The 57,671-nt window shown below is 48.3% G+C and carries 55 protein-coding genes; 37 read left to right on the top strand and 18 right to left on the bottom strand.

Annotated features, from left to right (window positions below):
• The first annotated feature begins 63 nt into the window (after positions 1-63).
• The gene (gene ytxJ, locus ODZ53_RS28205; protein ID WP_015892414.1) at positions 64-390 is read left to right on the top strand and encodes a bacillithiol system redox-active protein YtxJ; all 327 of its coding nucleotides are present in this window, start codon (positions 64-66) and stop codon (positions 388-390) included.
• Between the two features lie 72 nt (positions 391-462).
• Here ytxJ and ODZ53_RS28200 read toward each other — a convergent pair whose 3' ends face one another.
• The gene (locus ODZ53_RS28200) at positions 463-2,619 is read right to left on the bottom strand and encodes a cell division protein FtsA (RefSeq protein WP_372681625.1); all 2,157 of its coding nucleotides are present in this window, start codon (positions 2,617-2,619) and stop codon (positions 463-465) included.
• A gap of 314 nt (positions 2,620-2,933) precedes the next feature.
• Here ODZ53_RS28200 and ODZ53_RS28195 point away from each other — a divergent pair, with 314 nt between their 5' ends.
• The 4 genes from ODZ53_RS28195 to ODZ53_RS28180 all read left to right on the top strand — a co-directional run bounded on the left by ODZ53_RS28195 (position 2,934) and on the right by ODZ53_RS28180 (position 6,571).
• Complete coding sequence (locus tag ODZ53_RS28195; RefSeq protein ID WP_015892412.1) at positions 2,934-4,031, top strand: bifunctional 3-deoxy-7-phosphoheptulonate synthase/chorismate mutase; 1,098 nt, start codon at positions 2,934-2,936, stop codon at positions 4,029-4,031.
• 126 nt (positions 4,032-4,157) lie between these two features.
• Complete coding sequence (locus ODZ53_RS28190; RefSeq protein WP_007720961.1) at positions 4,158-4,466, top strand: metal-sensitive transcriptional regulator; 309 nt, start codon at positions 4,158-4,160, stop codon at positions 4,464-4,466.
• 117 nt (positions 4,467-4,583) lie between these two features.
• Positions 4,584-5,594: a catabolite control protein A gene (gene ccpA, locus ODZ53_RS28185; protein ID WP_199928159.1), complete on the top strand. Its 1,011-nt coding sequence runs from the start codon at positions 4,584-4,586 to the stop codon at positions 5,592-5,594.
• A gap of 44 nt (positions 5,595-5,638) precedes the next feature.
• Positions 5,639-6,571 (top strand): 5'-methylthioadenosine/adenosylhomocysteine nucleosidase, encoded by a 933-nt coding sequence (locus ODZ53_RS28180; RefSeq protein WP_372681622.1) that lies wholly within the window; start codon positions 5,639-5,641, stop codon positions 6,569-6,571.
• Between the two features lie 78 nt (positions 6,572-6,649).
• On the opposite strand, the gene ODZ53_RS28175 is transcribed toward ODZ53_RS28180, so the two are convergent.
• The 4 genes from ODZ53_RS28175 to ODZ53_RS28160 all read right to left on the bottom strand — a co-directional run bounded on the left by ODZ53_RS28175 (position 6,650) and on the right by ODZ53_RS28160 (position 12,327).
• Positions 6,650-7,807, bottom strand: a complete 1,158-nt coding sequence (locus tag ODZ53_RS28175) for an acetoin utilization protein AcuC (RefSeq protein WP_372681620.1) — start codon at positions 7,805-7,807, stop codon at positions 6,650-6,652.
• Complete coding sequence (locus ODZ53_RS28170; RefSeq protein WP_372681618.1) at positions 7,804-8,448, bottom strand: CBS and ACT domain-containing protein; 645 nt, start codon at positions 8,446-8,448, stop codon at positions 7,804-7,806. The genes ODZ53_RS28175 and ODZ53_RS28170 overlap by 4 nt, the downstream gene beginning before the upstream one ends.
• Positions 8,449-8,482: 34 nt before the next feature.
• Entirely contained in the window at positions 8,483-9,115 is a 633-nt protein-coding gene (locus ODZ53_RS28165) for a hypothetical protein (RefSeq protein ID WP_047071930.1), read from the bottom strand.
• 71 nt (positions 9,116-9,186) lie between these two features.
• Positions 9,187-12,327, bottom strand: a complete 3,141-nt coding sequence (locus ODZ53_RS28160; RefSeq protein ID WP_372681616.1) for a transglycosylase domain-containing protein — start codon at positions 12,325-12,327, stop codon at positions 9,187-9,189.
• An 82-nt stretch (positions 12,328-12,409) separates the two neighbouring features.
• On the opposite strand from ODZ53_RS28160, the gene ODZ53_RS28155 reads away from it, so the two are divergent.
• Positions 12,410-12,613, top strand: a complete 204-nt coding sequence (locus ODZ53_RS28155) for a GrpB family protein (protein ID WP_372681614.1) — start codon at positions 12,410-12,412, stop codon at positions 12,611-12,613.
• Positions 12,614-12,722: 109 nt separating this feature from the next.
• On the opposite strand, the gene rpsD is transcribed toward ODZ53_RS28155, so the two are convergent.
• Together rpsD and ODZ53_RS28145 are read right to left on the bottom strand one after the other, a co-directional pair.
• Positions 12,723-13,322 carry a 30S ribosomal protein S4 gene (gene rpsD, locus ODZ53_RS28150; RefSeq protein ID WP_015892403.1) on the bottom strand — a complete coding sequence of 200 codons (600 nt, stop codon included), beginning with the start codon at positions 13,320-13,322 and terminating at the stop codon, positions 12,723-12,725.
• A 292-nt stretch (positions 13,323-13,614) separates the two neighbouring features.
• Positions 13,615-15,903: a YcdB/YcdC domain-containing protein gene (locus tag ODZ53_RS28145; protein WP_372681612.1), complete on the bottom strand. Its 2,289-nt coding sequence runs from the start codon at positions 15,901-15,903 to the stop codon at positions 13,615-13,617.
• A gap of 229 nt (positions 15,904-16,132) precedes the next feature.
• Here ODZ53_RS28145 and ODZ53_RS28140 point away from each other — a divergent pair, with 229 nt between their 5' ends.
• From ODZ53_RS28140 to ODZ53_RS28110, 7 genes are all read left to right on the top strand, one after another.
• Positions 16,133-16,714, top strand: a complete 582-nt coding sequence (locus tag ODZ53_RS28140) for a histidine phosphatase family protein (protein WP_199928117.1) — start codon at positions 16,133-16,135, stop codon at positions 16,712-16,714.
• Between the two features lie 38 nt (positions 16,715-16,752).
• Complete coding sequence (locus ODZ53_RS28135) at positions 16,753-18,993, top strand: sensor domain-containing diguanylate cyclase (RefSeq protein ID WP_199928158.1); 2,241 nt, start codon at positions 16,753-16,755, stop codon at positions 18,991-18,993.
• A 66-nt stretch (positions 18,994-19,059) separates the two neighbouring features.
• Positions 19,060-20,058 (top strand): MBL fold metallo-hydrolase, encoded by a 999-nt coding sequence (locus tag ODZ53_RS28130; RefSeq protein ID WP_372681610.1) that lies wholly within the window; start codon positions 19,060-19,062, stop codon positions 20,056-20,058.
• A gap of 126 nt (positions 20,059-20,184) precedes the next feature.
• Positions 20,185-21,093 (top strand): DUF6612 family protein, encoded by a 909-nt coding sequence (locus ODZ53_RS28125; RefSeq protein WP_372681608.1) that lies wholly within the window; start codon positions 20,185-20,187, stop codon positions 21,091-21,093.
• Positions 21,094-21,349: 256 nt separating this feature from the next.
• On the top strand, positions 21,350-21,952 hold the full coding sequence (gene refZ / locus ODZ53_RS28120; protein ID WP_056489372.1) for a forespore capture DNA-binding protein RefZ: 603 nt from the start codon (positions 21,350-21,352) through the stop codon (positions 21,950-21,952).
• A 47-nt stretch (positions 21,953-21,999) separates the two neighbouring features.
• Complete coding sequence (locus ODZ53_RS28115; protein ID WP_372681605.1) at positions 22,000-24,456, top strand: septation ring formation regulator EzrA; 2,457 nt, start codon at positions 22,000-22,002, stop codon at positions 24,454-24,456.
• A 5-nt stretch (positions 24,457-24,461) separates the two neighbouring features.
• Positions 24,462-24,662: a hypothetical protein gene (locus ODZ53_RS28110; protein WP_016742115.1), complete on the top strand. Its 201-nt coding sequence runs from the start codon at positions 24,462-24,464 to the stop codon at positions 24,660-24,662.
• A gap of 237 nt (positions 24,663-24,899) precedes the next feature.
• On the opposite strand, the gene ODZ53_RS28105 is transcribed toward ODZ53_RS28110, so the two are convergent.
• Both ODZ53_RS28105 and ODZ53_RS28100 read right to left on the bottom strand, forming a co-directional pair.
• Complete coding sequence (locus tag ODZ53_RS28105; protein ID WP_372681603.1) at positions 24,900-26,201, bottom strand: BaiN/RdsA family NAD(P)/FAD-dependent oxidoreductase; 1,302 nt, start codon at positions 26,199-26,201, stop codon at positions 24,900-24,902.
• A gap of 78 nt (positions 26,202-26,279) precedes the next feature.
• A complete protein-coding gene (locus ODZ53_RS28100; protein WP_372681601.1) occupies positions 26,280-27,119 on the bottom strand; it encodes a GNAT family N-acetyltransferase in 840 nt (279 codons plus the stop codon).
• Positions 27,120-27,272: 153 nt separating this feature from the next.
• Here ODZ53_RS28100 and ODZ53_RS28095 point away from each other — a divergent pair, with 153 nt between their 5' ends.
• Both ODZ53_RS28095 and ODZ53_RS28090 read left to right on the top strand, forming a co-directional pair.
• The gene (locus ODZ53_RS28095; RefSeq protein WP_372681599.1) at positions 27,273-28,352 is read left to right on the top strand and encodes a M42 family metallopeptidase; all 1,080 of its coding nucleotides are present in this window, start codon (positions 27,273-27,275) and stop codon (positions 28,350-28,352) included.
• Positions 28,353-28,371: 19 nt separating this feature from the next.
• On the top strand, positions 28,372-28,887 hold the full coding sequence (locus ODZ53_RS28090) for a hypothetical protein (protein ID WP_199928110.1): 516 nt from the start codon (positions 28,372-28,374) through the stop codon (positions 28,885-28,887).
• Between the two features lie 70 nt (positions 28,888-28,957).
• Here ODZ53_RS28090 and ODZ53_RS28085 read toward each other — a convergent pair whose 3' ends face one another.
• Both ODZ53_RS28085 and ODZ53_RS28080 read right to left on the bottom strand, forming a co-directional pair.
• Complete coding sequence (locus tag ODZ53_RS28085) at positions 28,958-29,095, bottom strand: hypothetical protein (protein ID WP_015892390.1); 138 nt, start codon at positions 29,093-29,095, stop codon at positions 28,958-28,960.
• Positions 29,096-29,192: 97 nt separating this feature from the next.
• The gene (locus ODZ53_RS28080; RefSeq protein WP_372681596.1) at positions 29,193-30,440 is read right to left on the bottom strand and encodes an MFS transporter; all 1,248 of its coding nucleotides are present in this window, start codon (positions 30,438-30,440) and stop codon (positions 29,193-29,195) included.
• Between the two features lie 326 nt (positions 30,441-30,766).
• Here ODZ53_RS28080 and ODZ53_RS28075 point away from each other — a divergent pair, with 326 nt between their 5' ends.
• The 14 genes from ODZ53_RS28075 (at position 30,767) to ODZ53_RS28010 (ending at position 44,370) form a co-directional block, all read left to right on the top strand.
• Positions 30,767-30,991 (top strand): hypothetical protein, encoded by a 225-nt coding sequence (locus ODZ53_RS28075; RefSeq protein WP_015892387.1) that lies wholly within the window; start codon positions 30,767-30,769, stop codon positions 30,989-30,991.
• Between the two features lie 132 nt (positions 30,992-31,123).
• The gene (locus tag ODZ53_RS28070; protein ID WP_199928109.1) at positions 31,124-31,435 is read left to right on the top strand and encodes a YtrH family sporulation protein; all 312 of its coding nucleotides are present in this window, start codon (positions 31,124-31,126) and stop codon (positions 31,433-31,435) included.
• Positions 31,432-31,977, top strand: coding sequence for a sporulation membrane protein YtrI (locus ODZ53_RS28065; RefSeq protein ID WP_372681594.1), 546 nt, complete (start codon positions 31,432-31,434; stop codon positions 31,975-31,977). The genes ODZ53_RS28070 and ODZ53_RS28065 overlap by 4 nt, the downstream gene beginning before the upstream one ends.
• A gap of 56 nt (positions 31,978-32,033) precedes the next feature.
• On the top strand, positions 32,034-32,810 hold the full coding sequence (locus ODZ53_RS28060) for a sporulation protein (protein ID WP_188069179.1): 777 nt from the start codon (positions 32,034-32,036) through the stop codon (positions 32,808-32,810).
• A gap of 196 nt (positions 32,811-33,006) precedes the next feature.
• Positions 33,007-33,783, top strand: a complete 777-nt coding sequence (codY, locus tag ODZ53_RS28055) for a GTP-sensing pleiotropic transcriptional regulator CodY (RefSeq protein ID WP_372681592.1) — start codon at positions 33,007-33,009, stop codon at positions 33,781-33,783.
• A 204-nt stretch (positions 33,784-33,987) separates the two neighbouring features.
• Positions 33,988-35,481 (top strand): M81 family metallopeptidase, encoded by a 1,494-nt coding sequence (locus ODZ53_RS28050; RefSeq protein ID WP_087346567.1) that lies wholly within the window; start codon positions 33,988-33,990, stop codon positions 35,479-35,481.
• Entirely contained in the window at positions 35,482-36,360 is an 879-nt protein-coding gene (locus ODZ53_RS28045; protein ID WP_082910071.1) for a MurR/RpiR family transcriptional regulator, read from the top strand.
• Positions 36,361-36,384: 24 nt separating this feature from the next.
• On the top strand, positions 36,385-37,983 hold the full coding sequence (locus ODZ53_RS28040) for an ABC transporter substrate-binding protein (RefSeq protein ID WP_015892380.1): 1,599 nt from the start codon (positions 36,385-36,387) through the stop codon (positions 37,981-37,983).
• Positions 37,984-38,000: 17 nt separating this feature from the next.
• Entirely contained in the window at positions 38,001-38,921 is a 921-nt protein-coding gene (locus tag ODZ53_RS28035; protein WP_015892379.1) for an ABC transporter permease, read from the top strand.
• 15 nt (positions 38,922-38,936) lie between these two features.
• Positions 38,937-39,791, top strand: a complete 855-nt coding sequence (locus tag ODZ53_RS28030; RefSeq protein WP_016742129.1) for an ABC transporter permease — start codon at positions 38,937-38,939, stop codon at positions 39,789-39,791.
• Between the two features lie 23 nt (positions 39,792-39,814).
• A complete protein-coding gene (locus tag ODZ53_RS28025) occupies positions 39,815-40,804 on the top strand; it encodes an ABC transporter ATP-binding protein (protein ID WP_372681588.1) in 990 nt (329 codons plus the stop codon).
• Complete coding sequence (locus ODZ53_RS28020) at positions 40,801-41,808, top strand: ABC transporter ATP-binding protein (protein WP_372681586.1); 1,008 nt, start codon at positions 40,801-40,803, stop codon at positions 41,806-41,808. Before ODZ53_RS28025 ends, ODZ53_RS28020 begins: the two co-directional genes overlap by 4 nt.
• Positions 41,789-42,901, top strand: a complete 1,113-nt coding sequence (gene menC / locus ODZ53_RS28015) for an o-succinylbenzoate synthase (protein ID WP_372681584.1) — start codon at positions 41,789-41,791, stop codon at positions 42,899-42,901. Before ODZ53_RS28020 ends, menC begins: the two co-directional genes overlap by 20 nt.
• 32 nt (positions 42,902-42,933) lie before the next feature.
• The gene (locus tag ODZ53_RS28010; protein ID WP_372681582.1) at positions 42,934-44,370 is read left to right on the top strand and encodes a serine hydrolase domain-containing protein; all 1,437 of its coding nucleotides are present in this window, start codon (positions 42,934-42,936) and stop codon (positions 44,368-44,370) included.
• 70 nt (positions 44,371-44,440) lie between these two features.
• Here ODZ53_RS28010 and ODZ53_RS28005 read toward each other — a convergent pair whose 3' ends face one another.
• Together ODZ53_RS28005 and ODZ53_RS28000 are read right to left on the bottom strand one after the other, a co-directional pair.
• The gene (locus ODZ53_RS28005; RefSeq protein ID WP_372681580.1) at positions 44,441-45,760 is read right to left on the bottom strand and encodes an MFS transporter; all 1,320 of its coding nucleotides are present in this window, start codon (positions 45,758-45,760) and stop codon (positions 44,441-44,443) included.
• The gene (locus tag ODZ53_RS28000; protein ID WP_372681578.1) at positions 45,732-46,466 is read right to left on the bottom strand and encodes an ArsR family transcriptional regulator; all 735 of its coding nucleotides are present in this window, start codon (positions 46,464-46,466) and stop codon (positions 45,732-45,734) included. Before ODZ53_RS28000 ends, ODZ53_RS28005 begins: the two co-directional genes overlap by 29 nt.
• A 164-nt stretch (positions 46,467-46,630) precedes the next feature.
• Between ODZ53_RS28000 and ODZ53_RS27995 the strand changes: the two genes are divergently transcribed.
• A complete protein-coding gene (locus ODZ53_RS27995; protein ID WP_372681576.1) occupies positions 46,631-47,848 on the top strand; it encodes an MFS transporter in 1,218 nt (405 codons plus the stop codon).
• A 140-nt stretch (positions 47,849-47,988) separates the two neighbouring features.
• Positions 47,989-49,245: an MFS transporter gene (locus tag ODZ53_RS27990; RefSeq protein WP_372681574.1), complete on the top strand. Its 1,257-nt coding sequence runs from the start codon at positions 47,989-47,991 to the stop codon at positions 49,243-49,245.
• Here the strand turns inward: ODZ53_RS27990 and ODZ53_RS27985 are convergent.
• The gene (locus ODZ53_RS27985) at positions 49,222-50,052 is read right to left on the bottom strand and encodes an SDR family NAD(P)-dependent oxidoreductase (protein ID WP_372681572.1); all 831 of its coding nucleotides are present in this window, start codon (positions 50,050-50,052) and stop codon (positions 49,222-49,224) included. The genes ODZ53_RS27990 and ODZ53_RS27985 overlap by 24 nt on opposite strands.
• 52 nt (positions 50,053-50,104) lie before the next feature.
• On the opposite strand from ODZ53_RS27985, the gene ODZ53_RS27980 reads away from it, so the two are divergent.
• Entirely contained in the window at positions 50,105-50,329 is a 225-nt protein-coding gene (locus ODZ53_RS27980) for a DUF1540 domain-containing protein (protein WP_016742139.1), read from the top strand.
• Positions 50,330-50,387: 58 nt separating this feature from the next.
• On the opposite strand, the gene ODZ53_RS27975 is transcribed toward ODZ53_RS27980, so the two are convergent.
• Entirely contained in the window at positions 50,388-50,978 is a 591-nt protein-coding gene (locus ODZ53_RS27975) for a 5' nucleotidase, NT5C type (protein ID WP_199928103.1), read from the bottom strand.
• Between the two features lie 97 nt (positions 50,979-51,075).
• Here ODZ53_RS27975 and ODZ53_RS27970 point away from each other — a divergent pair, with 97 nt between their 5' ends.
• Positions 51,076-51,657, top strand: a complete 582-nt coding sequence (locus ODZ53_RS27970; RefSeq protein WP_372681569.1) for a DUF456 domain-containing protein — start codon at positions 51,076-51,078, stop codon at positions 51,655-51,657.
• Positions 51,658-51,711: 54 nt separating this feature from the next.
• On the opposite strand, the gene ODZ53_RS27965 is transcribed toward ODZ53_RS27970, so the two are convergent.
• The gene (locus ODZ53_RS27965) at positions 51,712-52,242 is read right to left on the bottom strand and encodes a DUF84 family protein (protein ID WP_372681567.1); all 531 of its coding nucleotides are present in this window, start codon (positions 52,240-52,242) and stop codon (positions 51,712-51,714) included.
• 142 nt (positions 52,243-52,384) lie between these two features.
• On the opposite strand from ODZ53_RS27965, the gene dapF reads away from it, so the two are divergent.
• Positions 52,385-53,245 carry a diaminopimelate epimerase gene (gene dapF, locus ODZ53_RS27960; RefSeq protein ID WP_172141409.1) on the top strand — a complete coding sequence of 287 codons (861 nt, stop codon included), beginning with the start codon at positions 52,385-52,387 and terminating at the stop codon, positions 53,243-53,245.
• Positions 53,246-53,357: 112 nt separating this feature from the next.
• Here dapF and ODZ53_RS27955 read toward each other — a convergent pair whose 3' ends face one another.
• Positions 53,358-53,504, bottom strand: coding sequence for a hypothetical protein (locus ODZ53_RS27955; protein ID WP_172801907.1), 147 nt, complete (start codon positions 53,502-53,504; stop codon positions 53,358-53,360).
• A 277-nt stretch (positions 53,505-53,781) separates the two neighbouring features.
• Here ODZ53_RS27955 and ODZ53_RS27950 point away from each other — a divergent pair, with 277 nt between their 5' ends.
• Genes ODZ53_RS27950 through ODZ53_RS27940 form a run of 3 tightly spaced genes read left to right on the top strand, consistent with a single transcriptional unit; the run spans position 53,782 to position 56,995 of the window.
• Positions 53,782-54,951, top strand: coding sequence for a cysteine desulfurase family protein (locus ODZ53_RS27950; RefSeq protein WP_199928099.1), 1,170 nt, complete (start codon positions 53,782-53,784; stop codon positions 54,949-54,951).
• A gap of 25 nt (positions 54,952-54,976) precedes the next feature.
• Positions 54,977-56,176 carry a tRNA uracil 4-sulfurtransferase ThiI gene (gene thiI / locus ODZ53_RS27945; RefSeq protein WP_015892361.1) on the top strand — a complete coding sequence of 400 codons (1,200 nt, stop codon included), beginning with the start codon at positions 54,977-54,979 and terminating at the stop codon, positions 56,174-56,176.
• Positions 56,177-56,218: 42 nt separating this feature from the next.
• The gene (locus tag ODZ53_RS27940; protein WP_015892360.1) at positions 56,219-56,995 is read left to right on the top strand and encodes a fumarylacetoacetate hydrolase family protein; all 777 of its coding nucleotides are present in this window, start codon (positions 56,219-56,221) and stop codon (positions 56,993-56,995) included.
• Between the two features lie 67 nt (positions 56,996-57,062).
• On the opposite strand, the gene ODZ53_RS27935 is transcribed toward ODZ53_RS27940, so the two are convergent.
• Positions 57,063-57,344: a hypothetical protein gene (locus tag ODZ53_RS27935; protein ID WP_372681563.1), complete on the bottom strand. Its 282-nt coding sequence runs from the start codon at positions 57,342-57,344 to the stop codon at positions 57,063-57,065.
• Positions 57,345-57,671: the final 327 nt, after the last annotated feature.

The raw sequence follows: 57,671 nt of genomic DNA, 5'->3' as shown, positions 1-57,671 counted from the left end.
ATGTAGACTTTGCTGCTTGGACTTATGTATACTGGTAGGCACATGAGATAAGGAGAGATGAACATGTCACAGAAACAGCTTCACTCCATAGAAGAACTGGATGAGTTCGTAGCAAAAAATGGGAAAAAGCTTTTGTTTAAGCATAGCACGATCTGCCCGATCAGTACGTCTGCCTATGAAGAGTTTCAAACGTATTTGCAGGACAATCAAGTGGAATCTGCGGTCATTCTGGTACGGGAAGATCGCCCTGTCTCCAACGCCGTGGCGGATCGTTTTTCCATCAAGCACGAATCCCCGCAAATCTTTTTGCTGGAAGACGGAGAAGTAAAGTGGCACACGTCTCACTGGAAAATTACAAAAGACGCGATTAGCCAGGCGCTCAACGTGTAATCAAAAAGCCGGGACACCCGATAAGCGAGGTGAGACCGGCTTTTTGCATGGAGAAAAAGAGCATTGGAGAAACTATTCCCAGAATAGCTCCAACTTGTCTCCACTTTTCAATTCTGTCTGGAAGTTGGCTTGTTCGCCGTTGACGAGCATCACAAATCCAGAGATACTCTCACGGTCGGGCTTTTCCAAGGAAACATCGACGAAACGGAAGACGTCGCTAAACACAGGTGTTGACGCAGGTGAGGACTTTACTATGATGTCGGCACCTTCGCTTACAGGATCAGAGGCATTCGCCGCTTTTCCGTCTACCGTAATCGTTACCTGTGCGACAGGCAATACGACCCGTTCACCATTGAAGTGGACGATAATTGTCTCCTGTACCCATTCTTCCAAGGGGATGACATCTTGTATAGAAGGGGCGGGGATTTCATCCAGTCGATAGACGAGAACATCACCTTGTCGGATGATATCTGTCAAGGCTGCTGGTCTTCCGTTCAGCTCGATCACCTCGACACGGGACGGAATCGAATAATCTTGTCCATTCACAGAAAAGCGCAAGCCTGATTCCGCTGACGTTTTCAGTTCGGCGAGCTCCAGTACTTCATAGACAGTGCGAGGAAGGCGGATGTCCACCTCGGCACGATCTATGATCAACGTATCGAGAGTAGCAGTCGCTCCATTAACATGTACGACTGGACCGAGCGAGTAGGGACGATCATTACAGACCACTTCAAGCGTGTCCAGCTCATCGAATAAATCTTTGGCAAACACACGTGCATCCTCGCCATTTGTACCAGCCACTACGGTGATTTGGTCCCCGTCATTGATTGGCGTGTCGAGACTGACGCCCTCCCCGTTGCGCTGAATTACCGGCGCTGTACCATGACCACCTGGAATCATTTTCATCCGTCCGTTTACGGTGACGGTCATCGCCAATCCGGGGCGACCATACAGACGGCGAATATCCAGTCCGGATGCAATGAGCGCATCACCCAACGTCATTTTTCGCAAGTCGAATATGCGCACAGGAGTGTCATTGACTGTAACCGTTACATAGCGCAATGGATGACGTCGAGCTGCAACAGCAATGCCGACTGGCGTTACAAACTCAGGTCCGCTGAGCGCAGGATTGTCTCCAACGTATTGTTTAATCGCATCACCGCCTCTAACGGCAACACGGGCGGCAGGAATATTCAAGACCTGAGCGACTTTTCCAGTAAGTCCAGGGGTGAGGCTGCCACCGCCGATCAGCATGACCGCTTGCGGAGCTTTTCCGTTGAGCTCCAATATTTTGAAGGCAATTTTATCAGCGAGCTGTTGGATGTCTGCTTCCATCGCACTGGTTACCTCGGCAGCGCTCAACGTATGCTCCATGCCGAGAATGTCGGTGAAGGTGACGGACTCCTCAGTGGATAAGAGACGCTTCACTTCTTCTGCCATCGGAAAATCCATGAGAAAGGCGTTCATGAGCGCATCCGTGATTTCATCGCCTGCAATAGGAACCATGCCGTAAGCGGTAATGGCCCCTTCCTCAGTCAGCGCTACGTCAGAAGTACCTGCTCCAATGTCCACCAAAGCGATATTCAGTCGGCGCATCGTCACAGGAATCAGGACATTAATGGCCGCGATAGGCTCAAGCGTTAATGCCTGCATTTCCAGATCGCATCGTTTCAGAGCAGCGATCAGCGAGTCGACAACCACGCGTGGAAGGAAAGTTGCGATCACATCTGCGCTTGCTACGTCACCCCGCTGATCAATCAGGCTCCCGATCAACTCTCCATCCAGATGGTAATGAACGACGCTGTAACCCACGCAATAGTAGCGGGTGACGTCTTGGTCCTTTAGCTCCTGGGCTAATGCGGCTTGGGCCTCCTGTACAGCGGAAAACTCCAACGCGACAACATCTTCACGCGAGATGAAGGCATGTCTGGCTAAGGGCATATCCACACGCACACGACGGGTTCGCAATGACCGACCCGCAGCAGCGACCGCTACCTGATGCAGCTTGCCGTATTTCCCCTCCAGCTCTTCTTTTATTTGTTGAATCACCTTAGCTACGGCGACAATATCGTGAATTTGCCCATCGAGCATGGAGCGTTCATCGTGCTCTCGAATGGCGCAGTCCAATACGCGGTATTGCTCGCCGGTCGTTTCCACGATCAGGCCGACGACGCTGCGCGTTCCAATATCTAATGAAAAAATAAGCTCAGGGGCTGTGATGTCAGACAAAAGTAGGTCACTCCTTGTAAGAGGTTGTTCATGAAGTCTTTACAATACTTATCGGTAATTTTGGACTGTATCGGAAAGGAACAATCGCATTTAGCTAGAACATATATCCAAAACTATTCGATTTGAAAGGGAAAGAATCCTGTCGAATCAAGGAATCTTCTTCGTTTTGACGAATAATTGGAAAAGATAAAAAAACAGAAAAAATTTACTTTCGCGCTTTTTGGCGCTAAACTGCTGACAAGGGTCTTTGAATCGATTATAATTACCCTAATTTATCGATAAATCCCCATATAAAAAGAGGAGAGTGGAGAGAGATGGCACACGATCAAATCGAAACCATGCGCAAGCAGATAGACGAGATCAACCTGCAAATTCTTGAATTGATCAACAAACGAGCTACCTTGGTTCAAGAGCTCGGCAAAGAAAAAGAAAAACAGGGCAGCAACCGTTTTGACCCAGAACGTGAGCGCCAAATGCTCAATCTGCTCGTGGAAAACAATAAAGGTCCTTTCAATGACAATGCTATTCGTCATTTGTTCAAGCAAATATTCCAAGTTTCCTTAGATCTGCAAGACGACGATAAGAAAAAAGTACTCCTCGTTAGCCGTAAGAAAAAGGCAGAGGATACGGTTATCACGGTAAAAGGCGTAGAGTTCGGAGGAAAAAATCCGATTCTGATCGCAGGTCCTTGCTCCGTGGAAAGCTACGAGCAAGTAAGAGCCGTAGCAGAAAACCACGCAAAACGCGGACTGCGCACATTGCGCGGCGGTGCGTACAAGCCTCGTACCTCGCCATACGACTTCCAAGGTCTGGGTGAAGAAGGCTTGCAAATTCTCAAACGCATCGGGGATGAATTCAACCTCGTAACGATCAGTGAAATCGTGACGCCAGCAGATCTAGAGATGGCGACAAAATACATCGATGTTATCCAAATCGGTGCTCGCAATATGCAAAACTTCGAGCTGCTGAAGGCGGCAGGTCGTGTGAACAAGCCGATCCTCTTGAAGCGTGGCCTCTCTGCTACGATTGAAGAGTTCATCTACGCGGCAGAGTACATCCTGTCCGAAGGGAACTCACAGGTCATGCTGTGCGAGCGTGGAATTCGCACGTATGAAAAAGCGACACGCAATACGCTCGATATTTCTGCGGTACCACTCCTCAAGCAAGAGACGCACTTGCCAGTGTTTGTCGACGTGACGCACTCTACAGGTCGTCGTGATCTACTCTTGCCTTGCGCGAAAGCAGGCTTCGCAGTCGGTTCTGACGGAATCATGGTAGAGGTTCACCCAGATCCAGATGTGGCACTGTCTGATGCGAAGCAACAGTTGAACATTCCACAGTTCAACGAGTTCGTTGATGAACTGCTTGCTTCTGGCCTGTACAAAGACGAGAATGTGGCAACGAGAGTATAAGAATACCTTTCGGGTACGTTTTGAAGGTCCTTCCTGCGCGCGGGAGGACCTTTCTCATTTGACGAACCATTGGCGACCAAGTAAGCTAGAATTACGTGCTGATATTGGTGAAGGAGGATAGGCCATATGGAAGACAACCATCAATGCTGCTCGACGGATCGATCCACTGAAAGGCCGGATAAAATCAAGTCTAATCTCATCTCCCGTCTGAATCGGGTAGAGGGACAAGTTCGTGGAATTCGTGGAATGGTAGAAAAGGATGTCTACTGCGACGACATTCTCAATCAAATTGCAGCGGTGCAGTCTGCACTGAATGCGGTTGGGAAAATGCTCCTCGAAGGACATATGAAAAGCTGTGTGATGGATCGCATTCAGCAAGGCGATCATGAAGTGATTGATGAGCTATTGAAAACGATGAACAAACTCATGAAGTAACGGGTGCACAAGCCGTCAAAAACAATTGCAACGGCATACGGCTTGTCGTATCATAGGTGCATATATTTATGAAAACGCTTATGAAAACCAAAAAATAGGGAAAAGTGAGGGTGCATGATGCCGGTTACTATATACGACGTAGCAAGAGAAGCGGGGGTGTCGATGGCGACAGTTTCCCGCGTAGTCAACGGGAATCCCAACGTAAAGCCTTTGACCCGAAAAAAGGTATTGGCTGCGATTGAGCGCTTGGGATATCGACCAAATGCGGTTGCTCGTGGACTCGCCAGCAAAAAAACGACAACAGTTGGTGTCATCATCCCGGATATCTCCAGTTTGTTTTTCTCCGAATTAGCGCGGGGGATTGAAGATATCGCTACCATGTACAAATACAATATCATTCTGTGTAACTCTGACCAACGGATGGAAAAGGAATTGCAGCTCATTAATACTTTGCTCGAAAAGCAAGTGGACGGGCTTCTGTTCCTGGGGGCAGAAATCAAAGAAGATCATTTGCAGGCATTAACAAGCACGTCTGTACCGACTGTACTCGCTGCGACTCGCGATGCAGACAACGTACTCCCGTCGGTAAGCATTGATCATTTCCAAGCCGCATATGATGCAACGGAGGCATTGGTTGCACGCGGGCACAAGCGCATTGCCATGATCGCGGGTCCTGCAAACGATCCATTGGCAGGGTTGATGCGCTATGAAGGCTATAAAAAGGCGTTGAAGGATGCGGATATCGAGCTGGATGAAGAGCTGATTGCCACAGGCAACTACTTTTATGAATCGGGCTTGTCCACTACAAAAGGGTTTCTTGCCCTTAAAAATCCGCCGACGGCGATTTTCGCAGCGAATGATGAGATGGCTATTGGCGCAATCCACGCCATTCAAGACTCTGGCTTGAACGTGCCAGGTGACATCGAAGTGATTGGTCACGATAATATTCGTTTGGTTGAAATGGTGCGTCCGCGACTGACTTCTGTCGTACAGCCGATGTATGATATTGGTGCGGTGGCGATGCGCCTGTTGACCAAGTACATGAATAACGAGAATGTCGAAGAACATGTCGTGCTGCTGCCGCATCGAATTGAGTATCGGGAGAGCACAAAACCCGAGCAAGCTTGATCAAAACGGAACGTTGGTAATTGACAGCAAGAGGGGGATGGGAAATGCGTTACGGAATTATCGGCGCGATGGATGAAGAAATCGCGCTTTACTTGGAAGCGATGCAAGAGACAACTACTGCCACCAAAGCAGGCATTACCTATTACACAGGTAAAATGGAAGGCAAGGATGTCGTGCTGTGCAAATCAGGTGTCGGCAAGGTGAATGCTGCCGTGACGACACAAATCCTCATTGATTCATTCCAAGTGGAACGTGTCATTTTCACAGGTGTGGCAGGAGCCGTTCACCCTGAATTAAATATTGGTGACATTGTGGTTTCGACGGATTGCATCCAACATGATATCGATGTGACACCACTTGGCTTTGAGCCAGGACAGATTCCGTTTACAGAGCAATGGACTTGGCAAGCGGATGCTGGGCTGATGCAGCAAGCGATCGATGCGGGCAAGGAGCTGGAAGCGGGAGTTCAGGTAGTGAGCGGTCGTATCCTGTCTGGCGACCAGTTCGTTGCCAGTCGGGAAAAGGTTCAATGGCTGTATGAGCAATTTGCAGCACACTGTACCGAAATGGAAGGGGCATCTATAGGACAAGTATGTGCGATGAATGGCGTACCGTTTGTCGTGGTTCGCTCGATGTCGGATAAAGCAGACGGCTCCGCGCATGTAAACTTCGTGGAATTTACCAAGCTGGCTTCCCAGCGCTCCTACGCGATTGTCCGTAACATGCTGACAGCTACACAAGCATCGACAGCTGCGGGAGTGATTGTCTACTCGACGAAAAACTGTGTGGATTGTGACATGGTTAAGAATTGGCTGACAGCAAAAGGTATTTCCTTTGAAGTACGCGATGTCATGACGAGTCGTGCCTATCAAGAGGAAGTAGAGCGCTTTGGCTTCATGGGTGTGCCTGTAACAGTCGTAGGCGATAAAGCGGTAAAAGGCTTTGCACCGTCTGAGCTGGAAGAGCTAGTGAAATAAGAGTTTGGAATAGAAAAAGCGTGCTGACCAGTACCCAAAGGTACGAGGGCAGGACGCTTTTTTTCGGTAGAGGTTTTCTTACTTCTCTGATCCAGTAGGTGCGTGCAGCATCGCACGTTCTAACGTAAGCCGATTTTTTTCCGTGATCTCTGCTCGTCGTGGGATTGTTGGGAATGGTTCGTCAAAAAGCCGAGGTGGCAAGGGCAAATCCGTCTCAGGTTGCCAGCGCTTGAGCCAGGCTTCGGGAAGAGAACCGTCCGTAAGAGGCTGGTCGCTCATCTCACTCCATACCAGTGTCCACGCCCGCGGCACCACCCGCCAAATATCATAGCCCCCGCCGCCTACTGCAATCCAGCGACCATCACAATATTCATGAGCGAGACGGTGAGCAAGACGAGGAATCGCTTGATAAATTTTCATCGAGCAAGACAAATGGGTGAGGGGATCGTACGCATGAGCGTCACAACCATTTTGGGTCAGGATGACATCAGGCTTGAAGCCAGCCGCTAGCTTTGACACCAGCTCGTCATATACTTCCAGAAATGAATCGTCTTCGGTAAAGGCATCGAGCGGAACGTTGACAGAATAACCATAACCGCTTCCATCTCCACGCTCAGACAAATTGCCTGTTCCTGGGAAGAGATACTTTCCTGTTTCGTGAATGGATACAGTCAGTACATGAGGGTCATCGTAAAACGCCCATTGTACCCCATCTCCATGATGGGCATCAGTGTCGATATACAGCACGCGCGCATTCCAGTTTTTTCGCAAATAGGCGATCGCGACGGAGCAATCATTGTAGATACAAAAGCCAGAGGCGCGTCCACGAAAGGCATGGTGCAGTCCGCCGGCGGGATTGAAGGCGTGTTCGGCCTGTCCACTCATAACCGCGTCCACTGCGTTTAACGTACCTCCGACGATCAGCGAGGACGCTTCATGCATGTTCGAAAAACAGGGAACGTCCTCTGTTCCCAAGCCATAACTGGCAGCCTGCGGAAGCTCGTGTTCACTATGGCCCTGATCGCGAACAAATTGGATATAGCGTGGGTCATGCACCAGGGCGAGTTCTTCATCTGTTGCTGGTCGGGGTGCCAGGATATCTGTGTCTTTCAGTATTCCGTAACTGCTCATCAGATCGTGTGTGAGGAGCAGACGACGCTGGTTGAACGGATGATCATCATGAAAATAATATTGCGTGTAGTCTGGAGAGTAGATCAGACGAGCATTTCGGCTCACTGGGGTATCCCTCCTTCCGTAGGGCCGATTACGGAAAAGCCTTTTTCAAGGAGCAATTGCGTCACGATACGCGGATCAATGGTCTGTACCCGAAAAACAAGGTTCTTTTTCGCGGGCTTTTTCCCGGGAAAGACCACGACGCTCGTGACATTTACTTGTGCATCGCGAAAGACTTGACTGACTTCTGCCAGCATGCCGACGCGGTCGTCTACTTCTACTTCGATATGGGAGCTAGGTTTGTTAACGCCGAACAGTTCAATCAGGCTTGAGAAAAGATCCGATTCCGTGATCAATCCGACGAGTCGATTTCCTTCGACGATGGGTAGTGAGCCGATTTTGTGGTCGTATAGTTGGAGGGCTGCGTCTTCGATGAAATCCAGTGGGTGGGCAGTGATGACTTGTTGATTCATGATATTGGCTACAGGCTTGTGCAGGACGGTGTCGTCATCGTCATGTGTCAGCAGACGAGAGGGGAGAGCGTCTCGCAGATCACGGTCTGAGACAATGCCTACGAGTGAGTCGTTTTCAATGACAGGCAAATGCCTGATTCTGTTTGCACGGAGGAGAAGAAGCGCTTCTCCGATTGTAGTGGATGGCTGGATCGTGACCATTTTTTTTCGCATAATCTCTTCAATACGCATAAGAGTGACCTCCTGGAATCAAAAGGCATCCAAACTAGTAAAGAAACCGATTTTGAAACCGCATAGCATCAAAGGCAACGACTGTTTCTGGGGGGACACGCTTGCCGATTTTGGCCATGAGACAGTTGGCGGGATGCGAGCATATTTCCGGGTCGTCTGTCGCCATCCAGCTCAGGCCTGCGCTGCCCATGACCTTTTCCATGACCTTTCTGTATTGCCATACATCGAGTCCTGTTCCTTTCAGGTCCCAATGCCAATAATACTCCGTTGTAATAATGACGTAGTCTTCCATGGCGTCGTCCAGGAAGGCAACTTCCAGCAGCTTTTTGCCTACGCCACCCGCTCTCACTTTATGACTGATTTCAATCGCGCCCAGCTCCAGCAAATCGGGCAGTTGGGCTTGTGACCACCGCTCCAGTGGATCGGGGTGGAGAAAGGTCACGTAGCCGAGGACGAGGTCCCCTTCGCGTGCAATAATAATGCGCCCTTCAGGCAAATCAGCGATTTCGATGAGAGCTTCATGCTGCTGTTCAGGGATACGAAAAGCTTTCAGTCCCTCATCAAAGCGTAATGAGGCCAGATAACTTCCTGTAATCGGTCCTTCGACGAGCAGCTCCTTGTTGTTCACCATTAGGCTCAATGAATGATAGCGTTTGACGTGCTCCATCAGTTCCCCCCCTTACGATTGTAGAAAAACAGAGATGGCGTCTAACCATCTCTGTCAGTTGTCATTCCAGTTTATTCTGAGGTGTTGGCAGTTACGATGTTAGAATGTGGCGATTCTCCGTAACTGTTGACTGCGGTAATGTAATAGTTGCTGCCATTCGGTACTTCTGCTGCGTGAGTAAAGCTTGTACTAGAGACTGTACCGAGTAGCAAATAGCCGCTTGCTGAGTCTGGGCTAAAATACACGTTGTACATCTGCTCAGACGAGCTGCTTCCTTTCCACTTTAGCTGCCAACCATTAGGCGTATTTTTGATAGACAAGGATTTCGGAGCAGCAGGTAGTGAAGCAGAATCTGTGTTTGTATTCGTGCCTCCTGATCCATCTGTTGGGTCCGTCGCAGCTCCGCCTGGATCTGTTTGGCCATTCCCGTTATTGTCCATCGGATTCGGGATGCCTGTTTCCGCACCTTGATTTGGATCAGGCAATTGCCATGTCTGTGTTGAACCGACAGAAGCGATTGCGGAAGGCTGCGATTCATGGCCAGCGATATCTACAGAAGTGACATAATAGCCTAAATCTCGATGACTGGCAGTCGTATCGGCAAAAGTCAATTCCGATGGATCTTTCACAGTCGCTACTTTGACAAAGCCGTTCTGCATATCAGCGCGGTAGATGCGATAACCGACCAAGTCAGCTTCTTTGGCTGATTGCCAGGAAAGCGTGATTTGCTTGCCTGAGCCTGTAGCTGTTACACCACTTGGCGAAGATGGCGCTCCTCCTGCCTCTGTGCGAGGATCTTCTTTGTCAGGAAGGCGCTGCTCCCAATCTGGCGGTTGGGTGGAGACCCTACTGTTTTTCGCTTGAATTTGCTCCTTGGTAGGAAGTGGATCAGGTGAGCGGTAGAAGACGCCCTCGGTAACAAAATCCTCAGGGGTACCTTCCTTCGCCAAATATCGTTCGCCATTATACGTAATCACGCGTGCTTTTTGGTGGCTATCGTCCACCTTCTTCGGAACGAACTTGCTGTTGAATATATCAGTGATCAAATGGCCAGCTTCTTTTGATAGCTCACTTGGCAAAAGACCTGATTTCGAGTCAACAGTCGCGCTGACAATTCCCGCCGGCTTTTTAAAGCTGGAGTCAGGAGCTGAAAGGTTCGGATGCTTTGCTATGACGTCCTTCATGACCTTACCCCATACGACCATCGGAACATATTTGTCTGCGTCTGGCATTGGATATGGCTCGTCAAAGCCAACCCATACCCCCATGGACAGCTCTGGCGTGTAACCGACGAAATAGAGGTCGTTGCTGTTGTTCGTTGTTCCGGTTTTACCTGCCACATCGACTTTGCGATGCACGTATTTGCGGATGTGTGTACCTGTACCGTTATTGACAACGGAACGCATCATATCAGTGATCAAGTATGCTGTTTGCTCGCTGTACACTTGCACTGGTTTAGTCTCATGGCGGTAAATTACTTTTCCGGTGCTATCTTCAATTCGGTCAATCAGATAGGCATCCACGAAAGAACCATGATTTGCGAACGTCCCATAGGCGTTTGTAATTTCCTCAACAGTTGTTCCGTAGGTAAGGCCGCCAATTACACCAGTTGCTGCATAGTTGTCAGCATCTACCAATGTAGTGATTCCCATTTTCTTTACGTATTCGAGAGCCGTTGGAATGCCAACTTTCAAATACGTCTTGATCGCCGGAATGTTCCAGGACATCCGCAACGCTTCGCGGGCACTCATCATCCCTTGCCATTTGTTGTTCCAGTTCTTTGGTAAATGGGAACCGTTCTGGCCGTCAGCGAGTAGCACCGGAGCGTCATCGATTGGAGACGCTGGCTGGAGCAATCCCAGTTCAAAAGCAGGAGCATAAGCGGCAAGTGGTTTCATGGCAGAACCTGGCTGACGAGGTACAGTGGCGTGGTTTGTCTGTTCCACCGTGAAGTCCCGTCCCCCGATCATGCCGAGGATGGCTCCTGTTTTGTTGTGAATCAGCATTGCGCCGACTTCTTCCAGAGCATTTTCGATTTTTTCTGTTTTGCCGTTAGAGCGACGAATCGTATAGGTACGATTCTTACCGAAGTTTTTCGGGTCGGTTGCAACAGCCTGCATGATGTCATATACGCTCTTGTCGATCGTGGTATGTATCTTGTACCCTTTTCGCAGTATGTCGCGACGTTTCTCTTCAACCAGCTGTCGGTATTCGTTGCGGCCGATGGTTGATTTGTCACGTCCTTTTTCCAAGAGGTCTGCATCCACAAGTTGACGTGCGGCACGATCTTCAATTTCCATCATCAAGAAAGGTACTTCTCGATAAGCTTGCTGCGTCGGTTTTGCTAGCTGTGCCTTCAAATCACCGGCGATAGCTCCATCGTATTGAGTTTGTGTGATGTAGCCATTTTCCAGCATGCGATCCAGCACCATTTTTTGGCGTTCCTTCCCGCGCTGATAGTTTTCTGCACGGAATGGAGAGTAGGCACCTGGGTTTTGAATCATGCCCGCAAGATAGGAGCCCTCAGCAAGCCCGAGCTCTTTTACATCTTTGCCAAAAATCCCTTTCGCGGCAGCCTGAACGCCGTATACGTTTGATCCGTTGGCGTTTTTTCCGAAGTAAATTTCATTCATGTAGGCTTCCAGAATCTGATCTTTGGAAAACATCCGCTCGATTCGAATCGCGGTAAAGATTTCACGTGCCTTACGGGTGTGGCTAACTTCAGCAGAAAGGATTGTATTTTTTACAAGCTGCTGTGTAATTGTACTACCACCTGTTACGACAGGCTGGTTGGTAATTTCCTGAATGGCTCCGCGCATGGTAGATTGAAGCGAAACTCCGGAGTGGTGATAGTAGGTTTTGTCTTCCGTTGCGATGATGGCATTAATTAAATAGGGAGAAACGTCTGCTTTCTTCACTAAACGTCGATCGCCTTCTTCGGCCCGCAATTGGCCGATCAGAGAGCCGTCGTTGTAGTAGGCGAATCCAGTCAGATAGTTGGTGAAGATTTTATTCTCCAGTTCCTCCTTGCTGCGCACAGGCTCGTCCTTCACGAGTGCGGCAACATAACCTGTCACGATTCCTCCCGCGACTGCAGCACCCATTAGCCCTAGCACGAAGACGATTTGGAAGATGATCCAGAACGTTCTACTGCGGCTTCTGCGTCGCTTTTTCTTCGTCGGTTCAGAGGAAGATGTGTGGTTATTCGACATAATCTACGACCCCCTAGCATACCCCCTGATTATACCATAGGAGGAACCTAGAGGATAGAAAATGCGTAGTAGATAGCAAAATGTGTCAAAAAACGTTGAATGCTGTCAGCGCTCCTTTCATGCTCATGTCGTCTCTTATGAGGGAGCTTTGTGGAATGACCATCTTATCCTGCGAAATTATTTGCGGGCACATAAAGATGAGGCCTTTCGTTACGGGGAGTTCAAGAAGCAGATTGTGCAAAAAGGGGCACAAACCCTGTTGGACTATTCCAATCAGAAAAAATGAATTCGTCGGAGAGGTGTTGGCGCGGGCGAAAGCGTGGCATAAAGCACATACATAAAAAAAGAGCAGGCCGACAAGCGGCACTACTCTTTTTCTTTTTATCCTCAGACGATTAACGGCTGTAGAACTCAACGATCAGAACTTCGTTGATTTCAGCTGGCATTTCTTCACGGTCTGGCAGACGAGTGAAGGTACCTTCAGCAGCAGCATCGTTGAATGTAACGTAATTCGGCAGGAAAGTGCGACCTTCCAGAGCGTCCTTGATCAGTTGCAGACCACGGGACTTTTCACGAATGGAGATTACATCACCCGGTTGTACGCGGTAGGATGGGATGTTTACTTTTTTGCCGTTTACCAGGAAGTGACCATGGTTTACCAACTGACGAGCAGCTGGGCGAGTTGGAGCAAAGCCCATGCGGTATACCAGGTTGTCCAGACGGGATTCCAGCAATTTCATGAAGTTTTCGCCCACTACGCCAGCCATTTTGCTAGCATTGTCGAAAGTGCGGCGGAATTGTTTTTCGTTAAGGCCAAACATGTGGCGCAGTTTTTGCTTTTCTTGCAACTGGATTCCGTACTCGCTCAGTTTACGACGGTTGTTGTGACCGTGTTGACCTGGAGGGAAGTTGCGTTTGATGTCTTTTCCTGTACCATCGAGGGAAATACCCAGACGGCGAGCCAGTTTGTGGCGAGGTCCTGTGTAACGTGACATGTTTTCATTCTCCTTTAATATGGATTCGCAGGTGTTTACTTCCGGCAGGTTAGTTCCTACTTTATCTACACGAACTTCGGACGGTAGCGTTTCCGCATCGTGCTCCTCACAGATGATCAGCCGCAGTCTGTAAAGGGAGGGAACTAAGAGGGTACATCCTTCCGTTTTTACCTACAATCAATGCTACCCTGTACACATACATTCAATAATACTAGGCGCGATATAGTAAAGTCAAGGGAAAAGAAGCGCGCCATCCGCCGCAAGAAGTGGGATGGATGGCGCTTTTTGGGTGTTATTTTCGCAACAAAGTAACCGGTCCGTCTTGCGAATCCCGTTTTTCGAGGAAACGGGTAAAGGTAATGGCTGCATCGGCACGAGGGACGATGCTTTGTGGCTGGAATTTCTGCTTATCGGTCGGCACAATACCGAGGGTAGTCGCGATCACGATCGAACCGCGGTACTTGGAATTGGCAATGTCTGAGAGCTCAGACTGGAACATGCCAGGGAAGTCCGTCAGTTTTTTGTAACCGAGTGCACGAACAATCATATCAGCGAGCTCTTCGCGCGTAATCGTCTCATTTGGGTTCAGCTTGGAAGCATTTTTATCGAGAAGTCCGCGATCAACAGCACCTTCTACGGCTGAGAAGAAGCGCGAACCATTTGCCACATCGCTGTAGGTGGCCTTTCGTTCCAGAGAGTACTGTGGATAGTGTCTGCCTTGGTTGAGACTGATCATGAGCATCTCAATCATTTCACCACGTGTGATCGGTTTTTGCGGCATAATATTACCGTTTTCAAGTGTTAGTGCGTCGTATTCATACATCAGCGAGAGTTCCTTCTCTGCTGGATGCCCCTTCAAATCGGCAGGAGCGGGACGATGCAGCACAAGCGTTTTGCCAGTAGAGCTGGAGCTCCACTCGCCTGTTACAGCGTCTAGATAATACGGCTGCTCAAATGGCGTAATGGTCGCCCGATAAACGATCTTGGCGGTTCGTTTCGGTGTGTAGGATGGCTGCTCTTTTACGCGTTTGGCATCCTCAGGAGTAAGAGGGACGAGGGCGTATACTGCCTCCGCTTTTGTCTCGGTCCACCACTTCTCGCTCGCTTCGGCAGCAGGCAGGTGCTTGGGAACTTGTGTCGGGTATGTTTCGCTGCCCAATTCAGTACTGTAACTCATTAGCTCGCCCGTTTCTGTGTCAAACGTCAAGAAGGCAGAGCCGCTAGCTGCTGCTATTCCATTGATAAAACGCTCAAATCGGATCTGCGTCCGCTCGGAATCAACGGGTTGGTATTTGACTTCCTCTTCAAAACGCTCTGTCCAGTAAAGCTGGTGGGCCATGGTTGGCGCCAATTCGCGTATCGTTTCCATCGCCTTTGCCTTGAATTTTTCCATTTCTGGTTTTTTAGAAGCGGTTGTTTTTTCTTTATGGTTGCGGAAGTCCTTGTTCAACCGGTAGATGTCCCCTGTTACAGCATCCACAGAAACGTACGCAAACCCTTCTTCGCTGTTGCCTTTTTCGCCGAATTCGAGATCCCAGACAGGACGATTGCCACGGTAGTCTTTTTCATTGTAATTGGCAGAACGAAGCTCGTAGTTGGACAGCTTCAACGCTTTCAATGCCCATTGTACAGCTTCCTCTTGGGAGAGCGGTTGTCCGCTACGGCGTGCAGGAAGGACTTTGCTGCTTACAGGCTCAGGGTCTTTCGCTGGTTGATACCGGGTCAACGATTGTGTCAATGCTTTGCCAGTCTCCGCATCAATGTAGAATGGGAAGGGATTTGTATACCCGAGAGATGGCTTGTTATTTTGTGTCTCCATCTGCTCCCACGGCAGCAGGTAAACTGGTTTTGGATTCGCTTGTTCTTTAAAAAGTTTCTCGGCTTCCTCTTCTGAGATTTGTGTATCCGTATCCGCGAAGGTCACGTCGTTCCAGGACAGAGAATAGTTGATCACTTTGCCGGAAGCATCTACGGTGATATCCGCGCCGTTGTCGGGAAAGAGAATGCCGTCCACATCACGAACAAAGCGGAAATTATAGTAAACTTCCGAGTTCAGCGGAGTTTTTGGTTCTGGCATATCGCGTGTATACAGTCTTGTTTCCGCTGCTTTTCCTGCATTGTTTTTCTCGAAAAAGTGCTTCGCCTGCTCTTGCGCCTCCGTATAGGAAATTCGCTTTGCATAGGGAAGCGAGGATGCTTCCTGCTCTTGACGTGAGTAGGAAGTTAGCTCGCCTGTATTAGCGTGGATGCTGACGCTATAGGATAGAAGGACTCTGCCGTTTTCTGGATCCTTCTTCACCCAACTAAACGACCATTCAGGAAATGAGCGCCAGCTATCTGCTGAACGAAATGACACATTTTGCACCGTCATCCCAGCGCTAGGCACAATTTTTGTAGCGAGTGCCAAGGCCGCTTCCTTGGAGAGCTTTGCTTTGGCTTGTGCCACAGAGTCTGCTTGTGCCACAGTAGTCGCCATTTTACTGGTACTCACATGAGGTGATTGTGCATGCGCTTGTGCGACAGGCAGCAAAAGACTGGCAGATAGAACAAATGAGCTAGATCGAATGATCCACGGTTTCATAGGAACCCCTCCAACGATGTCATATTCTTCTTATCACCTCTGACGAGGGGAATTGAAAGTTCGTTTCAGTTCAAACCCACGAAAAAAAGTCCTGGGTATTTGCAGAAAGAAATGAAATATAGGAATTTTGTACCAAATGTTTTTTTATCAATCTAGAATTGTGAACAGGCATCTTATATAATAAGAAATACTATTCAAAGAATACAGAAGGGTAAGGAGATAAATCGTTTTGGAAACCATCATGTATCTCATTCGTCATGGAGAGACGGAGTGGAATCAGATTCGTCGTATACAAGGCCACAGTGACATCGCGTTAAACGAGCTCGGGGTACGTCAAGCCGAGCAAGTAGCAGACAGGTTGCGAGGCGAGAAGATTCACGCTTTTTATTCGAGTGATCTTAGTCGCGCGCGTGATACGGCTGCCAAGATTGCTGGTAACTTCCAATCCTCTGTTTCTACGCGGACAACTTTGCGGGAGCGCTGTTACGGGGAGTGGGAGGGGCTCACCTATGAAGAAATACGTGAGCGATTTGAGAATCAGGATGAAGCCTCCTGTGGAATTGAGACATTCGAAGACATGCAGCGTCGAGCTGTTGCTGCCATGACAGAAATAGCAGGGAGCCATCCGGGTGAGGCGATTGTCGTTGTCTCGCATGGCGGTCTCATTAATAGCTTCTTGCATTATGTGACGGTAGGAGAACAAGGAACGGGGATTACACGTATCGATAATACCGGTATTACTATGTTTCGGTATGTAGATCGCAGGTGGGAACTTCTATCCGTTAATGATACAGACCATTTGAAAGCTTGAGAAAATGCTGAGAGAGGGAGTTTCTCGTGTCAAGTAAAATGTTGGGGAAGTTAGAGACAGTCTTTTCCTACACGGCCCATTTTATCTTACAATCTTGGCCGGAAAAGCGCCCAGGCATCCTTTTCTTGACAGATTCCGGGGGCCGTGTAATCAACTTCATGGAAATGCAGGTTGGTCCATCTCGGAATTCTCAAGGGCTTACCCTGCAACACGATGTATCGATTGGCAAAGTCTTTGATTTTATTGTAGAGGCACTTTCCTCCAAAGAGATCGTAATCAAAACGAGCAGTGAAACGAACAACGTGTGTGGAGCCTTTCCTTTGTGTGAAGAAGATGGAAGGGTTCGAGCTGTCATAGGCATGATAGTGCCCCAAGACCAAATTCATTTCGATTTGTCATCCTACATGCGTGGGTTAGAGCCGTTGATTCGCATGGGATATGATGCTTATATTCAACACGTAACAAGCCAAATTGTCATGGATTTGACGCTGCACGATACGACCAAAGAGCTGCTGCAAAGCTTGACGAGTCAGATCAGTGACATTATCCAAAAAGGTTATTGTTCCGCCGTGAAGCTCGCGGACAATGCCACGTTGATTCCGCAGGAGAGCGTAACAACGCAGGAGGTCGAAGGTGGACAAACCCACATCGCCCAACTGGTTTCGAGATTCGGTACGACGCAAATCATGCCTTCCATTTTGGATGACCACAGGCTTGTTGTCGTTCCTGTCTCCTTGAATCAAACTCCGCTCTACGCATTGTTTTTGCATCTGCCGCCCGAAGAGACGGATTGCGTGTACGACGAACGGGATGTGGCTTTTTTGCAGGAAATAGGCGCGAAGGCAAGCTGTGCGCTTTGGCGTTCGATCATGTCGGACGACCTGCGTCGTGAAGCGAGCAAAAAAGACTTATTGTATCAGTTGATGTCAAAAATTCAGGCATCGATTGATGTAAATGATGTTTTGCATGAAATCGTGACGAGCATTCCCAGCCTTTATCCGTACTTGTCGGCAGAGCTTTTCCTGACGGTTGAACCCAATGCAACCACCCCGGTCAAACAGCTTTCTTTTCAAGAAGTAGAGCCGTCTACCAGTACCAAGGCTTATTTAGAAGGACGTCTCATTGCCGAAGAAGTGGGAGAAGGGGAACAACAGGTGACGGTGATCGCAGCGCCACTCTTGGGCAAGCAAGGCATCTACGGAGTTTTGCAAGTGACCTCCGATCAACGAATTACCTTGAATCAGCATGAAAAGAACTACATCTCGATCTTGGCGGATACGGCTGGCACTGCGTTTGAAAACGCACAGCTCTATCAGCAATCGCGCAATTTAATTCGAGAATTGCGTTTGATTAATGAGATGGCACGCCAGTTGAACAGAAGTCTTGATTTAAAGGAAATTCTCGATTTTGTTACGACGATGATGCGGGCTACCTTTGATGCGGAGTTTTGTGCCATTTTGCGAAAATCCCCGGGAGAAGATTGCTTCCATGTGCTCTCTTCCTCCATACCAGCGTTCAATGGCAAGGTTATCGATTCGAAAGAAAAGCCATTTCAGCAAATCTTGCAAAACAAGCAGGCATTGTTGCTGGCTCAGCCAGGGGCAGGACCGCTCCCTTTTTCGCTCTTTTCGTGCTGTTCCTTCATGGGGGTTCCGCTCGTTGTCGAGGGTGAGATTAGTGGAGTCCTGTTAGTCGCAGATTCCCGTTATCATTTTTTTAGTTTTGACGACTACAAACTCCTCGAAATATTTGGTCAGCACGCGAGCTTAGCAATGACCAACGCCGTCCTGCATAATGAAATGGAACGTATGGTCATTACGGATAATTTGACGGGTCTGTACACGAGAAGACATTTGAATGAACGAGTAAGAGGATCCTTACAAAAAGACAACTATGGCTCGTTGATCTTGATTGATATTGATTATTTTAAAACCGTGAATGATACATTTGGCCATCAGGTAGGGGACGAGGTGCTGATTCAGGTCTCCAATCTGATTCGACATAGCATTCGAGACAGTGATATCGCAGCAAGATGGGGCGGAGAGGAACTCGCTGTTTATTTGCCTCGTGTGGACAAAAACACCGCGCATTCTGTCGCAGAGCGCATACGGGAATGCGTCGAGCAGGAGACGTCTCCACAGGTCACGATCTCGTGTGGACTAGCGAAATGGAGCAGGGAGATGGATGTAAACCTGAGTGTAGAAGCGCTGTTCCATCAAGCAGATATTGCTCTGTATGAAGCCAAAAATTCTGGTAGGAATCAAGTTGTTCTCGCCTAGAGCCAAAACAATGGCTCTTTTCTCTTTTCGGAAAAAAAGGCAATTAACTTGAGAGGTAGATAAAAAATGACAACGAACGATGGCAAGCAAAGGATCGCGACGCTGGTAGCGCCTGATATTTATTGTCTGGAGATACCCACACCTTTTGATGTAGGGGCAGTAAACGTCTACTTGCTAAAAGGGGAGCGATTGACCTTAGTTGATGTGGGTCCATCGACAGATGATGCGTGGGCGGCCTTAACAAACGGCTTAGAATCAATTGGGGTAAGCGTGGAGGATATCGAGCAAGTCATACTGACGCATCATCATGTGGATCATTGCGGGCAGTTAGAAAAAGTACGCGAATTATCGGGAGCGAAGACATTTGCCCATCCGCAGGCAACGCCCTATGTACAGCAGGATGAGCAGTTTATGACTTTTCATGATCAATTTTTCGAAGAGCTGTACATCCAGAGCGGTGTACCAGAAAAAAAGATGGTCATTATCTCGAAATTCCACAAGCTGATGAAGACGTTTTCTGCGCCAAGCCAAATTGATTTTCATCTCAAGCATGAGCAAAAGGTACCATACTTGGAGGACTGGCAGGTACTGTACACGCCGGGACACAGCCAAAGCCATCTGTCGTTGTATCGGGCAAAGGATCAAGTCATGATTGGTGGAGACCATATCATCAAGCGAATTTCATCCAATGCGTTTATTGAGCCACCCCGGAATCGCACGAGTACAAGACCACTGACTTTGATTCAATACCGCACAGCGCTGCAAATGTGTGCGGACATGGAGATCAAACAAGTCTTGAGTGGACACGGTGAACCGGTTTACAACCATCGAGAGCTCATACTCGCTCGGTTGCAAAAGAACTGGGAGAGAACAGACACGCTCCGCAGGCTTCTTGCAGATGGCGAAAAGACAGCTTTTGAACTGAATGCTCTCTTATTTCCAGGCTTGTACCAAAAAGAATTGCCATTAACGTTATCCGAGACATTGGGGCATATTGATTTGTTGATGATTCTCCATCAGATTGAAGTGAGAGAGCAGGATCGAGTCTTGTTTTACCACCTGTAAAACGTGATTATGCAAGAGAGGCTTGCAAGTAGAATAAGCCTATTCCTCCCCGGAAACGCTAAAAGGGACTATTACCCTGGGCCCCTACATGAGGCTGACCAGGGTAGCCGAGGGAGGGTAGCATCTATGCAGAAGTATTGGCCCATTTGCGTGATGGCTCTAGTGTGTACGGTTGTTGTAGGTGGCTGTAATCAAATGCGTGTGAAGCAGGATGCGAATACAACGTTTGAGCAAGTCCGGGACAAGTTCGATGCGCAGAAATCGTATGCGTTCTACGGGCAAACCAAGCTGCTGACGGCGAACAGTGCCAATGCGAACATGGTTAACTTTTCGGGCAGAAAAGACGGAGAGGCTGTTTACATGAACGTGAAGCTCTCTGTACCAGAGGAAAACAGAGTGGACGACTTATCCTTGCTCAGCCATGGGGACAAGCTGTATACCAAGGATGGACAAAGCGAAGGCTGGAACCATGTCTCAGGGGATAGCCCGGCCCTGCATCAAGAAATGAACAACTGGAACCCCGTCGCTTCGTTTCAGCAAATCGACGATATGAAACGAAACGTCCGGATGCTGCCTGATGAGAATCCAAAGGACGATTTTGAAGCGCTTGGAGTTGTATTGGATTCTGCCAAACTAAAAAGCTGGCTTGCTGCTCAAATGCAAGAACAAACAAAGTCGGGAGCAAAAGTCCAATCGATAGCAGGGCGAGAGAAACCCTACATACCGAAGCTAAAGCTAGCGATGTCACTCTCAGAAGGAAATTGGAGAGGGGCGCCTGCCCATCATTCTGGACCCACGATTCAGTCCAAGAAAAAGGTGGACGTAAATGAGCTCGTGAACCAGATGGAAGTGGAGGCAGAGTACACGATTCACTACAACAAAAAAACGATGCTCCCCACGAACATGACGATGTCCATTCGATCTGCGTACGATTTGAACGATCAGCGTGTAAAAGAGCATACGCAAGTAGAAACGTATTTGCAGCAATACGGAACAGTAGCCCCCATCACAGTTCCAGAGGAAAAAAGCAAATAGGGAGTAAGAGTAATCAAGTGAGACGTTCCTCTTGCAAAAAAGACAGGAGCGTCTTTTTTTTGTCAGGGAAAATTGAGTAAATGAGGTAACGTCTTCGATGCTTTTTACGTACTTCTTATGTGGAAGAAAATCTATGCGGTAGCGGTATTTTTCGATGGAATCAGCATGATGAGAAGGAATCATGGAAAACATTGTCGAACATACAACAAGACTATCTTTTTTCGTCGAATAATCTGTACAATGGGAAAGATGCCTGATGGATCAGACGAAAATGCGTATTTTATCCGCAGCAGCGAAGCTTTTTGATGTTCATGGCTACAAAGGAACCTCCGTAAGACAAATTGCCTCTGTTGCTCAAGTAAATTCCGCGCTGATTTCCTATCACTTTGAAGGGAAGCAAGGAGTCCTGGAGACGCTGATTGCTTCTTACTTTGAGACGTTGTTTCGCCTTTTGGAAGAACTGGAAAACGAGCAGGAAAACATCCCTGCCTATCAACGATTGGAACAAGTTGTGCAGCTATATTTGCAATTTCAATGTGAGCATGCGCCTATCACGCGGTTGATTCACCGTGAGCTGAGCGTAGAATCCATGCTTGCTCGTGAAGTGATGACGCTATATATGAGCCGATGGAAACACGGGCTTTCACGTGTGATCGAGGGCGGTGTCGTCTCGGGTGAGTTTTTGCCCGTCTCTATTGATCGTACAGTACTGGCTATGACGAGTCAGATGATATATCCATTTTTGCAACCACAAATGGTTCGCCAGGTCTATGATCTGGAGCCATCTTCCGAGGAGTTCGTCCAATGGCTGCAAACCTCGATTATGTGTTATCTGCGAGGTTCTTTGCTGCCTGCTTAGGCGTGGCCTCTCCCAATGAATGATTCTAGTAAGGGGATGTATGATAAGTGAAACGAAAACTATTCATGCTCTGTTTGGCAGGCATGTTGTTATATACGAATCCAGCTTATGCAACACCGTTTCCAGATAAAAAAGATGAAATTGTTCAGGACGCTGACAACTATTTGAAAAAAGAAGACAGAACCGCCTTTGCAAATTCATTGAACGGCCTACCGGGCAGCTACAAAGTCGTGATAGTGGAAAGCACCGCACCAGAAGCAGAATCTCCAGATATGTACGCGCAAAAGCTGTTTGACAATTACAATTTGGCCGATGATGCACTCATGATCGTACTTGACATGAACACCGAGCAGCTGGGGATTTATGCCGGTCCTTCTTTGCAGGAAAAAGGTGCGACGATGACATTACTGCATGAAAAGATCGCGTCTTTTTATGACGCATTTCGCACACAAAAGCAGTATTTGACCGGTATACAAACGGTAATCGCGGAAGTAAACAGGGAGCTAAGCCGCATAGAAAACAAGCAAGCAACAGCCATACCGAATGCGACTGACGCGAGTAAGGCGGCAGAGAGCGAAAGCAGTAGCGCACTCGGAGGTATTCCATGGTGGATTTATCTGGTTGGTGCGGTATTTGCCGGGTTATCGATCGGCTTGATTTACGCGATGATCAGACGCCGTGCTATTTTTGCCCAAGTAGATGATGTAGAGGATTGGAAGGAAGAGCTCGTTGAGAAGATCAATGTCATCGAGGTGGAAAAACCGCTTCGCCGTTCCAGCGGCATGACAGAAGTACGTTACCACCACTTGGCAGACAAAAAAGAAAATCTGTTGCGCATTCGCATCCCTGATGTGGAAATGATGATTCTCGATGCGGAAGAGGCTTGTGATCGTTTCCGTTTTACGTTGGCACTTGGCATGTTGAATGAGGCGAGAGAGGCCATTACAAAAATTGAGGATGAGCTGGATGAGCTAAAAACAGACACATCCAAAGTGGCAGTTACCAAGCAAGAAAATAAGGTTGTTGTTCCTGAGATCGGAAAGCAAGTGGAGCAGATGGAACGACGTTTGTCCGATTTGCGTCTGGAGTACGGTTTGTCTTTCCATGAATTGAAAGCATCGCTGGATGAAGTAGACACGATGCGAAAACTCGTGAAAACTGCGCGGGCAGCAGGGGACGACATTGCCGCCTACGAAACCACACAAAAAGCTCAGCAAGTACTGGAGCAGGTAGGACAAGCGATGGAGCTTATTCCAAAGCTTGTGCAACGCGTGAAAAAAGAATTGCCAGAAGAATTCAAGCATCTGGAAGAAGGAATTGAGCAGGCCGTTCGCGATGGCTTTGATTTAAAACAGGATTCCTTGGACAATGCCCTCTTGCAGGCGAAGCAATTGGTCATGTCCGCGAAGAGCGCTTTGGAAGAGGGCAGCCTGGAAATGGTGTTGACCCATGTCAAAGCGTTCGAAGTGCTCATTGATGCGACGTATCAAGCGATAGAGGATGGCGTTCTTGCACGTGATGAAGCTGCAGCGACGGTGTATGCAGAAGTTGAATTGGAACCGCAAGCAGAAGTAAATCAAGTTAAAGATGAACCAGACTTTGTGCAGGAAGAAAAGAGTGCAGAAGTAGGCGCGATGGAACAGGATGATTCGCTACAGCAAGTAGCTGCGACGTCCGCGCCTGTGGAGCCGGAGATTCGTACACCGGAGCCGACTCCAGCTAGCGAGATCGAGCCTTCTGCCAGCGAAGAAAATCCAGGAATGACAACTTCTTTCCAGCAGACGAAAGTGGAAGAAGAGCGAGCGGTGAGAGGAAGATCCTCAGAGCTGAGTGAAGCTGAACGTTCCGTGTTGTTGCAAGCAATTCCTCAGCTATTCAACAAAAAAGCAAAAAAGCCGGCTCCAGAAGTCAAAGCTGAGGAACCTGTGTACGAAGAAGAAGAAGAGTACGAATTGGTCATGCCGAAGAATCAGCCTGAACAGGAAGAGATGATTCCAGAAGAAGAAGAGCAAGCGTATTTGGTCATCGAAACGGAAGACGATGCGCTGGATGAACTGGAGCGCATTTCTAACACATTAGTCCGCGTTCGTCAGCAAATCAAGCGTAGCTACTTGCCAGGCATTCCGGATCAATTGAAATACATGTTTGAAGAAGTCGTGCAAACGTTGGGCCGCGTGCAAACGATCATGGAACAGTACCGCTATGATCTGGAAGAGGTCGCCATGCTGGTCCAGGACGCGAGTGATTTGGTCGGCGAAACAGAGCGAATGGCAGAACGAATTATCGCAACTTGCCAGATGGCAGAGGGTGCCATCCAGTATACAAACCGTTATCGCCGCCAAAATCGTCAGGTCAATGAGTTGTTGACGAAGGCAGAGATATCATTTCGACAACTAGCTTTCGCAGAAGCCTATCAGCTTGCCGAGGAGGCCCGGCTGGTAATCGAAGGCGCACCAGCCGAAGATGATAACGGCTGGCTTCTCCGTCGTAAGAAAAAGGGTTGAGCCAGATGATGGTCTTTCCTCTCTTCTTACTGGCAGTTGGGATTCTCGTCATGGTACAGCCGCAGACAAAACGTTGGCAATCGCGGATGAACGCTCATTTTCAGGGAGACGAAAGGCGCGTTAAGCAGCGTGCCAACACGTTTTTTCTGTTGGGCCTAGGCTTTTTACTCGCTGGATTTGCGTATTTGTTCCGCCTTGTCGGATAACCGATCATCAATAATAAAGCACCTGCTATGAAAAGATGGATGTACCGTCTTTGGTAGCAGGTGTTTTTTGTTGGGCAAAAAAAAGAAGCATCGCTCACGCAGGCGATGCCCCATCTAGGAAGATAAAGGGAGTAAGGTCTGTTAAACCAGCACATTACAACTAGGGGGGAGTAATGTGCTGATTTCTCTTTTCATGAAAAGAGAACCTGATTCATAGTTTCCCCATTCCCTGATCATCTAAACGTCATTCTCGTAAAAAAATTCAAATGCTTCCTGCGCACTATGCGTACCCGCAGAATAGCCAGACGAAAAGGCGATGGTGATGTTGTAGCCACCGGTATGGGCGTGGACGTCCATGACCTCTCCAGCGAAATACAACCCATCCATGAGCTTGGATCTCATCGAGCGTGGATCGATCTCTTTTACACTCACACCGCCACCTGTAATGAACGCTTCCTCAAGAGAGAGCGTCCCCGTAATGGTGAGTGGAAAAGCTTTGATCAAGTTCGTGAACTTGCTCCACTCTTGTTTTTTCATATGGCTGTAGGTCGTTTCATCTGAAATTCCTGCCAAGGAAAGCAAGAGTGGAATAATCCGTTCGGGGAGGAAGCCTTTGATTGCATTTTTTACTGCCTTTTTTTGCTGCTCCTCAATCAGCTGCCAGCTTTCCGCTGTGATTTCCTCGGCCGTTTTGTCAGGCATGAGATCGATCGTCAGAGATAGAGGAACGGATCCGTATTTTCGTTGCGACACAGAGACATAATGTCCCATGCGCAGGGAGGCGGGACCTGATATTCCGAAATGAGTGAAAATCATATCGCCTTCCTGTGTATTGATCTTTTTCCCATTGGGCGCATACAACGTCATCGTGATGTCACGCAGCGACAGACCCTGGATCGATTTATCGCGAATAAAAGAGTCATTGGCTGTAAGCGGTACTTCAGTAGGATACAGCTCTGTGATCGTGTGCCCAGCTGCTTTTGCCCATGCATAGCCATCGCCTGTAGAGCCTGTCTGTGGTACAGAACAACCCCCGACGGCAATAATCACACAAGGCGCGGTAATTTTCTCACCAGACTGGAGCATGATGCCACCGACTCTGCCTTCCGAGTAGAGAACTTCCTTTACAGCGGCGTTTAAATGAATGCTGACACCTCTTTGCTTCAACAAATCAATCAACGCTTGGGCGACTGTCACTGCTTTATCTGTGACGGGAAACATACGGCCCCGATCCTCTTCTTTTAGCGCGACACCCAACTCCTCAAAAAACTGGATAATCTCTCGGTTGCCGAATTGGGTGAGAGCACTGTACATGAAGCGGCCATTTCCCGGCATTTGTTTGATTAATTCATCTTGTTCCTTGGCATTGGTTACATTGCAACGACCGCCGCCCGAAATGATGAGCTTGCGTCCGAGCTTCGAGCCTTTTTCCACGAGGCAAACTCTTGCTCCTTGGCCAGAAGCAGCAATAGCAGACATCAGCCCAGAGGGGCCACCGCCTATGATAATAACGTCATACTTGTATTGTGATCGATTCATTTCATTCTCGTCCTTTGTTGTATAAGGTTGGGCAAACACCATTTTACCACAACCTACCCACCCGGCGCGCCATTCTAGCTAGGATAGAGAGGACGAGGCACCTAAAATATCAGTCAACGGCTGCTTTTCTAAGACGTAACGAACGGTGGATTGATCACGGAGGATATTCGTCACGACATATCCTTTGGCAAAATAGGCCGTGAACAATTCGCGCGTCATCTCTCGCCACATGGAAGCGACGGTCATATCAGCTCGTTTAACATCCTGGAAGAAGGCAGGGACAGGCAGCTGCACAATAGGCTCTTCGCGTGACAAATCAATTTCGATAGGATGTGGAATACCATCCTTGATTTCTAGACGCAACAGGTCTGGTGCATGTTCAAGAGAGGGAGTAGGGTTGTTCCCTGCCTGACGCGATTCCACACGATCGCTTCCGATCATCCATTCCACGAGGAAACGGTCTGTCGGCAGTCCTCGATTGAAGTCGTCATCAAGCTGTCCGTAGCAGTTTGGCAAATACGTTCGAACGATACCTCCCAGCTTGGCGATGTTGAGAACACCGTTTACAGTCTCTAGCGGATCGTAGGTCCATGTGATTTTGGAATAGCCCGCAGCCGCCGCTTCTTCTTTTTGCAGCCATTTCATTTGTACGCCCAGCCCCTGCTTGCGATACTCTGGCAAAAAGCCGAGCATGTGCGAACAAAGATGGGGTTCTCCATTGGTGAAGCCCGGGAAGCTGTACAAGAAGCCGATCATTTCCTCGCCATCGAATGCCCCTAAAAACAGACCGCCAAACTTTTGCATGGTGAGTGTCATATGGTGAGGAATAGCACTAGAAGGGTCCCATATTTTTCCTTCCATTCCTTCTAATTGCTCAATTTCACTGAATTCGGACAACTTTCGTAACGTGATTGTCATCTGCTTTTTCCCCCTCAAAACAATTCGTGTTTTTTCTTCATTCGGGACAAGATCTTGCATTCCTGCTTGGAGGTAGTTGCGTCTGAATTCTCTCTCGCGGATAATAGGGAAGGGTAACAAGCATGAAACTAGGGTCGGGGAGGATTTTTGGCGATGGAAAATAAATTTCAAGCTGAACTGTGGAACCGTTTGACGCAGGCACCAGGAGCGCCTGGCTTCGAAGGTCCGGTACGCGAGATTATGCGGGAATACATAAGCAGCTATACGAGTGAACTCATGTACGACAATTTGGGCAGTATTTTTGGCGTTATGCGTGGTGACGAGAACGGTCCTAAAATTATGGTAGCGGGTCACATGGACGAAGTCGGCTTCATGGTCACCCGAATTTCTGATAAAGGATTTATTTCATTTCAGACGCTGGGAGGCTGGTGGGGGCAGGTTCTGCTCGCGCAACGTGTACAAATTATAACGGACAACGGCCCAGTTGAAGGCGTAATCAGCTCGATTCCACCGCATGTCTTGAGCGACGATCAGCGTAATCGCCCGATGGATGTGCGCAACATGTACATTGATATCGGCGTGGATTCACGTGAGGAAGCAGAACAGGTAGGGATACGGGCTGGCCAGCAAATCGTACCGGTTTGCCCGTTGCAGGTCATGGCCAATCCGCGCCGTATCATGGCGAAAGCATGGGATAATCGCTATGGTTGCAGTTTGGCAGTGGAGCTCGCAAAAGAGCTGCATGAAAACCCAAATCATCCGAATGTCGTCTACGTCGGGGCTACTGTACAGGAAGAGTTGTCCGGGCAGCGTGGCGCGAAAACTGCCGCTGCGTCCATTGATCCGGATTTGTTCCTGGCATTGGATGCGAGTCCAGCCACAGACATACCAGGGGTAAAAGATGATGGCGGCAAGCTCGGCGGTGGTCTGCTGATGCGCATCTACGATCCGATGTACGTCATGCCGGTAGGATTGCGTGAGCTTCTTATCTCCACGTGCGAAGAGGAGAACATTCCGTACCAGATTTATGTGGCAAAAGGCGGGACGGATGCAGGTGTCGTTCAGTACCATGGCAAGGGAGTACCGTCTGCCGTCATTGGAATTCCTTCCCGTTACATTCACAGCCATGCTTCGATCATTGACCGAGAGGATTACGAGGCAGCTAAGCGTCTCTTGTTCCGTGTCATTCGCAAGCTGGACCGTGCGACGTGGGAAGCTATTTTGCCTAGATAAGTGAGTAGAAAGCGGAGGAATGCTTTTGAACGCGATCATATTGTATACACGGCGTCAGGGCGAAGCGACGTCGTTTGAATTTAATGTGTTTGACAATCAATTTGCTACGGAGAATCTGGCAGTGCGCAAGGTGTTGATGGCGATGCTTGCAGCCGTTTCCAACAAATTGACCGATCTGGAAGTGGAGTACAACGACAGCATCCTGGTGGAAAAGGTCGGGGCGAAGCGTGCCGGTGAGCTGCTTCGTTTTCTCGGGGCAACAAAAGAGAACATGCGGGAAAATCTGAGCAATGGTGTAGTGGTCAGCCGGATCTTTCATGCGCCTTTTACAAAGGAGCACTATGAATACTTCTACAACCTGACGGACATCGCACAGCTGTCACACTATCGCTTACAAGAGGGCAAAGAAGATCGCATCGTGTTTTATTTCACACGCTATCTCCAACTGATTGCGCCTGATGAAAAGTCTCGCCAAGTATTTTTGGAGGGATTGGAAGAATTCTCCTTGCCATACAAGCTCGTATCGATTTCGTAAAGGAAATGAAAAAAGTCATTTTGCCCTTGGATGAAGGCGCAAAATGACTTTTTTATTGATCGCCTAAGGGTTAGGTGGAAGGACGATTGGGTCCCTCCAATTTTTTGTCTCCATAGCCTGGTGCATCGTTTTGAACGTTTTTGGGCTGGCGATTGCGTTCGTCTGGTTGATTTTGCTGTAGGGAGGAATTCTTGTTTTGCTTAGTCATGTAACTACCCCTTTCTCAGAGTCATGGCTGCCAAGGCGCACTCGCCTAAGCACTTCCATCTGCTTTTCTTGTTGATGCTGTGCGTGTTCCTCTGCGTTCATGTGGCCCCTTCCTCTTTGCGAGTTTTTGTGGGGGAGTCAAGATCAGCATTTTTGTGGCGAGGGATGGCGTATAGGGCAAACAGACCAAGAATCGCCGCCAAAAACAGTGTAATCACTCCGTAGCCAATCCACGGATAGATGCTGCCGACTCCCCCAAGCTTTTCAACCATTGCTCCACCCAATCCTGTCCCAAGAGCCGTCCCAAGACCAGATACGAAATTGGAAAAGCCAAAGTACGCCCCCAGCCATTCTTCTTTTGCGAAATGAGTGACGAGACTGTCCAGCATGGGCATAAACAGCATCTCACCCAAAATGAATAGAATCGCAGCCCCGGACAGTGTGAGGAAGTGGTTTGCCCATCCCATGAGCGTTAGCCCTGCACCCAACAAGATCGTTCCCATTGTGACAGACAAGTACGGATTGATGCGCTGTAGTACAAAACGTGAGATCAGCCCTTGCAAGACCACGACACTGAGCGAGTTGATCGTCCAAATGAGGCCAATCATCGTAGCGGAATGCAGGACATGCTCTCCCCGCAGCGGCAGGATCATGGCGAATTGAGCGTAGATCGCCCAGATTAAGAGCGAGATCGCGGAAAAAAGCAGAAAGCTGCGATGGGTCAAGATGTGACGATACTCCTTGAGCGGCGTTTGCTTACAATCAGTTCCCACACAGCGATCATCGGGAAGGATGAAGCGAGAAAAAACAGCAAGTGCTCCGTACACAAAGGTAGCTACGAGAAACGGCTGTTTCCCACCCGCAGTCATCCATGTAATGATCAAGCCTGCGACAATAATCCCGCTGTGAGCGAGTATCCCTCTCCATGAGAAGGCAGCCGTTCTTTGGCCCTCATCCACTTCATCCGCGATCATGGCTTTTATGGTAGGAGCGAGCAGACCAAGACCCAAGCCGTTGACCGAGGAGAATAACAAGAAGAAACCATAGGAATGGCTGAAGTGATAGCCTGCCATGGCACATCCTTGAAGGAATGCCCCCAAGGCTAGAATGGTACGTTTGCCCCAGCGATCTGACATCAAGCCGCCTGCCAAGCTTCCGATTTGGTATGTGATGCTTCCCGCTGCCAAAATGATGCCGACTTGAGAGAGTGAAAGAACCCGTACCTTTTGCAAAAAGACTGGGAAGACGGGAATGACCAGGTAAGAGGCCATGTGCATGAAAAAGACGACTAGCAGTAACAGCAGGTAAGGCTTGTTGCGTAACAGAGATCCAGTAGAGGCTGTCATGTTCGTCTCCTCTTTGAGTCATTCCTCTCTAGTATGAGTGGAAAAGGAGTGTCCCTATGCGTCGTTTTTCACAACAAAGTAGGCCAGCACACAAAATCAATATGAAGGCAGGCAAGTGTCCAATCCAACAAGCGTGGAACCACATATACCTATAGGGAAAGGTACCATGGGCGGTATGGAATGGTGCGAGGAGCGCGGCAGGATGAAGGGGGGATCTGACGTGAGAGGATTTGGTTTCTTCAACGAGGAAGGTTTCGAAGTGATCATCTGGATCATCGTGATCGTTTTTCTCCTCGTTATATTTTTTGACGAAGGGATAGATTAAGATGAGTGGATATCGACCGGTTCGGCAATTGAATCACTATTACAAAACAAACGATGCTTTCAAGAAATGGATTCGTGCCAACGAGCAATGGTTCAAGCAAAATCCAGAGGTTTTTAACCAGATGCTGCGCAATCCGAAAATGGTCAACTTGTTTACGGATCTTATGATCATGAACTCGCCGCGCATTGAAAAGAAACTGAAGAAATGGAGAAGGAACCAACGCTGATCGACCCGGCATGCTGCCCAATCTAGCATGCCGCTTTTTATTTGAAACGCTGGCGGGTTCTGTTATAAAACCGGGATGACGAGCGTAGGGATAAGCATATACTGCTTGTTCGAAGAAAGGATGAAGCACAACATGGCACAAGTCATTTTGACGTTTTTCGTGGCTTATGGCATTGTGGTCGGCGGCGCTTTCTCAGGTGGGGTAGGCGCTTTTCTCACAGAGAAGCCTCCGCTGTTATCGATGGCCCAATTGGCTGACCAGCTCAAAATATGGGGATTGGTTGGGGCATTGGGCGGAACGTTTGATTCGTTTTTGCAGATTGAAAAAATACTGATGGGAAATTTGACACCTGTCTTCAAACAGCTCGTGATGATCGTCGTCGCATTCTTGGGTGCCCATATCGGAACGATTTGTGTGCATTGGCTGGTACAGGTGCGCTCATGAAAGTGATTCTTTGGAAGCGTTACCTCGCGCTTTTGCTCATGGGGTGCGTGTTGGGCGGAACCTTGATTTTATTTACATACGGACGCGAAATGGAGCAGATGATGCTGATCAAAAAAAGCTTGGAGCTGCAAAACAAAAAACTGTACGAGGAAAATCTGGAGCTGAAGCAAAATCAGCGGGTCTATCGCAAAAAGCAAGAGACTGTCATCGAAGACGTACGCGCCTCTGTACTCACTGCAGATCAGAAGCAGCCGCTTCATGCCACCATTGTGGTACAAGTAGTTGATCGCGTGGAAAAGGATCTCGCTTCGTTAAAAGGGAAGAAGGTTGAGCAGGTTGCCGAGGTCCATCAGGTCTTGCATGAAATGCTGCGGCGCCGCGAATATATTTTGTCTGATCGAACAACAGTGGAGGTACGAATCAAAACAGTTGTGATTAGTAGAACGTTGCATGTGTTCGTGACAGCGGACGTTATACCGGATGATGTTTGGCAAAAGATTGCGCGAAACTTTCTATTTCTTCCACCGTATATTTCAATATAGAATATCTGATAGCCAGATCATGTAGGTCTGGGTCGGTATAAAGGAGAGGCGAACGTATGTCCATGTTCAAAAAATTATTGGCTAGTGTAGGTATTGGCTCTGCGCAAGTAGATGCGCGTCTTGAGCAGGATTCACTCATTCCCGGAGATATGGTTAGAGGTGAGGTCCATATCAAGGGAGGAGATGTCGCCCAGGAAATCGACGAAATCTACATGTATGTCGTCACACACTATGAAAAAGAAATCAACGACTCTAAGACCAAGGAAGAATGCACACTTGTCAAATACCGTCTGTCTGAGCGGGTACAATTGAAACCGAAAGAGGAAGCCGTTCTGCCATTTGCTTTTCAATTGCCGTATGAGACGCCATTGACAATGGGGCGTCAACCCGTTTACTTGCGGACAGGTCTCGATATTAAAAATGCGATCGACCCAGGTGATTCCGATTTCATCGAGGTTCGCCCACATCCGTTAATGACCAAAGTGTTGGATGCTGTTCAACAGATCGGATTCCAGCTGTACAAGGTTGACTGCGAATACAATCGCCACCTTGGCCGCAATCATCCGTTTGTACAGGAATTTGAATTCCGTCCGACAGGGCCATACCGCAGTCGATTGGAGGAGCTCGAGGTAGTCTTCTACCTTCGCGATGGCGAATTGGAAGTTTTATTGGAACTGGACAAACGTGCGCGCGGCTTTATGGGGGCACTTGAAGAAGCGTTTAACCTTGATGAACGCTATGTTCGTTTCCGCTTAACGAATGCAGACATGAACAGACATACGCATGTCATTGCCGAAGCGATTGAAGCGCTCATTAAGAAGCAGCTTCGCTAGAGAATGATACCAAAAAGGCCTGACGGGGTGAAAATAACCACTCTGTCAGCCTTTTTTCTTTATGAAGGTCTTCTCGCTTTTCTCTCTACCCAAATTCCTGTACACAACCTTCTTTTTAATTTTTTGATTTGGATGTATAGGGCTGGATTTTTCTGACAATACTGTGAGCATGAAGAATCCAGAGGAGGATATTATTATGAATTTGTTAGAAAAAACGAGAAAAATTAATGTGATGCTTCAAAAAACAATGGGTGGCAGCGGAGTGGGCTTCCAAGATCTCGCAAGACTATTATCTGAAGTGATTTCTGCAAATGTTTACATCATTACCGCAGATGGCTCGATCCTGGGAAGTGGAATGAATCAGGAGATTTCCCTGCAAGAAGAAGGGCGTTCATCCACGCAGCTACAGGAAGGTGTAAATCAGAAGCTGCTAGAAGCTTCACAAACCTTGGCCAACGAGCCTGTGACCAGCCCGTACAGCCTTGTTCCAAAAGAGTTGAATTCGATTTTCCCGCAAATGATGACGACGATTGTTCCTATCAACGCAGGGGGAAGCCGCCTTGGCACACTCGTCTTGCTGCGTGCTTACGGTCAGTTTGAAACAGAAGATCTGATTTTGGGCGAGATCGGTGCTACTGTGATCGGCATGAAAATCGTTCGGCAGCGCACAGAACAAATTGAAAATGAAGTGCGTGACAAAACCTTTGCCAAAATTGCACTCTCGTCGTTGTCCTACAGTGAACAGATCGCGATTGAAAAAATTATGGAGCAATTGGATGCACGTGAAGGCTTGCTAGTAGCTAGCCAGCTGGCAGATCAAGCAGGTCTGACACGTTCGGTCATCGTGAACGCTCTTCGCAAGCTGGCAAGCGCAGGTGTGCTGGAATCCCGTTCGTTAGGAATGAAGGGTACCTATATCAAAGTGCTGAATGACAAATTCCCATCTGAATTGGCGAAATGGAAAACCTCATAATTTGCCACGAGCTACGAGAGAAGCTCTCCCTGAATGGGAGGGCTTTTGTTTATGAATCAACAAGTATAGCAGAAGCGATAAAACGTTCATAATTTAGCGATTGAACAAATGATTTTCTTCCCTTTATAATGTCCACAAAGGTTGAAACTTCAAAAAAATGAAAAAATAAAGTTTATACTTCAAAATCGAATGGAGGGTCTAAGAATGAAGGTGATTATTGGTGGGATTGCGCATGAAACGAACACGTTTTCCAATGTGCCCACGACGCTTGAGATGTTCCAAAGCTATGAGTGGGATTATCATGAAACGATTGTGAATCGCAATCGGGGCGTTCGCAACTTTCCAGGAGGGATGGTGGATCGTGCCGAAGAGCTGGGCATCGAGCTTTTGCCGACCTTTCTCACCTTTACGTATCCAGCGGGGACGATTTTGCGAGAAGCGTATGACCGGATTAAAAAGGAGCTTCTTGACACGATTGCTGCGACAGAAGGTGCAGATGCCATTTGTCTGGGGCTTCACGGAGCGGGGGTTGTAGAAGGAATGGATGACCTGGAGGGCGATATTCTGGCATCAGTGCGTCAGCTGGTCGGTTATGACATTCCCTTAATTGTTACGCTCGACCTCCATGCAAACATGACACAAAAAATGGTGGATGAGGCCGATGCGCTCCTGGGTGTTCACCTTTACCCGCATGTGGATTGCTATGAACGCGGGATGGAAGCGATCGATCTGGCGCACAAGATGGTTACGGAAGGGATCAAGCCGACCATGCATTTGACTCGACTGCCGCTATTGATTCCGACATCTGCTACTCATCATTCCCCGGCACGCGAAATAAACGAAGCCTGCTGGGCGTGGGAAAAGGAAGAAGGTGTCATCGACTGTGCATTCTTCCACGGTTTTCCGTACACGGACATTCCTGAGCTGGGCGTCTCCGTTTTGAGCGTGACGAATAACGATCAGGAGCTCGCCAAAAAAGTGAGCGAGGATGTCGCCTGTCTGATTTGGGAAAAACGGGATGAATTCGAGCTGAACATGCCGACTCCTGCCGAGGGAATTGCGATGGCACTGGAAACGGAAGGCATGCCCATCGTAATCAATGAGACTTCAGATAATCCAGGTGGAGGTACACCGGGAGACGGAACGCATTTGCTGCGGGCGATGCTGGAAGCCAAGCTGACAAATGCATGCTTTGGATTTATTTACGATCCCGAAGTGGTCCAGATTGCCCACCAGGCTGGAGTAGGTGCTACCGTACAACTATCACTGGGTGGAAAGACAGACTACCTGCATGGAGAACCCCTTGAAGTAACAGCCTACGTCAAAGCTTTGACAGATGGAAAATTCATTGCGACGACGCCGATGGGGCAAGGAGGACATGAGAATTTTGGCAAGTCCGTTCGCTTGCAAATCGACGGGGTTGATGTCCTGGTTTGCTCCGTGAAATCGCAAGTGCTGGATGAGCAAATTTTTCTGTTGCACGGGATGGACGTGACCAAATACAAGATCGTGGCCTTGAAATCAAGCACACATTTCCGAGCATCCTTCGAACCGATCAGCGCACGCGTTATTACCGTCGATTCGCCGGGATTGACGACGCTCAACTTCCGCTTCTTCAAATACGAGCGCGCCATTCGCCCGATTTATCCGTTAGACCCAGCCACAGAGTGGAACCTACATCAATTGACAAGGAAGTAGATGATCATGGAATCCGTACAGGAGCGCATTCGCAAGCATTATCCGGAATTGACCAACCAACAAAAACTCGCAGCCAAATACATTCTCGCCGAGCCGAAGACCGTTGCACTGCAACCAGCCAAAGTGGTCGGGGCATTGAGCGGCACAAGCGAAACGACAATCATCCGACTATCCTACGCTCTCGCCTACTCCGGGTACAGCGAACTGCAAAGTGAGATTCGCAGCTCCTTATTGGAAAAAGTCCCAAAAGCTGATGCCATCCACAGTTTTCGTACAGCAGCAGTGGAGATGAAGGGAAAACAAGACCTGATTTCTTATAACATGGAGCAGGATGTTGCGTATATTCGGCAAACGTTAGGGGAATTGCAAAAGAACCATCTTTTGCAAGCGGTTTCAAGTATTATGGCAGCCAAACATATTCTCGTTGTAGGGTTTCGCAGCTCCTATGCTCCAGCCCACTGGCTCGCCTTTACACTGAATGTCGTCAGAGGAAACGCGCATCTGTACAATGGGCCAGTTGATGACGTCAACTATTTGTTGACCCAGATCAATCAGGATTGGCTCGTGATCGCACTCTCCTTCCCCCGCTATACGAGTGAAACGATCCTGTTTGCAAAAGCAGCCAAAGAGAGAGGCGCCAAAATCATCGGGATTACAGACGATGAGCTATCTCCGATTGGGCCAGTAGCTCATCAAATTTTAAAAGTCAGCGCACCTGCTCCTACTGCCTTAAAAGGAATGACGGCGATCTTTTCCATGCTGAATATTTTGATTAGTGGTGTGGTTCAGGCTGATGGAGAACAGGTACAACAAAGACTGAAAGAATACGAAGAGACAAGTCGACAAATATACCCGTTTGCGGAAGGGACAGAAGTGTAGCGGCAATTGATAAGGGGGATGGACATGAAGATTCACAGGTGGAAGCAAGGGGCCTTGAGTGTATTTGTAGCAACGGCGTTGATTGCAGGCTGTTCCTCACAGCCGACCAATCAAGCGGGGAATGACACGTCGGCCAAAGGGAACACATTAGTCATCGCTTCCTTGACGGACCCAGACTCGCTGGATATGCACAAAACGAGCTGGCTGAGCATGGAAAACAGTCTAATATACGAGCCTCTGTTAACCCGTGATGCAACAGGCAAACTTCAACCGCGTTTGGCAGAGAAGTACGAAATCTCGCAGGACGGCAAGGTTTGGACATTTATCCTCCGCAAAGATGTCCGCTATCACTCTGGCGATCCAATGACGGCAGCATCCGTAAAAGATTCCTTTGACCGTTTGCTCACCATATCGCCTGTGAAGGGGCTTGCAGGTCCGATTGAAAAAGTGGAAGCAACAGACGAACATACGCTCAAGGTGCATTTTAGCCAACCGTTTGCCCCGTTTGTTAACGTCATTGTCGGTGGATTAGTCTCGCCTCTTGACGCCAAAAAGGCAAAAGAATTAGGGGATGGCTTCGCAGATAACCCATCTGCAACGGGGCCGATCATTTTTGACAAACGCGAGCGTGGTGCTTCACTCACCTACAAGAAAAATCCCGATTATAACTGGGGACCGGAGTACGCTGCCAACAAAGGTCCTCTGCAATTCGACAGCATGATGTTCCGGTTTATGAAAGACGACGATACGCGCCTGATGGAATTCAAAAAGGGTACGGTCCATGTGTTGTATGATGCGCCGCCGAACTCGGTTGCGGAGCTTGAGACACTGCCCGGAGTCAAGATTGAGAAAGTGATGGACATTGGAAACAAATACATCGCATTGAACAATAAGCACCCGTTGTTTTCAGATGTCCGTCTGCGCAAAGCAGTAGCCCTCTCCGTAGATCGCGATCCACTTGTTCAGGTAGCGTTGAACGGCTTCGGTAAGCCGGTCTATGGTCCTTTGGCACCCACGATTTATGGCTACAGTGAAGCGATTGAAAGCAAGGCAAAGCAGTTGTATACGAGAGATTTAGGCAAAGCCAAGCAGTTGCTAGCGGAAGCAGGCTGGACGGACAGTAATGGGGATGGCATCGTAGATAAGGATGGAAAACCATTGTCGGTAGAAATGCTCGTCTCTCAAGAGCCAGCATTTCAGCGAGCGGTGCAGATATTGCAGAGCCAGCTGAAAGAAGCAGGGATTGATATGAAAATTAGCGTGCAAGAAATGACAACCATCAAAGAGCGCATTTCGAAAAAGTCGTATGATATGGCTTTGATGTACTACGGCTGGTTTGATGCGGATATCTTGTACCTCATCTTTGAAAAGAGCAATTCAACAAGCCGTACTCATTACAACAACCCTGAATTGGATGTTTTACTGAATAAAGGACGTTTGGAAATGAATGAGCAGGCGCGTCTCAAGATTTACGAAGATGCACAGGAGATTTTGGTGAATGACATGCCGTGGGTTCCGTTATGGGTGAGCGAGACGGTGATAGCGACACGTGGTGTCAAAGGCTTTACGGTCAATCCGTACACGCAAAACATTACGTTGCATGATGTCACGCTTGAAAAATAGACAACGGAGGTGAAGGCATGCGCCGATATGTAATAAAAAGATTACTTTCCCTGGTGGGTACACTGCTTGGCGTATCCGTCCTGATCTTCTTGATGGTACACCTCATTCCGGGCGATCCCGCAACACAAATACTCGGACAGTTTGCAACACCAGAGGCCATCAGTCAAATGAGAGCGAAGCTTGGTCTTGATCAACCACTATGGCAGCAATACATGCGGTTTGTCGGAAACCTGTTCACTGGCGATTTGGGAACATCGTTATTCACTGGTGAAAAGGTATGGGATCAGATCATGAACCGTTTCCCGATCACCATGCAGCTTGCCATCCTTAGTGTAATCATTGCCGCAATATTCGGCATTTTGTTAGGCACGATTGCTGCCGTCAAGCAAAACACCATCATCGATCGGCTTGTGGTGCTTACCTCCTTACTCGGTATTTCGGCACCCGGATTCTGGATTGCCTTGTTTCTCATCTGGATTTTTGCTTACAAGCTGGCTTTGTTTCCGATTTCCGGCTATGAGGGGATTCACTCCCTGCTGCTGCCAGCGATCACCTTGGGCATGGCGGAAGCGGGGATGATCGCCCGTATGACCCGCTCCAGCATGCTGGAAGTCATCAAGCAGGATTACATGCGGACAGCCGAGGCCAAGGGGGCGGCACTTTTCCGAGTCATTTTGAGCCACGGTCTGCCGAATGCCATTATTCCTGTTGTCACGATGTTAGGCTTGCAGTTCGGTGCGCTCATGGCTGGAGCTGTGGTGGTGGAAACGGTGTTTTCTCTGCAAGGGATCGGCAGCCTGGCGATTGAGGCGATCAGTAAACGGGATATGCCGACCATACAAGGCATGGTGTTTTTCATGGCGTTGATTTTTGCCTTAACCAATTTGATCGTGGATCTCATTTACAGCCGGATTGATCCACGAATCCATTTCGACTAAGGAAGGAGCCGATGAATAGTGAACAGTAATCGTCCGGAGTCGTATTGGGGAGGGATGGGCAAACGGCTGAAACGCAATAAGACAGCAATGGCGGGTGTAGTCATCCTGATCGTCTTTACACTTGGATCGCTTCTTGCTCCAGTCGTTGCCCCTCATCCTGTCGAACAAATGAACTTTAACAGCCGATTAAGCGCTCCGAGTCTGACCCATCTTCTCGGAACGGATGATTTCGGCAGAGATATTTTTTCCCGTCTGTTGCACGGGGGGAGAATTTCCTTGCTGATGGGTTTGATAACGGTTGTACTTTCTACCTTGATAGGTGTAACGCTCGGTATTATCGCTGGCTATTATCGTCGTGTGGATCTGTTTATCATGCAGGGCATGGATATTCTCATGTCACTTCCTGCCCTGCTTCTGGCGATTGCTGTCATTGCGGTCTTGGGCCCTGGATTAACGAATGCCATGATCGCGGTAGTCATTGCAGTTATTCCGTCCTATGTGCGGGTCGTCCGCTCTGCGGTCTTATCCATAAGGGAGAAAGAGTACATTGAGGCTGTTCGCGCTCTGGGGATCAGGGACTGGCAGATTTTGCTGAAACATGTTTTACCCAATATTCTCTCCCCAATCATTGTGCTTTCCACCATTCAATTCGGTGTGAGTATTTTGGCTGCAGCGGCCTTGAGCTTTCTCGGGCTGGGTGCGCAACCGCCGATGCCTGAGTGGGGAGCCATGGTTTTTGTCGGCAAAGCATTCTTGAGTCAAGCCTGGTGGATGTCCATTTTTCCTGGATTGGCCATCATGCTGGTTGTCCTTGGCTTCAATCTGTTAGGTGACGGATTACGGGATGCATTCGACCCGAAAACGAGGTAATGGATGAAGGGGGGCACGAGCTGATGAAAGAGGTACTTTTGGAAGTAAAGGATTTACGCTTGCAGTTTAAGACGGATAAGGGTGAGCTGCCAGCGCTACAAGGCATTTCTTTTCAACTGAAAAAAGGAGAGACGGTAGCGTTGGTAGGCGAGTCTGGCTGCGGAAAAAGCGTGACGTCCTTGGCGATTATGGGACTCTTGTCCCGGGCGAACGCACAGATGGAGGGAAGCATTCGATTTCGTGATATCTTATTGAACCAGTTGAGTACTGGTGAACTTCGCAACATTCGCGGAAAAGATATCGCGATGATTTTTCAGGAGCCGATGACGTCACTCAATCCGGTCCATACGATTGGCCGACAGCTAGAAGAAGTGTATCAACTGCATACCGATTTATCGAAAAAAGAACGCCAAGCAAAAGCGATTGAAATGCTCAAAAAAGTGGGCGTGCCGAGGGCAGAAGACATCATGCGGGACTATCCCCATCAGCTATCGGGTGGGATGAAGCAGCGTGTCATGATTGCGATGGCGATGGCTTGCAACCCGGATTTATTGATCGCAGACGAGCCGACGACTGCACTGGATGTGACCATTCAAGCGCAAATTTTGGAACTGATGAACGATTTGAAGGAGAAAGATCATACCTCTCTGCTACTCATTACGCATGACCTAGGTGTCGTGGCTGAAATGGCTGATCGTGTACTTGTGATGTACTACGGGGAGATCGTAGAGGAAGCTGACGTTGCCAGTCTGTTTTCGCATCCAAAGCATCCGTATACGATTGGACTTTTACGCTGCATACCCGATCTGGATGAGGAGGAGAAGCTTCGCCTCGATCCGATTGAAGGCAGTGTCCCGCTACTGGGTGAGGTGACACAAGGGTGTGCATTCCGCTTCCGCTGCTCACAGGCCGAGGAGCGATGTTACAAAGAAAAACCGCCGCTGATGGCAACGGGCACAGGCACACAGGCTGTTCGATGCTGGCTGTACGAGAACAAGGAGATGGCGGTATGAGGGATATCTTGTTATCAGTAAACGATTTAAAGACGTATTTTCCAATTAGCAAAGGACTATTCCGCAATCGCGACGAAGTGATTAAGGCAGTCGATGGGGTTTCTTTCCAGTTGGGAAAAGGAGAAACGCTTGGGCTGGTAGGAGAGAGCGGTTGTGGCAAGTCAACGACTGGTCGCAGCATCATGCGACTCATTGAGCCTACGAGTGGAACGATTGAATTTGAAGGACAAAACATTACGGAGATGTCGGCTGCACGTTTTCGTCCACTCCGCAAGCGAATGCAAATCGTGTTTCAGGATCCGTATGCATCATTAAATCCACGGATGACCGTGCAAGGGGCTTTGGAGGAAGCGTTAGGCGTCAGAGATCCGCAGATGTCGGCGAAAGAAAGGCGCGATCAAGTAAAAGAACTGCTTCAGATGGTCGGGCTGAATGCTCAATACGCCACACGCTTTCCCCATGAGTTTAGCGGAGGGCAGCGGCAGCGGATCGGGATCGCTCGCGCATTGGCGGTGGAACCTTCATTAATCGTGGCAGATGAGCCGGTTTCAGCACTTGACGTGTCCATTCAGGCGCAGATCGTGAATCTTTTGCAGGATTTGCAGCAGCGTCTAGGCTTGAGCTATTTGTTTATTTCGCACGATCTAGGTGTCGTTCGCCACATCAGCGACAGAATTGCGGTGATGTATCTTGGACGAATTGTCGAAATCGCCAGTAAAAAGGATTTGTTTTTGCGCCCGTTACACCCGTATACAGAAGCGCTCATGTCAGCGGTTCCCAAAGCCAATCCGTTTCGGAAAAAGGAGCGAATTGTTCTTTCCGGGGATGTTCCCTCTCCGGCGAATGTTCCCGTTGGGTGTGCGTTCCACACCAGGTGCTCATATGCTACGGAAATTTGCCGCACAGTGCGTCCTGTCGCTACATTAGCTTCGCCGCAACATTATGTCGCATGTCATTTATATGGAATAGAAGGGATGAAGTACATTGAAAATCGAACGAATTGAATTGCAGCAACTACACATGCCACTTCGTTTCCGTTTTGAAACGAGCTTTGGATATACGACCATCAAGGAGCTCATTTTGGTCAGTGTATATGGAGAGGGAGAGGTAGGGCACGCGGAAAGTGTGGCGATGTCGGCCCCTTATTATAGTGAAGAAACGACAGGGACAGCATGGCACATAATGGAAAAGTTTATGATACCGAAGCTGTTTTCGAGTGAGATCGAGACCCCTGAGGATGTGGATCGGTTGTTTGCCCCGATTCGCCGCAACAACATGGCGAAGGCGGCTTTAGAAGGCGCAATCTGGGATCTATACAGCAAGCAGAAAGGAATCTCTCTCGCCAAAGCATTAGGAGGCGAGAAAGCTGTTATCGATGTAGGGATCAGCATCGGTATTGAACCGACTGTTGATCAAGTTTTGGCAAAAGTAGAGCGCCATCTCAGTGAGGGCTACAAGAAGATCAAGGTAAAGATCAAGCCAGGCTTTGACGTAGAGGTGATTCGAGCGATCCGCGAACGCTTTGGCGAGGGTGTCCCGTTGATGGCAGATGCGAACTCCGCTTACACAATGGAGCATTTGGATGTGATGAAGGAGCTGGATCAATATGGGCTGATGATGATCGAACAGCCACTCGCCCATGACGACATTATTGATCATGCCAAGCTGCAAAGGGAGCTGTCCACACCAATCTGCCTCGATGAAAGTATTCACAATGTGGATGATGCCAGAAAAGCGATAGAGCTAGGCAGCTGCGGCATTATTAATATCAAGGTGGGGAGGGTCGGTGGATTAACAGAGTCCAAGCGCATTCACGACTTGTGTCAGGCACACGACATTCCGGTTTGGTGCGGAGGCATGATTGAGTCGGGTGTTGGCCGCGCACACAACATTGCGATTACTTCTTTGCCGAATTTTACGATCCCAGGTGATACAGCCGCCTCCAGCCGTTACTGGGAGGAAGATATCGTAGAGAATGGTGTAGAGCTGATGGCTCCCGGTCAATTGGCAGTTCCAGATAGCCCGGGCATCGGTTATTCCCTGAACCAAAAGGCGATCGGCAACTATGTGATTCGCACGGAAAATTTCCGGCCTTAAACCAAAGCTTAACGAAAAAGGGGAGAAGGAACATGGCGGATTGGGTACAGTCGTTTGAGGAATACGCGCAAAAGCTGCTTGCAGAGACAAAAGTAACAGGAACAGCAGTCGGATTGGCAGAGCAAGGAGTGCTAAGGTATTTCCATGGCTTCGGTTTGGCAGACGACACAGAAGATGCAAAAGCATTAACCCTTGATACGGTGTTTGGCATTGGTTCCGTGACCAAGTCCTTTACATGTGTCGCCATCATGCAGCTTCAAGACGCAGGAAAGCTATCCGTTCATGATCCGGTCATCAAGTATCTCCCTGAGCTCCGCACGCCTAATGAAGCTTATACCCGGGAGATCACGATCCAGCATCTGATGACACATACCGCAGGTTTTCCTCCTTTGGATACATTAGCGGGTGCAATGAAAAGAAGCATTGTGGAGGGTGGGGATGACCTGTCCTCCAGCTCCGGTCTTGCTTTTGATCTCGATAAAGCGGAAGAGATCAATACAAAAGAAGAATTCATGGCCTATATTGGTAAGCTAAATTACGAGTTTTTAGGTGCACCTGGAACGGAATTTAGCTACTCCAACGACAGTTACGCCATGCTCGGACTGATTATTGAACGAGTGAGCGGGATATCTTACGAGCAGTTTGTGCAGGATCATATTTTGGAGCCTGCGGGGATGAAGAACAGTGCCTTTCTCGTCGAAGATTTGCCTGAGGAAGCTGAGGTCGCTACGCTATTCACGCGGAAAAGCCCAAAGGATGGCGGTGAGGTATACCGTTCCCCTTCATGGTGGGATTCACCATCGATGCGTGCGGCTGGTTTTCTGAAATCGACCATTCACGATCTATTGCGCTATACGGAAATTTTTAGAACGGGCGGACTGGTGGGCGAGAATCGCTTGCTCTCACCGGAGAGTGTGCAGGCTATGACGGAGCCTCATGTCTCCATTTCGCCGTTTCAAGCATACGGCTATGGATTGTTTGTAGCCAATTGCCATGATGGAACACTGATTGAGCATGGTGGAGCGATCAAGGGAGTGGCTGCACAAATTTTTGTTTTACCGGAGCGGGGCCTGACAGGAGCCGTACTGATGAACACAGATGGCGGGCCAATGGCCGATTTGATGCATGGCATTTTAAACGCAACCAATGGACGCTCTCCGAATACAGTGCCGTTCCAATATCCGGATTATGAAATTTCTGTAGAGGCACTCGCTGCATTTACAGGGGAGTACCGCTCGTCCGAAGGGGCTACTGTATCGGTAGAAATTGAAGAGAACGAGCTGGTAGCCAAGAGTAATGGAGCGAATATTCCACTTCGTTCAGTAGGAGAAGACAGCTTCGTCATGAAGCGGGGAGAAACGGATATGTTTATCCACTTCGTCCGTAATGAGGCAGGGGTAGTTACCCGGATGGGCTTTGGTGCTCGTCAGCTGATAAAGGTCCTTGCCGAAAAAGAACAAACCGTATAAATAGCAAAACGCGTACCTGCAAGAGCTCATGCTTGCGTGGTGCGCGTTCTTTCTATTTATAGGAAAGGCGTTACGAAGAAAGGGTGGCAGGAAGCTGCTGCTCCTCTACCATAGGTCGCTTCCAGTTCGGATGCTGCTCCATGTTCCGGAACGAGCGGAAAAAGAACAGGCTAAGGCTGATACTTACAAAGATGATACCGCCAAAGAATAAGAGAAGCCCCGGTGTTGTGATGTTTTTGGCGAGAAGATAGGAGCACAGTGCATAGCTGACTGGCCCGAAGCCAACGGACATCAAGGAAAGCAATGACATGACACGACCGAGCATGTTGGCAGGGACGATACTTTGAATGTAGGTGATAAACGGAATATTCGTCATACTGAGTGCCATTCCGATGAGAAAATGAGAGACAAGCCCAAAGGAAAGCTCCTCAATGAAATAATAAGAGCTGATTCCAACTCCCATACATCCGAGAATGACAGGGAGTAACATAAACCTTCCACGGAGTCCTTTACACCATGCAGTCAAAATACCGCCAACAATCATGCCCACTCCAACTGAGGTACTGAGTGAACTAAAAGCACTCCCGTCCCATCCGAGGTCATTTACATGAATGGGAATGATCATGTTAACTGGGCCGGAGAACATCATGTTGGTGAATAGTGATGTTGTTAAAATAAGGGCGAGGATCGGGATTGAATACGTAAAACGAATGCCTCCCACGATATCCTTGAAATAGGAGCTTGCCCGTGATTCTGTTGTAGACTCTGATGTCGTGTCTTTGGAGTATGCGTGTGAATGGAGAGAGAGTATAAAGAGTGTTCCTACGAAGAAGGTGCATGCCAAGATCATAAACATGATCGGATAACGAACGGTTCCAATTAATAAGGCAGTAACTACCGGTCCGGCAACCATGCTAATCTGATGGCATAGTTCCATTAAGCTGTTAGCTGGCGAAAGTTGTTCTCGTGAGACAAGTGAGGGCAGAATCGAGCTGCGTGCTGGCCAAAAAAATGCATCGACTGTTCCGAATAAAGCCGCCATGACGTACAGGCTCACGGGGAACCAGTCGCTATTTCCTTGAAGCATAAGCAAACTGAAGCAGGCTAAAATCATTCCCCTCACCAAAAGGGAGGAAAACATAATCCATTTTCGATTCAAACGATCAGCAGCCACCCCGCCCGCCAGCATAAAGAGGAGACGGGGGATGGACAAACAAATCAAAGTCGTGCCGAGGATTGCTCCTGAGCCCATGGCATTCACGATATACCAGTTGAGCAGGATGAAGAAAGCTCCGTCAGCCATTGCCGAAAATAAAGTGCCGCACCATAACCGGACAAACGATCCATTTTTCCACAGGGAATTATTTGTCGCCAGAGTGCTCATCTCCATTTTCCTCCTTCTTTTTCTTCACGACAATCTTGCTGGTGTAATGCTTGAATTCAGACGGTTGGTGCTCATAGTTATCTGGCAAGGAATCGTCTTCTGCGACGAAGTAACGTTCATTCGTCATGAACCCGACCGTGACCATGTAAAAGTTTTCAACCGTATCCTCCACTTCTCCAGCAGCAATCCTCTCTAAATAGCGATCTTCCATTTCGGATAGCTCCTCAAGTAAAGCCTTATATTTAGTGAGCCAAGCAGATATTTCTTTTCGAGGTGCTCTCACTTCGGAGCTAACGGCAATTGCAGGAGGAGGATCCTCTTGATCCGAAAAGAGCATGAATGACTCGTCTGGTGCGTTATACAGGCGATTTATACTGGAGCGCAGGTGATTTATCATCGTTTCCTGCAAGAGGATACTGTCTTCGCGCAGGGAGGGTAGCAAATCATCACTAACCTTGAAGTCGTAAGCAACTGCCCGATAAAACTTTTGCACGATCCCGTTCTTTTCTTCCGTACGCACGACTTCAACGAAGCCGTGGCTTTCCAATTCCTTCAGGTGATAATGCACTTTAGAGGGAGAAAGGGAGAGAAGGGTAGCGAGCTGCTTGCCTGTGTATTCCTCCTTGACCAGCATCGTGATGATCTGTAGGCGCAAGGAATCGCTGACAGCTTTTAATTGATCCAAAGTTTCCACAACTACGTATCGTTTCAAGTCGATCAACCTCGTTTCGCTGAACGTGAATGTTTTGTTATTTTTAGACGTTCAGTTTTATTTGAATGTATTGTAACAACAAAGCGATCCATTTCGCAAGATGGATTTGCGCATATTTTTCGACAAATGCTACAATATTGAAAACGGTGAGAGGGTGCATTCCAGTGGCGATCTTACAACATCCCGTCTTTCGCCGTTTGTATACGGCCCATATTGTACACATCATCGGAAATGAATTTACATTCATTGCGGTCGTTGGACTTTTACATGATCTAAGTGGATCGGGTCTTTCCTTTGCGGCAGGTACTGTGTTTCGTATGCTCCCTTATGTATTTGCCAGCTTTTTCGCGGGGACACTGGTGGAGAACTGGGATAAACGGCGGGTCATGATTGTCGTCAATTTGCTTCGTGGCATTCTCGTCAGCTTGTTTTTCTTCATCACATCTGCGACCTACTTATGGGTGGCTTTTTTGTTATTGATCCTGGTCAATATTTGCAGTGCTTTTTTCCAACCAGCCATGCAAGTAGCGATCGTACAATCCGTGGAGGAAAAGGACAGGTTAGCTGCCAATTCTCTTCTGCAGGGGACGACCTCGTTTCTCATTATTGTTTGTCAGGGTATAGCAGCAGTTCTGGTTTACTTGTTCTCCTACCGTTACAACTTTTTGCTCGATGCCGCCTGTTATTTGTTGTCACTGTTCATCTTGCTACCGCTCCCGCATATCGCCAATTCTGTTGATTCGAAAGCGGCTGTACCTTTTATGGAAAGGCTAAAAGAGGGCTTCCGTTATATCGGAAAGCATCGGGAAATTGGCAGTGTAATCGGTTATCAGATGGCAGAACGGGTATGCGGCGCCTATTACATTATGCTGATGTACTATGTTCTTACGGAGCGAGGAGAGGGCTTGTATGTATTTGGACTCCTGGATATTCCGTTGGGACTCGGAGGTGTGATCGCTGGGATTGCCGTGAATAAGCTGTCTGACAGCCTGAGCGAGAAAGCAACGTGGCGTGTCCAAGGATGGGCACTCGTAGCGATGGGATGCTCGATTATCGCCGTGTTTCATGCAAAACCACTACTTGGACTGGCAATCGCCATCCTCTTTGCATCAACGGCTCAGTTTAGTTCATCGATATTGTCTGTGACGAAGCTGCAACGTCTGTCTGATCCTGCTTATCTGGCTCGCGTTTTTTCCATACGGGAAATGGCGACCATGGGAAGCTTTTCAGCGAGCTGCTTGATACTCGGATTCAGTGCGGAGCAGTTCGGTAGTGCCGCTGTCTCCGTGTGGCTTGGATTTTTTGGGGTTGCAGCAGGAAGTTTGTGGCTTTGGAGCCGTCGTAAGCTACAAAAAGATCGCAGTCGTACAGTAATGATGTAGGATAGATTCCTCTGCTTATTTGGAGCAGAGGTTCTTTATGATACAAAACGAAACTTTTAGATTTAATAAATATAATTGTTGAAAAAGTATGAATCTGACTATACAATGAATGGAAATATAGAGAAAAAGGAAGATGCAGCATGAAGGAATTATGGCAACAGCGTTCATTTCGCTGGTATTGGCTGGGGATGTTCTTGTCTAGTCTAGGGGATCAGTTTGGCTGGATGGGCTTGACGTGGTTTGTCATGAAGAAAACAGGCTCACCTGCGGCGATGGGTGGGGTCGTTCTTGCATATATGCTCCCTGCTGTTTTTGCTGGTTTAGTAGCGGGAGTTTTGCTGGATCGATTTGATCGACGCAAGCTCATCATGATGGACAATGTCGCACGAGGACTTATTTTTATAGCGTTGGTCGCATTATTGCAGGTCGATCAAGTTCCACTATTTGTGATATACGTGCTGATTGTGATTGCAGGAATTCTTTCTCCGTTGAGCACAGCTGGGGCGCAGACATTGTTGCCAAGAATCGTCTCGGACAAAAATCAATTGGTCAAAGCAAATGGCGTGATGGAAACGCAATGGCAAATTGTGTATATGTTTGGACCGGCACTCGCGGGAGTTTTAATCGGGTTGATTGGGGAAGCTTATGTTCTATTGATTGATGCGGCTAGCTTTTTTGTATGTGCCTTCTGCTTCTCAAGGCTGCCTCGTGAGCTTACGAAAAGTGCGAATCCTACAGTGATTGTAAAAGGTCAAATGGGAGTGTTCTTTCGTTCTCTCTGGAGTGACATGCGAACAGGGTATCGTTACCTATTTGGACGCAAGCAATTGATCATTCTTGTTTTCTTTACGTTTTTGTTTAACATGTCGTATGGCCCCATTGAAATTGCATTACCCCTGTATGCGAATCAGGATTTGGCAGGAGGATCTGTTGCGTTAGGGATGATTTGGTCTTCTTTGGCAATCGGGGCATTACTAGGCTCTCTCTTTTTCTCGACGGTTACGTGGAAACTTCCGTTGGGATCGACGCTAGCAGGGATTATCGTAGCGTGGGGATTGACCACATTGCCAATCGCTTTATTCTCGCGGTTGGAGATTGCAATGGCTTCGATGGTTGTGGCGGGTTTTTGCTTTGCTCCCTATAACATCATGTATAGAAGCTATCTGCAAAAACAGGTGCCCGATGCTCTCTTGGGGCGGGTATTAACCAGCGTTCGAACGATTACGGGGACGGGAATGCCGGCGGGAGCGGCTGTCTCTGGCGTCCTCATACCCTTCCTGGGCGTTCAAGGGATCATTGGAGCCGGAGCAGCCGTATGTATCATTTTCGGTCTTCTTGCATTCGGGGCATTGAAAAACTTGGATGATTCCTCATCACTTCCGATTGAGGAGAGGTGAGACGAGGTGTTTTAGCCACTGAGGTAATAAAAAGTAGATACGGGAGAGCGCATGTAGACGAAATGGCATGGCAACCTCCGGACGTTTTGCTTCCGCCGCTCGATAAATGGCTTTTGCCGTTTGTTCTGGTGTCAATAAATACCGACTTACTTTGCTGCGATAGCTACCTGTTTTGTCTGCCTTATCTAAAAAGGGTGTGTCAATCGGGCCTGGCATCGCACACGTCACAGCAATTCCAGTGCCTTGCAGCTCATGACGCAATCCTTCACTAAAACGGATGACGGCTGCTTTGCTGGCAGCGTATACCGCAGCTTTGGCTGTAGCAACCTGTCCGGCAAGTGAGGCAACCGTGATAATATGCCCTTGCTTTTGCTGAAGCATCATCGGCAAAAAGGCACGGGTCGTGTAGAGAACACCGTAAATATTCGTTCGCAGTGTTTCTTCGAGCTCCTCCACGCGCATTTCGATGAGTGATTCAAAGACGGCCATCCCTGCATTGTTGTAAAGAAAATCGCATCGTTCGAAGCGGATGTGCACCCATGCAGCGAACTGCCGAATGTCTTCGTTGCTGCTGACGTCTAACGGGTAATGATGGAGTCGATCCGGATAATCTTTTTGTAACGAAACGAGTTCCTGGGTAATCGTTTTCCGGCTAGTGGCAATGACACAGTCTCCTTTTTCTAAATGAAGTCGTGTCAAAGCTAGACCAAGGCCACCAGAAGCTCCGGTGATGACGACAATACGGGTAATCGACATGTCATCCACTTCTTTCTTGTGTAGAGTATTGATTTCCACTGTGAATGGCAAAGTATAAGCCCCTGAGTTGTTGTGAAGGCTAGCCTCTAGGGGGTGAATGCACATGCCAGCAGTGAAATGTTCTGTAGCAAACTGTGAGTACTGGGCGCAGGGCAATCTTTGCAGCGCCGAAGAGATCATGGTAGAGATTGACGCACATGCCACCGTAAACCTGAAAGAAGAATTCGCAGGCGAGTACGGTCAAAACACGCAGCATCAGGATAAGGCTAAGACATCGTCTGAGACCTGTTGTCTGACGTTCAAGCCGAAGACATCCGAAAAGAAATAACGCTTCGGCGCAAAAAGGACGTATCCCTTTAAGGTGATACGTCTTTTTGCTATTCAACCTATACGGTTGTCTTAGCTGGAAAAAGCTCGTTGACTTTTTGGGCAACCTCTTCCCAAGAAGTGACTCGATGGACGAGCGGAGGTAAGGCAGCTTGGTTATACGGAGTGTCAAACAAGAACACCGGAATTTGCAGCGCCTCTGACAATTGCAAAGCGTTCTCCAGACGATCCTCCAAAAATAGGTCCACGCCCCACTTGCGGGCAGCTGACAGCTTGTCGTGGCTCCCAATCAAATCCACTTCATGATGAGGGATATTGTAGCGAGCAAACCATTGTAACGTCACATCGCGGTGACGATCCTCACGAGCACTTATATATACCAGCTTGTGGGAGGTAAACCAATCGCGCAAAACCTGATCGGCTATTCCGTGAACAGGCGCACCATCATATAGGCGCTCCCCATTTTGATCCAGCCACATTTCAAACTCTGCGTCCGTGATTTGATACACGTTGGCTAAATTGTATTCCACACAATCTTCATATCGTAAATCTCTTCCAAAGCTCTCATTCATCAACGGAACAATACTGCTAGGTGATGTGACTGTACCGTCAATATCAATGCCAATGGTTAGGATTTTGTCTGGTTTCATTCTCTCGCCTCCCGTTTAAATTGTACAACGTAGGCAGACAATAAGGCTACTTCCTTCACTTAATTAATCCTTTACCAAAAAAGGGGCTGAGCATGCTATGTTGGATCGACACGAACGTAATGATGCGAAGCGGAAGGAAGACACCGGTTTTTCCGAGACGGTTGATCAACACGACAGGGAGTTTGTAGCGAATACCTGGACACAGGCCGTCTTTGACGAAGAGGAAGATCGGTCGAGGCGCAGGGTTCACTATGACCCCCACTCCTTGGCAGAGCGCTATACAGGCGAGCTGGATGAGGAGCGAAAAGACTTTTCGGAGCGTTTGGATGGCGTTGTTTTGACAAAGGAGGACCGTTCACCGGTTGCCAAAGTCAGAGAGGACGACATCGAGGCGGCGGCGGAAATCGCCGAGCCGTTTCCGACGAGTCGTGCTGCCAGTGAGATCGACACAGACGAGGAAAACCGGGGAAATCGGGCCAGCGGTATCGGGATGACTGGCTTGGGCTTATCGATCCTGTCCTTGTTTTTCATGCCGTACTTGGTGGCTCCAATTGGTATGGTGCTTGGCTATCTGGCGTATCGACGCAACTCGAAGACGCTGGGAGTCTGGGCGATGATCGTAGGTGCTCTTGCCATTTTGGGCGCATTAGTCATCTACCCGTATTATACGGCTCGCTAAAAGCATCAAACCAAAACCCTCTCCGGTTCGTTTAGCTGGAGAGGGTTTTTTATATTATTTGTACAAAGAGGAAACAAAAGGCGTAATGGCTGCGATCACGGCGTCACAAAACACATCGGAACGACGTACGCGATTATCCGTTAAAAGGGAATAGGCGCCGCCGCGATGATTACTGCCGACGGTTTTCCCCCATTCATCTATGATGGTACTGAGCTCAATTTGTTCCTGCTGGATTCGGTAAACAGCTTGATTCGGGATAGGAAAAGCCAATCCCTTTCCAATAAATAGCTCACTTCCATTCCAGGCTGCACAGATGGAAATCAAATACCATTGTTTTGTAAACCGCTCATCGTACATAAGTCCGCCTTCCAAGCCTAGCCCAATGTCTGCTTCCGGGGCTTGACTACGTGCAGCTTTTGCCCGATTGATCGCTCCTGTAATCGTTTCTTCTTCACTCATCGGCTGAGCCGCTACGCCAGAGGGGACGGATATGCAGAAAGGTTCCGTTCCCGTTGCTTTTTGTACAGCGAGGCGTTTTGCTTCATTTTTCGTTCCGAGTGCATAGCGGAAAATATGATAATCCAATGCTTGTTCCACCTCTTCCCATCATCGATGCTAGTGGTAGTATACCACCTTTTGATTCGACCGCGATTCTCTGGGGTGTGATAAGATAATAGGCATAGAAAAGAGTCAGACCTAGCATATGAAAGAGAAAGAGGAGTGGACGATGAAATTTACAAAGCTGCATGGCTTGGGGAATGATTACGTTTACGTCAACTGTTTTGAGGAAGACTTATCACGTGTAGATTTACCCGAATTGGCACGAAGAGTGAGTGATCGGAATTTTGGGATCGGCGGTGATGGACTGATCCTCATTATGCCATCTGAGCGAGCAGATTTTCGCATGCGGGTCTTTAATAATGATGGCAGCGAAGCAAAAAATTGCGGAAACGGCTTGCGCTGTGTGAGTAAGTACGTATACGATCACGGTTTGACGGAGCAAACAACGTTTACCGTGGAGACATTGGGAGGGACCGTCACTCCTGTCGTATCGCTAGGAGCAGATGGTAAAGTCGATCAAGTAACAATCGATATGGGAGAGCCTCGTTTTGAGCGAGCAGCAATTCCGATGACAGGCATTCCAGAAGAGCAGGTGCGAGAAGAGGGAATCGAAGTCGGTGGAACGGCGTTTACGATGACGGCTGTTTCGATGGGGAATCCTCATGCCATCCTTTTCGTGGATGAAGTGAAGGAAGAAGATGTTCGTCACTACGGGCCAATGATCGAGTATCACGAGTGGTTTCCTGAGCGAACCAACGTCGAATTTATCCAAATATTGAATCACGAGGAAATTCTTTTCCGTGTATGGGAGAGGGGATCAGGTGTAACGCTTGCCTGTGGGACGGGAGCTTGCGCTGCTGCAGTAGCTGCCCACTTGAGTGGGAAGACAGGAAGAAAAGTCACGGTCCACCTGGCAGGAGGCGATCTCTTTATTGAATGGAAGGAAGCGGATAATCGCGTCTATATGACGGGTCCGGCTACTGAAGTTTTTTCTGGCGAGTATGTAGGGGAGATTCCGTTTAAATAGAAGCAAGCCAAAACCGTTCCGTCGAACTGACAGGAGCGGTTTTTTCACAAAAAATAGCGTGGTCACGGCGAATCCTTCATGCCGTCACCACGCTATCGAATTCGAATGAGCGTCACGCGTTGTACACCTCATTTAGGTATGCGACATCCATGCGGTCGTACTGAGGGATATTTTTGTTCATCTTCGCCAGTTCCGCTTGCAGTCTTTTCAATTCGGCTTCCATCTTCTTGATTTCTTCTTGCATAGCTTGTGCTGTCATGGTGGTTCTCTCCTTGTTGTTGTTTTTTTATCTAAATTTATTGACTATTCTAACGAAAGGCCAAACCAATGTAAATAGCCTATATCTGGATGTAAGCGCTTTATCCGTGAATAGTCTGTGAACGGTTGTTCAGATTGTCTGATTTGGCCTTTTGAGAGCAATGCACTCGGGGAAAAATAAGGTCGAGAAGTGTAATACTTTGTATGTTCTTTACGAAAAGTCATGTTATGATGAAGCGTAGTATTCGGGCATCTTGCCCTTAGGAAGGTGTGTACTGGTGATTTATTTGGACAACAGTGCGACTACCCGGCCTCATCCTCAAGTGATTGAAACCGTTAGACGCGCGATGGAAAGCTACTATGGAAACCCGTCTTCCTTGCATCAAAAAGGAGTAGAGGCGGAAAATGTACTGAAGCAGGCGCGAAAGGTTGCCGCTCAGTACTTGGGCTGTAAAGAAAGTGAAGTTATTTTTACTTCAGGTGGTACGGAGAGCAATAATACGGCGATTAAGGGCGTAGCCTTTCAATATCAAAACAGAGGGAAACATATTATTACGACGCAGGTCGAGCATCCGGCTGTTTACGATGTTTGCAAACAGTTGGAAGGTCTGGGATTTGCTGTGACATATCTGCCGGTAGATCGTGAAGGCCGCGTATCGGTAGAAGCTGTTCAGAAAGCAATGCGTCCGGATACGATTCTCGTTTCCATTATGCATGTGAACAACGAGCTGGGAACCATTCAACCGATCCTAGAAATCGGACAATGGTTGAAGCAATTCCCGAAAGTCCTGTTTCACGTCGATGCTGTCCAAGGAATTGGGAAAGTTCCTTTGCGCATCAAGGATTCAGGGATCGATCTGCTGAGCGTCTCTGCGCACAAGTTTTACGGGCCCAGAGGAGTCGGCATTTTGTATAAACGGGAAGGCTTGATTATTCACCCGTTGATGATGGGTGGCGGTCAAGAAGGGGGAGTTCGCTCAGGAACGGAAAACCTCCCAGCCATCGCTGGTATGGCAAAAGCAATCCGGATTCTAGAAGAACTGGGCAGCGTCGAGATGATCAGGCTGCAAAAATTGAATCAACAGCTTCGTGAGGGGATTGCAACGATGGAAGGTTGCGTCGTGAATACCCCGGAATCAAATACGGCTCCTCATATTATGAACTTGTCAGTACCAGGAGTAAAAGCAGAAGTCCTGTTGCATGCTTTGGAGGAAAAAGGTTTTCTGATATCCACCAAGTCGGCCTGTTCATCCAAAGTCAATGAGCCGAGCAGAGTTCTGACTGCGATTGGCATCGAGCGGGATTGCGCGTTGTCATCTCTGCGGATCAGTCTGGGTCGGGAAAATACAGCGGACGACATTCAGCAGTTTTTGAAGGCGTTAGAGGAATGCGTTAGTGTGCTTCGGACTTATATCAAACAACAACCTGCCCCCGCTCATAGAAAATAGTGTGGACAACTAAAAGGAGATAATCATGAACTACGATGTTATTTTAATTCGTTATGGTGAGTTGGCGCTTAAAGGGAAAAACCGCGATCAATTCGAAGAGGCCCTTGTAAAAAGCGTGAGAAACGTATTGCGTTCGTTTTTTAAAGTAAAAGTTCGACGCAATTACGGCCGGATGTACGTGGAGCTACACGGCGAGGATGCTTACGCGGTTATGGAGCGTTTGAAGCGCGTTTTTGGGATTTCTTCCTTTAGTCCGACGATCCAGGTAGATCCTGATATTGAAACGATCAAGGAAAAAGCGCTGGAGTTGGTTCGTCAATTGAATCCACAGCCACGTACGTTCCGTGTGGTTTCCCGTCGTGCGGATAAACGCTATCCGATTCAATCGATGGAAGTCAATCGAATGGTGGCAACGCACATCCTGCGTGCTCTGCCAGCTATCAGCGTAGACTTGCACGAGCCAGATACCATCGTGAATGTAGAAATTCGCACAGAGGGTACTTACATTAGCTGTGAAACCATCAAGGGACTAGGTGGCTTGCCAGTTGGGGTGAGTGGAAAAGTACTGCTGCTTCTTTCTGGTGGTATCGACAGTCCTGTAGCGGGTTGGATGATGCTGAAGCGTGGTGTGACGCTGGAAGCGATCCACTTCCACAGCTATCCGTTTACGAGCGAGCGCGCTTTGCAAAAAGTACGTGACTTGGCTCATAAGCTGACGAAATGGGGAGGAACTGTCCGTCTCCACGTTGTACCGTTTACCGAGATTCAGACCGCCATTCGTGAAAAATGTCCAGAAGACTATTTGATCACCATCATGCGTCGCTTCATGATGCGCATTTCGGAGCGTGTTGCGGAAAATACGAATGCCAAGGCACTCGCAACAGGAGAAAGCCTCGGTCAAGTTGCATCGCAAACCTTGGAAAGCATGGACACGATCAACAAGGTGATTTCAATTCCGATCCTGCGACCACTCGTCGCCATGGACAAGGTAGATATCGTGGACATTTCTCGTCAAATCGATACGTACGAGCTTTCTATTTTGCCGTATGAAGACTGCTGCACGGTGTTTACACCGAAAAATCCTGTAACGCGACCGAAGCCTCGCCTCGCTGCAAAATTTGAGGAAGTGCTGGATGTAGAAGCGTTAGTGGAGGATGCTGTAGCGCGAACTGAAATCGAAGAGATTACAACGAAGCCTAAAGAAACGACAACCGACCTGTTCTAAATACAGGTATAGAGAATCTCGCGACACGGGGGAGAAGGAATCATGATAATCCGTTATGAGCGCAATGGTAAGGTGAAGCATGGCTGGATGGTGGAAGAGGATCACAAAGTACGCGTGATTGAAGGGGACATTTACAAAATCCATACGGCAAAGCCGATCATGACGGGCCTTGAGCTACCTTTGGATGAGGTCACGTTAAAGGCGCCAAGTGATCCAAGCAAGGTTGTATGCATCGGATTGAATTACCGGGACCATGCGGCTGAGATGGGGATTGACTTACCAAAAGAACCGTTGATGTTTTTGAAGCCGTCAACAACTGTCATTGGACCTGGTGAGCCTATCGTCTATCCAAAGCTGACGCAGAACCTTCATTATGAAGGCGAACTCGCCGTGGTGATTAAGAAAGAGGCCAAGAAGATCCAGGCTGCGGATGCAGACGATTATATTTTGGGATTCACTTGTGCGATTGATGTGACCGCGCGCGATCTGCAGATGAGCGATGGGCAATGGACTCGGGCAAAAGGCTTTGATACATTTTGTCCTCTTGGACCTGCTATTGCAGCCAAACTGGATTATCATCATTTGCGTATCGTGACACGAGTAAACGGGGAAGTTCGTCAGGATGCTTGCACAGACCAATTGATTTTTTCGATTCCACAGCTGATCGAGGCTGTATCTGCGGTCATGACGCTTCGCCCCGGCGATGTTATTTTAACCGGGACGCCATCTGGTGTAGGTGAGCTTGTTCCAGGTGATGAAATTTCGGTAACCATTGAAGGAATCGGAACCTTAACGACTCATGTAGTGGCTGAGGAGTAGTCATACATTCTTTGATAAGATCGACCAAGCCCCCTGCTTGTTTGAAGTGGGGGCTTGGTTTTTTTATTTATTCTTCTTCGTTCGGATCATCATGAATGGGGTGCGCGGATGGGTATTGTCTAGGAAGGTCTTGATGCATTAGCCTTGTTTCATAAGTGAATCGAGTGGTTGTGGAATGCTGTCCGGGCTCCCAGCCTGTTGCTTTCCCTAAGCGAGCTTCGTTCGTGGCAGCTCCAAATGGCCCCTCAGGGAATTCTTCCTGAAGGATTTCATTGCGTTGTGACTCTACAGTAGATAATTCACTGTAATGATCGTTTTCGTATTCTTCATAGGTTGGTTTTGGATCCATAGTAACACCGCCGTTTAATTGTTGGATACTTCACGGGTACGCAGCTAAAGCGCCAAGCGTTTATAGTGTGAAATAAAAAGAGAATCGCTATTCGTTTTTCCTGTTGACACCGTGACTTGTTTCATTTATATTTAAATTCTGCTCGAAACAATCAGTGCAAATGAAAAATCATCAATAAAAAAGTGAGAGAAACACTTGACTTATACCTGGTGATTTTGTTATATTAGATCTTGTCGCTGCTGAACGAAGCGAAATGGTTTAAAAAACCTCTTGTAAAAACAGTTGCGATATGATAAGATAGAAAAGTCGTCTTCGGACGAATCGCAC

The organism is Brevibacillus sp. BD137 (assembly GCF_041644655.1).
GTDB lineage: Bacteria > Bacillota > Bacilli > Brevibacillales > Brevibacillaceae > Brevibacillus > Brevibacillus brevis_D.
The sequence above is the reverse complement of the archived record's forward strand: the minus strand, read 5'-3'. Positions and strand labels throughout refer to the sequence as shown.

Bases quoted from the DNA above. Each gene is read 5' to 3' on its own strand.
- ODZ53_RS28045 (WP_082910071.1), top strand. From the start codon at position 35,482: ATGATCATGGAATCCGTACAGGAGCGCATTCGCAAGCATTATCCGGAA.
- ODZ53_RS28105 (WP_372681603.1), bottom strand. From the start codon at position 26,201: ATGAATCGATCACAATACAAGTATGACGTTATTATCATAGGCGGTGGC.
- ODZ53_RS27935 (WP_372681563.1), bottom strand. From the start codon at position 57,344: ATGGATCCAAAACCAACCTATGAAGAATACGAAAACGATCATTACAGT.
- rpsD (WP_015892403.1), bottom strand. From the start codon at position 13,322: ATGTCACGTTACACAGGACCTCGCCACAAACTGGCTCGCCGTCTGGGT.
- ODZ53_RS28050 (WP_087346567.1), top strand. From the start codon at position 33,988: ATGAAGGTGATTATTGGTGGGATTGCGCATGAAACGAACACGTTTTCC.
- ODZ53_RS27940 (WP_015892360.1), top strand. From the start codon at position 56,219: ATGATAATCCGTTATGAGCGCAATGGTAAGGTGAAGCATGGCTGGATG.
- codY (WP_372681592.1), top strand. From the start codon at position 33,007: ATGAATTTGTTAGAAAAAACGAGAAAAATTAATGTGATGCTTCAAAAA.
- ODZ53_RS28130 (WP_372681610.1), top strand. From the start codon at position 19,060: ATGACAACGAACGATGGCAAGCAAAGGATCGCGACGCTGGTAGCGCCT.
- ODZ53_RS28170 (WP_372681618.1), bottom strand. From the start codon at position 8,448: ATGCGTATTGAAGAGATTATGCGAAAAAAAATGGTCACGATCCAGCCA.
- ODZ53_RS28010 (WP_372681582.1), top strand. From the start codon at position 42,934: ATGGCGGATTGGGTACAGTCGTTTGAGGAATACGCGCAAAAGCTGCTT.
- ODZ53_RS28095 (WP_372681599.1), top strand. From the start codon at position 27,273: ATGGAAAATAAATTTCAAGCTGAACTGTGGAACCGTTTGACGCAGGCA.
- ODZ53_RS28180 (WP_372681622.1), top strand. From the start codon at position 5,639: ATGCGTTACGGAATTATCGGCGCGATGGATGAAGAAATCGCGCTTTAC.
- ODZ53_RS28090 (WP_199928110.1), top strand. From the start codon at position 28,372: ATGCTTTTGAACGCGATCATATTGTATACACGGCGTCAGGGCGAAGCG.
- ODZ53_RS28190 (WP_007720961.1), top strand. From the start codon at position 4,158: ATGGAAGACAACCATCAATGCTGCTCGACGGATCGATCCACTGAAAGG.
- ODZ53_RS28085 (WP_015892390.1), bottom strand. From the start codon at position 29,095: ATGACTAAGCAAAACAAGAATTCCTCCCTACAGCAAAATCAACCAGAC.
- ODZ53_RS27990 (WP_372681574.1), top strand. From the start codon at position 47,989: ATGAAGGAATTATGGCAACAGCGTTCATTTCGCTGGTATTGGCTGGGG.
- ODZ53_RS27980 (WP_016742139.1), top strand. From the start codon at position 50,105: ATGCCAGCAGTGAAATGTTCTGTAGCAAACTGTGAGTACTGGGCGCAG.
- ccpA (WP_199928159.1), top strand. From the start codon at position 4,584: ATGCCGGTTACTATATACGACGTAGCAAGAGAAGCGGGGGTGTCGATG.
- dapF (WP_172141409.1), top strand. From the start codon at position 52,385: ATGAAATTTACAAAGCTGCATGGCTTGGGGAATGATTACGTTTACGTC.
- ODZ53_RS28160 (WP_372681616.1), bottom strand. From the start codon at position 12,327: ATGTCGAATAACCACACATCTTCCTCTGAACCGACGAAGAAAAAGCGA.
- ODZ53_RS28125 (WP_372681608.1), top strand. From the start codon at position 20,185: ATGCAGAAGTATTGGCCCATTTGCGTGATGGCTCTAGTGTGTACGGTT.
- refZ (WP_056489372.1), top strand. From the start codon at position 21,350: ATGGATCAGACGAAAATGCGTATTTTATCCGCAGCAGCGAAGCTTTTT.
- ODZ53_RS28135 (WP_199928158.1), top strand. From the start codon at position 16,753: ATGTTGGGGAAGTTAGAGACAGTCTTTTCCTACACGGCCCATTTTATC.
- ODZ53_RS28070 (WP_199928109.1), top strand. From the start codon at position 31,124: ATGGCACAAGTCATTTTGACGTTTTTCGTGGCTTATGGCATTGTGGTC.
- ODZ53_RS28025 (WP_372681588.1), top strand. From the start codon at position 39,815: ATGAAAGAGGTACTTTTGGAAGTAAAGGATTTACGCTTGCAGTTTAAG.
- ODZ53_RS28100 (WP_372681601.1), bottom strand. From the start codon at position 27,119: ATGACAATCACGTTACGAAAGTTGTCCGAATTCAGTGAAATTGAGCAA.
- ODZ53_RS28035 (WP_015892379.1), top strand. From the start codon at position 38,001: ATGCGCCGATATGTAATAAAAAGATTACTTTCCCTGGTGGGTACACTG.
- ODZ53_RS28165 (WP_047071930.1), bottom strand. From the start codon at position 9,115: ATGGAGCACGTCAAACGCTATCATTCATTGAGCCTAATGGTGAACAAC.
- ODZ53_RS27975 (WP_199928103.1), bottom strand. From the start codon at position 50,978: ATGAAACCAGACAAAATCCTAACCATTGGCATTGATATTGACGGTACA.
- ODZ53_RS28080 (WP_372681596.1), bottom strand. From the start codon at position 30,440: ATGACAGCCTCTACTGGATCTCTGTTACGCAACAAGCCTTACCTGCTG.
- ODZ53_RS28065 (WP_372681594.1), top strand. From the start codon at position 31,432: ATGAAAGTGATTCTTTGGAAGCGTTACCTCGCGCTTTTGCTCATGGGG.
- ODZ53_RS27955 (WP_172801907.1), bottom strand. From the start codon at position 53,504: ATGACAGCACAAGCTATGCAAGAAGAAATCAAGAAGATGGAAGCCGAA.
- ODZ53_RS28060 (WP_188069179.1), top strand. From the start codon at position 32,034: ATGTCCATGTTCAAAAAATTATTGGCTAGTGTAGGTATTGGCTCTGCG.
- ODZ53_RS28075 (WP_015892387.1), top strand. From the start codon at position 30,767: ATGAGTGGATATCGACCGGTTCGGCAATTGAATCACTATTACAAAACA.
- ODZ53_RS28005 (WP_372681580.1), bottom strand. From the start codon at position 45,760: ATGGAGATGAGCACTCTGGCGACAAATAATTCCCTGTGGAAAAATGGA.
- ODZ53_RS28040 (WP_015892380.1), top strand. From the start codon at position 36,385: ATGAAGATTCACAGGTGGAAGCAAGGGGCCTTGAGTGTATTTGTAGCA.
- ODZ53_RS27970 (WP_372681569.1), top strand. From the start codon at position 51,076: ATGTTGGATCGACACGAACGTAATGATGCGAAGCGGAAGGAAGACACC.
- ODZ53_RS28195 (WP_015892412.1), top strand. From the start codon at position 2,934: ATGGCACACGATCAAATCGAAACCATGCGCAAGCAGATAGACGAGATC.
- thiI (WP_015892361.1), top strand. From the start codon at position 54,977: ATGAACTACGATGTTATTTTAATTCGTTATGGTGAGTTGGCGCTTAAA.
- ytxJ (WP_015892414.1), top strand. From the start codon at position 64: ATGTCACAGAAACAGCTTCACTCCATAGAAGAACTGGATGAGTTCGTA.
- ODZ53_RS28110 (WP_016742115.1), top strand. From the start codon at position 24,462: ATGATGGTCTTTCCTCTCTTCTTACTGGCAGTTGGGATTCTCGTCATG.
- ODZ53_RS28145 (WP_372681612.1), bottom strand. From the start codon at position 15,903: ATGAAACCGTGGATCATTCGATCTAGCTCATTTGTTCTATCTGCCAGT.
- ODZ53_RS28020 (WP_372681586.1), top strand. From the start codon at position 40,801: ATGAGGGATATCTTGTTATCAGTAAACGATTTAAAGACGTATTTTCCA.